Origin of the sequence: Alteraurantiacibacter buctensis (assembly GCF_009827655.1) — a bacterium.
Lineage (GTDB): Bacteria > Pseudomonadota > Alphaproteobacteria > Sphingomonadales > Sphingomonadaceae > Alteraurantiacibacter > Alteraurantiacibacter buctensis.
Genome location: NZ_WTYV01000001.1, coordinates 510,101 through 562,078, shown reverse-complemented (window position 1 = coordinate 562,078; position 51,978 = coordinate 510,101). Strand labels below are relative to the sequence as shown.

Annotated in this window: 66 protein-coding genes (2 of these 66 only partly in view); 38 read left to right on the top strand and 28 right to left on the bottom strand. The window is 67.2% G+C overall.

Translation table 11 applies throughout. From position 1 onward, the window contains the following. From GRI99_RS02635 to hemE, 9 genes are all read right to left on the bottom strand, one after another. Positions 1–562: the 5' portion of a ParB/RepB/Spo0J family partition protein gene (locus tag GRI99_RS02635; protein ID WP_160770436.1), read on the bottom strand. Its footprint begins 401 nt before the window's first position; the window shows 562 of its 963 coding nt (coding positions 1–562); the start codon lies at positions 560–562; the stop codon falls past the left edge of the window. Further along, positions 559–1,335, bottom strand: a complete 777-nt coding sequence (locus GRI99_RS02630; protein WP_160770435.1) for a ParA family protein — start codon at positions 1,333–1,335, stop codon at positions 559–561. The genes GRI99_RS02635 and GRI99_RS02630 overlap by 4 nt, the downstream gene beginning before the upstream one ends. Continuing rightward, on the bottom strand, positions 1,332–1,958 hold the full coding sequence (gene rsmG / locus GRI99_RS02625) for a 16S rRNA (guanine(527)-N(7))-methyltransferase RsmG (protein WP_160770434.1): 627 nt from the start codon (positions 1,956–1,958) through the stop codon (positions 1,332–1,334). The genes GRI99_RS02630 and rsmG overlap by 4 nt, the downstream gene beginning before the upstream one ends. Next, complete coding sequence (gene mnmG, locus GRI99_RS02620; RefSeq protein WP_160770433.1) at positions 1,955–3,820, bottom strand: tRNA uridine-5-carboxymethylaminomethyl(34) synthesis enzyme MnmG; 1,866 nt, start codon at positions 3,818–3,820, stop codon at positions 1,955–1,957. The genes rsmG and mnmG overlap by 4 nt, the downstream gene beginning before the upstream one ends. Before the next feature lie 72 nt (positions 3,821–3,892). Next, positions 3,893–5,170, bottom strand: coding sequence for a tRNA uridine-5-carboxymethylaminomethyl(34) synthesis GTPase MnmE (gene mnmE / locus GRI99_RS02615; RefSeq protein ID WP_160770432.1), 1,278 nt, complete (start codon positions 5,168–5,170; stop codon positions 3,893–3,895). A gap of 13 nt (positions 5,171–5,183) precedes the next feature. Beyond that, the gene (locus tag GRI99_RS02610; RefSeq protein WP_160770431.1) at positions 5,184–5,465 is read right to left on the bottom strand and encodes a DUF6489 family protein; all 282 of its coding nucleotides are present in this window, start codon (positions 5,463–5,465) and stop codon (positions 5,184–5,186) included. A gap of 140 nt (positions 5,466–5,605) precedes the next feature. After that, on the bottom strand, positions 5,606–6,862 hold the full coding sequence (rho, locus tag GRI99_RS02605) for a transcription termination factor Rho (protein WP_160770430.1): 1,257 nt from the start codon (positions 6,860–6,862) through the stop codon (positions 5,606–5,608). A gap of 157 nt (positions 6,863–7,019) precedes the next feature. Continuing rightward, on the bottom strand, positions 7,020–7,463 hold the full coding sequence (locus tag GRI99_RS02600) for a CopD family protein (RefSeq protein ID WP_160770429.1): 444 nt from the start codon (positions 7,461–7,463) through the stop codon (positions 7,020–7,022). A gap of 9 nt (positions 7,464–7,472) precedes the next feature. After that, the gene (gene hemE / locus GRI99_RS02595) at positions 7,473–8,495 is read right to left on the bottom strand and encodes a uroporphyrinogen decarboxylase (protein ID WP_160770428.1); all 1,023 of its coding nucleotides are present in this window, start codon (positions 8,493–8,495) and stop codon (positions 7,473–7,475) included. A 304-nt stretch (positions 8,496–8,799) separates the two neighbouring features. On the opposite strand from hemE, the gene GRI99_RS02590 reads away from it, so the two are divergent. From GRI99_RS02590 to GRI99_RS02550, 9 genes are all read left to right on the top strand, one after another. Then, positions 8,800–9,645 (top strand): pyruvate, water dikinase regulatory protein, encoded by an 846-nt coding sequence (locus GRI99_RS02590; protein WP_160770427.1) that lies wholly within the window; start codon positions 8,800–8,802, stop codon positions 9,643–9,645. After that, positions 9,642–10,217: a Maf family protein gene (locus GRI99_RS02585; RefSeq protein WP_160770426.1), complete on the top strand. Its 576-nt coding sequence runs from the start codon at positions 9,642–9,644 to the stop codon at positions 10,215–10,217. The genes GRI99_RS02590 and GRI99_RS02585 overlap by 4 nt, the downstream gene beginning before the upstream one ends. Then, positions 10,214–11,086: a shikimate dehydrogenase family protein gene (locus GRI99_RS02580; RefSeq protein ID WP_160770425.1), complete on the top strand. Its 873-nt coding sequence runs from the start codon at positions 10,214–10,216 to the stop codon at positions 11,084–11,086. Before GRI99_RS02585 ends, GRI99_RS02580 begins: the two co-directional genes overlap by 4 nt. Beyond that, positions 11,083–11,673 (top strand): dephospho-CoA kinase, encoded by a 591-nt coding sequence (gene coaE / locus GRI99_RS02575; RefSeq protein WP_160770424.1) that lies wholly within the window; start codon positions 11,083–11,085, stop codon positions 11,671–11,673. The genes GRI99_RS02580 and coaE overlap by 4 nt, the downstream gene beginning before the upstream one ends. Positions 11,674–11,720: 47 nt before the next feature. Continuing rightward, complete coding sequence (gene dnaQ, locus GRI99_RS02570) at positions 11,721–12,404, top strand: DNA polymerase III subunit epsilon (protein ID WP_160770423.1); 684 nt, start codon at positions 11,721–11,723, stop codon at positions 12,402–12,404. Between the two features lie 54 nt (positions 12,405–12,458). Next, complete coding sequence (gene hpf, locus GRI99_RS02565; protein WP_160770422.1) at positions 12,459–13,031, top strand: ribosome hibernation-promoting factor, HPF/YfiA family; 573 nt, start codon at positions 12,459–12,461, stop codon at positions 13,029–13,031. A 109-nt stretch (positions 13,032–13,140) separates the two neighbouring features. Next, entirely contained in the window at positions 13,141–13,602 is a 462-nt protein-coding gene (locus GRI99_RS02560) for a PTS sugar transporter subunit IIA (RefSeq protein ID WP_160770421.1), read from the top strand. A 23-nt stretch (positions 13,603–13,625) separates the two neighbouring features. Then, entirely contained in the window at positions 13,626–13,967 is a 342-nt protein-coding gene (locus tag GRI99_RS02555; protein WP_160770420.1) for a DUF1491 family protein, read from the top strand. A 197-nt stretch (positions 13,968–14,164) separates the two neighbouring features. Beyond that, the gene (locus GRI99_RS02550) at positions 14,165–14,773 is read left to right on the top strand and encodes a cell wall hydrolase (protein WP_160770419.1); all 609 of its coding nucleotides are present in this window, start codon (positions 14,165–14,167) and stop codon (positions 14,771–14,773) included. A 24-nt stretch (positions 14,774–14,797) separates the two neighbouring features. On the opposite strand, the gene xth is transcribed toward GRI99_RS02550, so the two are convergent. From xth to GRI99_RS02535, 3 genes are read right to left on the bottom strand one after another with little or no spacing between them, the layout of a single operon-like run. After that, entirely contained in the window at positions 14,798–15,571 is a 774-nt protein-coding gene (gene xth / locus GRI99_RS02545; RefSeq protein WP_160770418.1) for an exodeoxyribonuclease III, read from the bottom strand. 8 nt (positions 15,572–15,579) lie between these two features. Continuing rightward, a complete protein-coding gene (gene erpA, locus GRI99_RS02540) occupies positions 15,580–15,912 on the bottom strand; it encodes an iron-sulfur cluster insertion protein ErpA (protein WP_160770417.1) in 333 nt (110 codons plus the stop codon). A gap of 43 nt (positions 15,913–15,955) precedes the next feature. Further along, a complete protein-coding gene (locus GRI99_RS02535; protein ID WP_160770416.1) occupies positions 15,956–16,384 on the bottom strand; it encodes a CBS domain-containing protein in 429 nt (142 codons plus the stop codon). Between the two features lie 111 nt (positions 16,385–16,495). Between GRI99_RS02535 and GRI99_RS02530 the strand changes: the two genes are divergently transcribed. After that, positions 16,496–16,783 carry a hypothetical protein gene (locus GRI99_RS02530; protein WP_160770415.1) on the top strand — a complete coding sequence of 96 codons (288 nt, stop codon included), beginning with the start codon at positions 16,496–16,498 and terminating at the stop codon, positions 16,781–16,783. A 128-nt stretch (positions 16,784–16,911) separates the two neighbouring features. Here the strand turns inward: GRI99_RS02530 and GRI99_RS02525 are convergent, their stop codons facing one another. From GRI99_RS02525 to GRI99_RS02510, 4 genes are all read right to left on the bottom strand, one after another. After that, the gene (locus GRI99_RS02525) at positions 16,912–17,244 is read right to left on the bottom strand and encodes a (2Fe-2S) ferredoxin domain-containing protein (RefSeq protein ID WP_337192833.1); all 333 of its coding nucleotides are present in this window, start codon (positions 17,242–17,244) and stop codon (positions 16,912–16,914) included. Between the two features lie 62 nt (positions 17,245–17,306). Next, positions 17,307–17,813, bottom strand: coding sequence for a DUF2497 domain-containing protein (locus GRI99_RS02520; protein WP_160770839.1), 507 nt, complete (start codon positions 17,811–17,813; stop codon positions 17,307–17,309). Between the two features lie 23 nt (positions 17,814–17,836). Next, positions 17,837–19,282: a TolC family outer membrane protein gene (locus GRI99_RS02515; RefSeq protein ID WP_237438075.1), complete on the bottom strand. Its 1,446-nt coding sequence runs from the start codon at positions 19,280–19,282 to the stop codon at positions 17,837–17,839. Positions 19,283–19,305: 23 nt separating this feature from the next. Further along, a complete protein-coding gene (locus tag GRI99_RS02510) occupies positions 19,306–19,911 on the bottom strand; it encodes a protein-L-isoaspartate O-methyltransferase family protein (protein ID WP_337192832.1) in 606 nt (201 codons plus the stop codon). Positions 19,912–20,062: 151 nt separating this feature from the next. On the opposite strand from GRI99_RS02510, the gene GRI99_RS02505 reads away from it, so the two are divergent. From GRI99_RS02505 to GRI99_RS02485, 5 genes are all read left to right on the top strand, one after another. Beyond that, positions 20,063–21,586 (top strand): fumarate hydratase, encoded by a 1,524-nt coding sequence (locus GRI99_RS02505; RefSeq protein ID WP_202392893.1) that lies wholly within the window; start codon positions 20,063–20,065, stop codon positions 21,584–21,586. Continuing rightward, positions 21,583–22,266 carry a hypothetical protein gene (locus GRI99_RS02500; RefSeq protein WP_160770412.1) on the top strand — a complete coding sequence of 228 codons (684 nt, stop codon included), beginning with the start codon at positions 21,583–21,585 and terminating at the stop codon, positions 22,264–22,266. Before GRI99_RS02505 ends, GRI99_RS02500 begins: the two co-directional genes overlap by 4 nt. 65 nt (positions 22,267–22,331) lie before the next feature. Continuing rightward, positions 22,332–23,615: a sensor histidine kinase gene (locus GRI99_RS02495; RefSeq protein WP_202392892.1), complete on the top strand. Its 1,284-nt coding sequence runs from the start codon at positions 22,332–22,334 to the stop codon at positions 23,613–23,615. After that, positions 23,612–24,376, top strand: coding sequence for a LytR/AlgR family response regulator transcription factor (locus GRI99_RS02490; protein WP_160770410.1), 765 nt, complete (start codon positions 23,612–23,614; stop codon positions 24,374–24,376). Before GRI99_RS02495 ends, GRI99_RS02490 begins: the two co-directional genes overlap by 4 nt. Continuing rightward, positions 24,373–24,732 carry a hypothetical protein gene (locus GRI99_RS02485; protein WP_160770409.1) on the top strand — a complete coding sequence of 120 codons (360 nt, stop codon included), beginning with the start codon at positions 24,373–24,375 and terminating at the stop codon, positions 24,730–24,732. Before GRI99_RS02490 ends, GRI99_RS02485 begins: the two co-directional genes overlap by 4 nt. Positions 24,733–24,844: 112 nt before the next feature. Here the strand turns inward: GRI99_RS02485 and GRI99_RS02480 are convergent, their stop codons facing one another. Next, entirely contained in the window at positions 24,845–25,159 is a 315-nt protein-coding gene (locus GRI99_RS02480; protein ID WP_160770408.1) for a UrcA family protein, read from the bottom strand. Positions 25,160–25,429: 270 nt separating this feature from the next. Here GRI99_RS02480 and GRI99_RS02475 point away from each other — a divergent pair, with 270 nt between their 5' ends. Genes GRI99_RS02475 through GRI99_RS02460 form a run of 4 tightly spaced genes read left to right on the top strand, consistent with a single transcriptional unit; the run spans position 25,430 to position 27,816 of the window. Continuing rightward, on the top strand, positions 25,430–25,696 hold the full coding sequence (locus GRI99_RS02475; protein ID WP_160770407.1) for a hypothetical protein: 267 nt from the start codon (positions 25,430–25,432) through the stop codon (positions 25,694–25,696). Positions 25,697–25,745: 49 nt separating this feature from the next. Further along, positions 25,746–26,600 (top strand): diacylglycerol kinase family protein, encoded by an 855-nt coding sequence (locus tag GRI99_RS02470; protein WP_160770406.1) that lies wholly within the window; start codon positions 25,746–25,748, stop codon positions 26,598–26,600. After that, positions 26,593–27,411 (top strand): metallophosphoesterase family protein, encoded by an 819-nt coding sequence (locus GRI99_RS02465; protein WP_160770405.1) that lies wholly within the window; start codon positions 26,593–26,595, stop codon positions 27,409–27,411. Before GRI99_RS02470 ends, GRI99_RS02465 begins: the two co-directional genes overlap by 8 nt. A gap of 36 nt (positions 27,412–27,447) precedes the next feature. Then, a complete protein-coding gene (locus GRI99_RS02460; RefSeq protein WP_160770404.1) occupies positions 27,448–27,816 on the top strand; it encodes a response regulator in 369 nt (122 codons plus the stop codon). A gap of 63 nt (positions 27,817–27,879) precedes the next feature. On the opposite strand, the gene rpsI is transcribed toward GRI99_RS02460, so the two are convergent. From rpsI to GRI99_RS02435, 5 genes are all read right to left on the bottom strand, one after another. After that, the gene (gene rpsI, locus GRI99_RS02455) at positions 27,880–28,404 is read right to left on the bottom strand and encodes a 30S ribosomal protein S9 (RefSeq protein WP_160770403.1); all 525 of its coding nucleotides are present in this window, start codon (positions 28,402–28,404) and stop codon (positions 27,880–27,882) included. Continuing rightward, entirely contained in the window at positions 28,404–28,883 is a 480-nt protein-coding gene (gene rplM / locus GRI99_RS02450; protein ID WP_160770402.1) for a 50S ribosomal protein L13, read from the bottom strand. The genes rpsI and rplM overlap by 1 nt, the downstream gene beginning before the upstream one ends. A gap of 162 nt (positions 28,884–29,045) precedes the next feature. Next, positions 29,046–29,762 (bottom strand): hypothetical protein, encoded by a 717-nt coding sequence (locus GRI99_RS02445; RefSeq protein ID WP_160770401.1) that lies wholly within the window; start codon positions 29,760–29,762, stop codon positions 29,046–29,048. Beyond that, on the bottom strand, positions 29,759–30,088 hold the full coding sequence (gene cutA / locus GRI99_RS02440; protein ID WP_337192831.1) for a divalent-cation tolerance protein CutA: 330 nt from the start codon (positions 30,086–30,088) through the stop codon (positions 29,759–29,761). The genes GRI99_RS02445 and cutA overlap by 4 nt, the downstream gene beginning before the upstream one ends. After that, positions 30,089–31,129 carry a COX15/CtaA family protein gene (locus GRI99_RS02435; protein WP_160770400.1) on the bottom strand — a complete coding sequence of 347 codons (1,041 nt, stop codon included), beginning with the start codon at positions 31,127–31,129 and terminating at the stop codon, positions 30,089–30,091. Between the two features lie 139 nt (positions 31,130–31,268). Between GRI99_RS02435 and GRI99_RS02430 the strand changes: the two genes are divergently transcribed. The 5 genes from GRI99_RS02430 (at position 31,269) to GRI99_RS02410 (ending at position 34,543) form a co-directional block, all read left to right on the top strand. Beyond that, positions 31,269–31,643: a MerC domain-containing protein gene (locus GRI99_RS02430; protein ID WP_160770399.1), complete on the top strand. Its 375-nt coding sequence runs from the start codon at positions 31,269–31,271 to the stop codon at positions 31,641–31,643. A gap of 13 nt (positions 31,644–31,656) precedes the next feature. Beyond that, a complete protein-coding gene (gene thiS / locus GRI99_RS02425; RefSeq protein ID WP_160770398.1) occupies positions 31,657–31,866 on the top strand; it encodes a sulfur carrier protein ThiS in 210 nt (69 codons plus the stop codon). Between the two features lie 43 nt (positions 31,867–31,909). Then, entirely contained in the window at positions 31,910–32,695 is a 786-nt protein-coding gene (locus tag GRI99_RS02420) for a thiazole synthase (protein ID WP_160770397.1), read from the top strand. Positions 32,696–32,857: 162 nt separating this feature from the next. Further along, on the top strand, positions 32,858–33,385 hold the full coding sequence (locus GRI99_RS02415; RefSeq protein WP_160770396.1) for a hypothetical protein: 528 nt from the start codon (positions 32,858–32,860) through the stop codon (positions 33,383–33,385). A gap of 51 nt (positions 33,386–33,436) precedes the next feature. Beyond that, a complete protein-coding gene (locus tag GRI99_RS02410) occupies positions 33,437–34,543 on the top strand; it encodes a calcium:cation antiporter (protein WP_160770395.1) in 1,107 nt (368 codons plus the stop codon). Positions 34,544–34,552: 9 nt separating this feature from the next. On the opposite strand, the gene GRI99_RS02405 is transcribed toward GRI99_RS02410, so the two are convergent. The 3 genes from GRI99_RS02405 to GRI99_RS02395 form a co-directional block, all read right to left on the bottom strand. Further along, positions 34,553–36,349: an AMP-dependent synthetase/ligase gene (locus GRI99_RS02405; protein WP_160770394.1), complete on the bottom strand. Its 1,797-nt coding sequence runs from the start codon at positions 36,347–36,349 to the stop codon at positions 34,553–34,555. 100 nt (positions 36,350–36,449) lie between these two features. Continuing rightward, positions 36,450–38,258 (bottom strand): gamma-glutamyltransferase family protein, encoded by a 1,809-nt coding sequence (locus GRI99_RS02400; RefSeq protein WP_237438074.1) that lies wholly within the window; start codon positions 38,256–38,258, stop codon positions 36,450–36,452. 10 nt (positions 38,259–38,268) lie between these two features. Next, entirely contained in the window at positions 38,269–39,297 is a 1,029-nt protein-coding gene (locus GRI99_RS02395; protein ID WP_160770393.1) for a quinone-dependent dihydroorotate dehydrogenase, read from the bottom strand. A gap of 439 nt (positions 39,298–39,736) precedes the next feature. Between GRI99_RS02395 and GRI99_RS02390 the strand changes: the two genes are divergently transcribed. From GRI99_RS02390 to GRI99_RS02345, 10 genes are read left to right on the top strand one after another with little or no spacing between them, the layout of a single operon-like run. Continuing rightward, a complete protein-coding gene (locus GRI99_RS02390; RefSeq protein WP_160770392.1) occupies positions 39,737–40,159 on the top strand; it encodes an SUF system Fe-S cluster assembly regulator in 423 nt (140 codons plus the stop codon). Next, positions 40,156–41,634, top strand: a complete 1,479-nt coding sequence (gene sufB / locus GRI99_RS02385) for a Fe-S cluster assembly protein SufB (RefSeq protein WP_160770391.1) — start codon at positions 40,156–40,158, stop codon at positions 41,632–41,634. Before GRI99_RS02390 ends, sufB begins: the two co-directional genes overlap by 4 nt. Continuing rightward, the gene (locus GRI99_RS02380; protein ID WP_160770390.1) at positions 41,634–42,011 is read left to right on the top strand and encodes a hypothetical protein; all 378 of its coding nucleotides are present in this window, start codon (positions 41,634–41,636) and stop codon (positions 42,009–42,011) included. Before sufB ends, GRI99_RS02380 begins: the two co-directional genes overlap by 1 nt. Before the next feature lies 1 nt (position 42,012). Then, positions 42,013–42,636, top strand: a complete 624-nt coding sequence (locus GRI99_RS02375) for an endonuclease domain-containing protein (RefSeq protein ID WP_160770389.1) — start codon at positions 42,013–42,015, stop codon at positions 42,634–42,636. Next, complete coding sequence (sufC, locus tag GRI99_RS02370; protein WP_160770388.1) at positions 42,620–43,363, top strand: Fe-S cluster assembly ATPase SufC; 744 nt, start codon at positions 42,620–42,622, stop codon at positions 43,361–43,363. The genes GRI99_RS02375 and sufC overlap by 17 nt, the downstream gene beginning before the upstream one ends. Then, the gene (locus GRI99_RS02365) at positions 43,360–44,109 is read left to right on the top strand and encodes a SufD family Fe-S cluster assembly protein (protein ID WP_160770387.1); all 750 of its coding nucleotides are present in this window, start codon (positions 43,360–43,362) and stop codon (positions 44,107–44,109) included. Before sufC ends, GRI99_RS02365 begins: the two co-directional genes overlap by 4 nt. Further along, positions 44,106–45,281, top strand: coding sequence for a SufS family cysteine desulfurase (locus GRI99_RS02360; RefSeq protein WP_160770386.1), 1,176 nt, complete (start codon positions 44,106–44,108; stop codon positions 45,279–45,281). Before GRI99_RS02365 ends, GRI99_RS02360 begins: the two co-directional genes overlap by 4 nt. Then, positions 45,278–45,766, top strand: coding sequence for an SUF system Fe-S cluster assembly protein (locus GRI99_RS02355; protein ID WP_160770385.1), 489 nt, complete (start codon positions 45,278–45,280; stop codon positions 45,764–45,766). The genes GRI99_RS02360 and GRI99_RS02355 overlap by 4 nt, the downstream gene beginning before the upstream one ends. Then, complete coding sequence (locus GRI99_RS02350) at positions 45,766–46,122, top strand: HesB/IscA family protein (RefSeq protein ID WP_160770384.1); 357 nt, start codon at positions 45,766–45,768, stop codon at positions 46,120–46,122. The genes GRI99_RS02355 and GRI99_RS02350 overlap by 1 nt, the downstream gene beginning before the upstream one ends. Further along, entirely contained in the window at positions 46,119–46,589 is a 471-nt protein-coding gene (locus GRI99_RS02345; protein WP_160770383.1) for an SRPBCC family protein, read from the top strand. Before GRI99_RS02350 ends, GRI99_RS02345 begins: the two co-directional genes overlap by 4 nt. Here GRI99_RS02345 and GRI99_RS02340 read toward each other — a convergent pair whose 3' ends face one another. From GRI99_RS02340 to GRI99_RS02330, 3 genes are read right to left on the bottom strand one after another with little or no spacing between them, the layout of a single operon-like run. Beyond that, the gene (locus tag GRI99_RS02340) at positions 46,590–47,519 is read right to left on the bottom strand and encodes a hypothetical protein (RefSeq protein ID WP_160770382.1); all 930 of its coding nucleotides are present in this window, start codon (positions 47,517–47,519) and stop codon (positions 46,590–46,592) included. Positions 47,520–47,578: 59 nt separating this feature from the next. Beyond that, positions 47,579–48,076, bottom strand: a complete 498-nt coding sequence (locus GRI99_RS02335) for a hypothetical protein (RefSeq protein WP_237438073.1) — start codon at positions 48,074–48,076, stop codon at positions 47,579–47,581. 15 nt (positions 48,077–48,091) lie between these two features. Further along, positions 48,092–48,799, bottom strand: a complete 708-nt coding sequence (locus GRI99_RS02330; protein ID WP_160770381.1) for an EI24 domain-containing protein — start codon at positions 48,797–48,799, stop codon at positions 48,092–48,094. Between the two features lie 73 nt (positions 48,800–48,872). Between GRI99_RS02330 and GRI99_RS02325 the strand changes: the two genes are divergently transcribed. From GRI99_RS02325 to GRI99_RS02310, 4 genes are all read left to right on the top strand, one after another. Further along, complete coding sequence (locus tag GRI99_RS02325; RefSeq protein ID WP_160770380.1) at positions 48,873–49,868, top strand: adenosine kinase; 996 nt, start codon at positions 48,873–48,875, stop codon at positions 49,866–49,868. A gap of 3 nt (positions 49,869–49,871) precedes the next feature. After that, a complete protein-coding gene (locus GRI99_RS02320; protein ID WP_160770379.1) occupies positions 49,872–50,525 on the top strand; it encodes a nuclear transport factor 2 family protein in 654 nt (217 codons plus the stop codon). Between the two features lie 70 nt (positions 50,526–50,595). Next, on the top strand, positions 50,596–51,099 hold the full coding sequence (locus GRI99_RS02315; RefSeq protein WP_160770378.1) for a nuclear transport factor 2 family protein: 504 nt from the start codon (positions 50,596–50,598) through the stop codon (positions 51,097–51,099). Between the two features lie 16 nt (positions 51,100–51,115). Beyond that, a protein-coding gene (locus GRI99_RS02310) for an MFS transporter (RefSeq protein WP_160770377.1) crosses the window boundary here: on the top strand, positions 51,116–51,978 show its 5' portion. 358 nt of this gene lie beyond the right edge of the window; only the first 863 of its 1,221 coding nucleotides appear in the window; its start codon is at positions 51,116–51,118; its stop codon lies beyond the right edge, outside the window.

The window sequence follows — 51,978 nt, the reverse complement described above, 5'->3', positions numbered from 1 at the left end:
TGGCGACATGGCTGCGCGACTTGTCGACCAGCCGGGCAATCTCGGCCTGGGTCAATCCTTCCAGCTCGGCCAGCCGGTGATAGGCCTGAGCTTCTTCCACCGGATTCAGGTCTTCGCGCTGGATATTCTCGATCAGCGCCAGCGCCATCACGTCCCGGTCCGCCAGGTCGCGAATTATCGCAGGTATTTCATGCAGTTGCGCCTTCTGCGCGGCCCGCCACCGACGCTCGCCCGCCACCAGTTGATAGCGACCGCCGGGCAGCGGGCGGACGATCACCGGCTGGATCACCCCGCGGGTGGCGATCGAGGCGGCGAGCTCCTCCAGCGCGGCCTCGTCGAAATGCCGCCGTGGCTGGTTCGGGTGGGGCGAGATCGCGGCCACCGCCAGGCTCGCCAGCCCGTCGATCACGGCAACTGCTGCGCCGCCACTCTCGGCGGGAGCAGCACTGACCAGCGGCTCCTCGCGCCGTGTCTCGCTTAGCAGCGCACCCAGGCCCCGGCCCAGCTTGCGCCGCTGCACAGCCTTGCCAGTGGCGTCGTTGGCAGCTTCGGGCGCACTCATGCGGCAATCCTTTCTTTCGGCAACCGACCGATCAGCTCGCGCGCCAGGGCCATATAGGCGCGACTGCCAGGGCAGGCGTGGTCGTAAATCAGCGCCGGCAAGCCATGACTGGGCGCCTCCGACAGACGAACATTTCGCGGAATGACCGCATCGAACACCAGCCTGCCCAGACACTCACGCACATCATCGGCCACCTGGTCGGTCAGCCGGTTGCGCCGATCAAACATGGTCAGCGCAATGCCGACAATGCCGAGATCCGGATTGAAGCGTTGCTGCACCTGCTCCACCGTCTGCAACAGCTGGCTGAGGCCTTCGAGCGCGAAGAACTCACATTGCAGCGGCACCAGCAGCGTATCGGCTGCACACAGGGCGTTGAGCGTCAACAGGCCCAGCGAGGGCGGGCAGTCGATAAAGCAGATATCGTGGGCCGTGTGAGCGGCAACAGCCTGCCTGAGGCGATGGGTCCGGTTTTCTACGCCCACCAGTTCCACTTCGGCACCGCTCAGGTCCACGGTGGCGGGCACGAGATCAAGGCCGGGAATGGCGGAGGGCAAGGTGCATTCCGCCAGCGATGCGCCATCAACCAGGACATCATAGCTGGACAGCACACGCTGCGAGGCGGGAATTCCGATTCCGGTCGAGGCATTACCCTGCGGGTCGAGATCGATCAGCAAGGTGCGCCAGCCGGTTGCCGCCATCGCCGTCGCAATATTGATCGCGGTAGTGGTCTTGCCCACTCCGCCTTTCTGGTTGGCGATGGCAATGCAGATCATCGGACTGGTGGCCTCCCTTTACCGATCACGATTCCCGCCTCGCAATCGGTGCGCGATTGTTCCACGTGGAACGTGGCCCGGATCGATTCGGGCTGCTCGGCCAATTCTTGCGCTGCGGAACGGCCCTTGGGCAACAACCAATGGGTGTCCGGTGTGGAAAAGCGGGCGGATAAGCTGAGAAGCTTTTCCAGCGGGGCGAAGGCGCGCGCGCAGATGACCTGCATCGGGGCACTTTCCACATTTTCGAGGCGCGAGCCATAAACACGGCATTGTTGCAAATCGAAATGATCAACCACGCCCTGCAACCAGGCCACCCTTCGCTTGCGCGATTCCACGAGGTTGAAGGAAAGGTCGGGGAAGGCGATCGCCACCACCAACCCGGGCATCCCGGCTCCGCTCCCCAGATCGATCCACGGCGATGTTTCACGTGGAACATGCAGGAGCAGTTGCAGGCTGTCGGCAATATGCCGTTGCCAGACATGATGAAGGCTGGCGCTGGAAACCAGGTTCTGCTGCTCGTTCTCCTCACCCAGCAGGTGGATGAATCGCTCCAGCCGGGCGATCGCCGGAGGATCGCACAGGGCCTCGCAAAAGCTGCGGGCCTCTTCCTCGCTGGCAATCATGCCGCCTCCTGATCCTGATTTCGGCGGCGCGCATGGACCAGCAGGGCCGCAAGGGCCGCCGGGGTGATCCCCCGCACCCGCCCCGCGGCGGCAAGGTTGGCGGGCCGAGCCGAAGCCAGCCGCTCGACCATCTCGCGCGACAGGCCGGGTACGTCAGCGTACGGAAACCCGTCACCAAGGCTCAACCCTTCGCTGGCGCGCAGGTCGCGCAGCTCGCTGTCCTGGCGCGCAAGATAGGGCGCATAGGCGAAGTCTTCGGCGATTTCGTCCGACAGGTCATCGGCAGGATCGAAATCAGCGGGAAGCAGGGGCGACATTCCGCTGAGGGTCACCTCGGGAAAACGCAACCAGTCTGACAAGGGAATCCGCCCTGGATCACTGCGCACGTCGAGGCCGGCCTGCTGCAGTTCGGCGGCCGATACCGGGCGGGCCAGGGCTTCCTTGCGAGCTTCACTCATGGCGCTTCGCTCCTCAAACCAGCGGCGCCGTTCGGGTCTGACACAACCGACCGACAGAGCCAGGGGTGTCAAGCGAGTGGCGGCGTTGTTGGCGCGCAACCGCAAGCGGTACTCGGCCCGGGCGGTCAGCATCCGGTAGGGCTCGTTAACCCCGTGAAGGGTGAGGTCGTCGACCATTACGGCCATGTAGCTGTTGGCCCGATCGATTTGCAGAGGGTCGCGCTCAAGGACGGAGGCGGCAGCGTTCAGGCCCGCCACAAGGCCTTGGGCGGCGGCTTCCTCGTAACCGGTGGTGCCGTTGATCTGGCCGGCACAGTAGAGGCCCGGGATAGCCCTGACCTGAAGGTCCTGGCCAAGCGCCCGGGGATCGATGTGATCGTACTCCACGGCATATCCGGGCACGACCATGTCGACCTGTTCGAGGCCCTCCATCGTGCGCAACATGGCAAGTTGCACATCTGCCGGCAGCGAAGTGCTGATGCCGTTGGGATAGACGAGCGTTGTATCCAGGCCCTCCGGTTCCAGGAACACCTGGTGCCCGTCGCGATCGGCAAAACGGTGAATCTTGTCCTCGATCGATGGACAATAGCGCGGCCCTGCAGCACCAATCGCGCCGGTGAACAGGGGCGACCGGTGGAGATTGTCGGCAATAATCGCGTGGCTGGCGGGGTTGGTGCGGGTGATGGCGCAAAACACCTGCGGGCTCAGACGCGCCTTTGTCAGCGGCGACATGGTCCAGCCATCCGGGTCGGACGGCTGCTCCTCCAGGCGCGCCCAATCTATAGTACGGCCATCAAGCCGGGGTGGAGTTCCGGTCTTCAGCCGCGCCATCGGCAGCGCAGCCTCATCTCGCAACTGGCGGGCGAGTTCCTGCGCCGATGCCTCGCCGATCCGGCCGCCAGTCATCCGCTCCTCGCCGCGGAACAGGGTGCCACCAAGGAAGGTGCCGCTGGCAAGCACCACGGCTTGGGCGCAGAGGTGGCTTTCATCCGCGAGTCTCACGCCAGCCACCCGGCCGGCATTCATCAGCAAGCCCGCGGCTTCCCCGCCAATCACGGTCAGGTTCTCCTGGGCGCCAAGCATTTGCTGGACGGCGGCCTTAAACAGCTTGCGGTCAGCCTGAATTCGCGGCCCTTGCACCGCGCTTCCCTTTGACCGGTTGAGCATCCGATAGTGGATCGCCGCGGCATCGGCAGCGCGGGCAATCAGCCCATCGAATGCATCGACCTCGCGCACCAGATGGCCCTTGCCCAGACCCCCGATCGCCGGGTTGCAACTCATCGCCCCGATGGCCGCCGGATCGAAGCTGACCAGCGCAGTACGTGCGCCCATACGCGCAGCCACGGCCGCAGCCTCGCAGCCCGCATGGCCTCCCCCGATCACTATGACATCAAACGCGGTCATGCCCTTGCCGATAGTGTGCCCGCCAGAAGAGGTCAAAGGCCCTGGTAGTCATTATGTGTTCCACGTGGAACATTACTTGCCGATGCAGAAGCGGCCGAAAAGGGTATCAAGCACATCTTCCGTACTGGTCCGGCCAAGCAGGGCGTCGAATGCCACCCGTGCCTGGCGCAAATGTTCGGCGAGCATCAGCAAGTCGGTCTGTTTGGATGCTGCCTCAAGGTCGCGCATTGCCAAGGTCAGCAGATCGCGTTGCCGTCGGTTAAGCGCCAGGTCGCCGGGCTTGGGGAGAAGTGCTCGGGCATGGTCGACCAAATCCCGCCGCAATTCATCCATCCCGGCACCGGTCATAGCCGATATGCGATGACGTGCGTTGGTTTTTCCCGGATGATCGGGCCGGTCGATCTGGGCAGCAATCTCCCAGACACCGTCGGGGCCCTGACCTTCCGGCCCCAGCCACAGAACCAGGTCCGCACGGGCAATCTCGTCCCCGGCGCGGACAATCCCGGCTGTCTCAATCGCGTCGTCGGCCCGGTCATGCAGCCCGGCCATATCAACCAGCGAGAAGGGCACGCCACCGATGGCAACCGGGCGCAACAAGACATCACGCGTGGTTCCCGCCTGGGGCGCCACGATGGCCGCCTCGCTCTCCAACAAGGCATTGAAAAGAGTAGATTTACCTGCGTTTGGCGGACCAGCCAAGGCAACCCGGAACCCCTCGCGCATCGGCTCCGCAGCGGGCGCAGCCAGGGCCGCGCGCAAATCATCGCTCAGGCCGGACACCTCGCCAGCCAGCTTGGCTGCATCAGCGGAATCGACATCGTCCTCGTCGTCGAAATCGAGCAGGGCCTCAACCCACGCCGAAAGGCCCAGCAGGCGCTCGCGCCAGGCTTCGACCTTGCGCGATAACACGCCGCCCGCGTTGGCCAGGGCCAAGCGACGCTGGAGCTCGGTCTCTGCCGACAACAGGTCGGCCAGCCCCTCAGCTTCAGCCAGGTCGATACGGCCATTGGCAAAGGCGCGACGGGTGAACTCGCCCGCTTGCGCGCGGCGCAAGCCCGGCAGCGTGCCCAGCGCCTGCTCCACTGCCTGCACCACGGCACGTCCGCCGTGCAGGTGCAATTCTGCCAGATCCTCGCCGGTCGCCGTTGCCGGACCGGGAAAGAACAGGATCAATCCATCATCCAGCGCTGTCCCGTCAGCGTCCTTCAACCAGGCACGCGACGCTCGACGCGGCGGCGGCACCCGTCCGGCCAGGGCCTGCAGGGCCGACGAAGACTGCGGCCCGCTGATCCTGATAACCGCTATACCGGCAGGCGGCGCGCCGCTGGAAAGCGCAAAAATCGTGTCCATGCGGCGCCGGAGTTCAATCGTCGCTGGAACTGCGGCTCTTGCCCGGCCGTGACGAGGTTCCGGCCGTGGCGGACTTGGCCGCACCCTCCACGAAGGACTGGAACAGCTTCAGGCCCATCTGCCCCATCGGAGCGAGTTGCCGGGCATATTCATGCAGTTGCTCGGTGTTCGAGACGCCCTGCATGGCCTTGGCGATAGCGTCGACATAAACCGAGTTGGCCTTCTCGACATCGGGCAAGCCCATGAAACGGCGAGCCTCCTCGGGGGAGCAGTCGATCTCGATATTCACTTTCATGGCAACACGCCTTTCACCGCCAAGGTCCCGGGTCCCAAGTGTCATATATGAGCAAGACGGTGGATGATTTCCAGTGCTGTTCGATCCTCGTGAAAAAGGGGGCCGCAGCCCCCCTCTTCCCTTTCGCTTGTACAAATCGCCTACTGGTTCATGGTGGCGAAGAAGTCCGCATTCGACTTGGAATCCTTCATCTTGTCGAGCAGGAATTCCATCGAGTCCACCGTGCCCATCTGCATCAGGATCCGGCGCAGCACCCACATCTTGGAAAGCTGGTCCTTAGGTACCAGCAGTTCTTCCTTGCGGGTGCCGCTCTTGCCCACGTCCAGCGCCGGGAAGATGCGCTTATCAGCCACCTTGCGGTCCAGCACGATTTCGCTGTTGCCGGTGCCCTTGAACTCTTCGAAAATCACCTCGTCCATGCGGCTGCCGGTATCGATCAGTGCCGTGGCGATGATGGAGAGGCTGCCGCCTTCCTCGATGTTGCGGGCCGCACCGAAGAAGCGCTTGGGACGTTGCAGGGCGTTGGCATCCACACCGCCGGTCAGCACCTTGCCCGATGACGGGACGACGGTGTTGTAGGCGCGGCCAAGGCGGGTGATCGAATCCAGCAGGATGACCACGTCGCGCTTGTGTTCCACCAGGCGCTTGGCCTTCTCGATGACCATTTCGGCCACCTGCACGTGGCGGCTGGCAGGCTCGTCGAAGGTGGAGGAGATCACCTCGCCCTTCACGCTGCGCTGCATGTCGGTCACTTCCTCGGGCCGCTCGTCCACCAGCAGCACGATCAGGAACACTTCCGGATGGTTGTCGGTGATGGCCTTGGCCATGTTCTGCAGCAGCACGGTCTTGCCGGTGCGCGGCGGGGCCACGATCAGGGCGCGCTGGCCCTTGCCCTGCGGGCTGATCAGGTCAATCACGCGGGCGCTCTTGTCCTTCACCGTGGGGTCCACGGTATCCAGCACCAGCCGTTCATCGGGATAGAGCGGCGTGAGGTTGTCGAAGTTTGTGCGGTGGCGCACGGCCTCCGGATCGTCGAAATTCACCTTCAGGAGCTTCGTCAGCGCGAAATAGCGCTCGCCATCCTTGGGCGCGCGGATCTCGCCTTCCACCGTGTCACCCGTGCGCAGACCCCATTTGCGGACCTGGTTGGGCGAGACATAGATATCGTCCGGGCCGGCGAGATAGTTCGCTTCCGGGCTGCGCAGGAAACCGAAGCCATCCTGCAGCACCTCGATCGTGCCGATGCCGAGGATTTCCTCGCCGTCCTCGGCCACCTCTTTCAGGATGGCAAACATCAGGTCCTGCCGGCGCAGCGTGCTGGCGCCTTCAACCTCGTATTCCTCGGCCATGGCCACCAGCTCGGCCGGGGTGCGCTTTTTCAAATCTTTCAGATGCATAGTGGTATTTCCGTGTACGCGTGGAGGCCGGCCGGTCCGAGGGGCGTGGAGAACGCAGGACTTGGGTTACGTGATCGTCACCCGTGCCGGAAAATCAGGTGCGGGATATGCCTTTGGGGCCAGCCCGTCAATTCGCTTTCGGTGAACCGAGAGCGGCTCAGAACGGGCGCAGGACAACCATAATGACGATGATCGCCGCAGCCACGCCGGGCACCTCGTTCAGCAGGCGCAATTGTTTGCCGGTCAGCGTCCGCTCGCCGCGTACCAGCTTCTTGTGATAGGCCGCCAGGTAGCCGTGATACCCCGAAAGGCCCAGCACCAGCAGCAGCTTCACGTGCAGCCACCCGGCGCCCCAGACGTTCAGGGTCTGCGCCAGGGCCAGCCCCAGTACCCAGACGACCACGATCGAGGGCGTGAGAATGATCTTGAGCAGCTTGCGCTCCCGATCCAGCCACACGGTTTCTTCGGCCGATCCTGCTGCTGCTTCCTGATGATAGACGAAATAGCGCGGCAGGGCGAACAGGCCCGCCATCCAGAAGATCACGAAGATGATGTGGCCGGCCTTCAGCCAGAGGTAGATCATGGGAAGCACCTGCTGCATGGGGCCGATTTAGGCGGATGAGCGGACAATTTCCAGCAGCCGTTCAACGTGGGCGATAGGTGTGGACTTGTCGATCCCGTGGCCCAGGTTGAACACGTGGGGCCGGTCGGCAAAGGCAGCCAGCACGGCGCGCGCAGCCTCTTCAAGCTCCGCTCCGCCGGATATCAGCAGCAGCGGGTCGAGATTGCCCTGCACCGGCATTTCCGGCGGCAACTGGGCGTGCACCCAGCGCGGATCCTGCGTCTCGTCCACGCCCACGGCGTCAACGCCCGTTTCCCGCGCATAGGCCGGCAGCTTGGCCCCTGCTCCCTTGGGAAAGCCGATGATCGGCACCTCGGGGTGCCTTGCGCGAATGGTACTTACGATCCGCGCGGTGGGGGCCACAACCCAGCGCTCGAACTGCTGGGGGGAAAGGCTGCCCGACCAGGAATCGAACAGTTGCACGGCTTCCGCGCCGGCCTCGATCTGCCCGGAGAGATAGACCAGCGAGCTGTCCACGATGGCATCGATGATCGCCCCGAAGGCTGCCGGATCGCGATAGGCCATGGCCCGCGCCAGGTGATGGTCCTTCGACCCTTCGCCCGCCACCATGTAGGTCGCCACGGTCCACGGGCTGCCGATAAAGCCCAGCATGGTCTTGTCCGGGCCCAGTTGCGCCCTGGTTAGCCGCACGGTGTCCCACACCGGCTGGAAATGGTGCGGCGCGGGGGTGAGCGCCGACAGCGCGGTATCGACCAGCCGGGGCGACAGGTGCGGCCCCTCGCCCGCGAGGAACTGCAGGTCCTGGCCCAGGGCGTGGGGCACGATCAGGATGTCGGAAAACAGGATCGCCCCGTCAAAACCGAAGCGGCGGATCGGTTGCAGGGTGATCTCGGCTGCCGCCTCGCTGTCATAGACAAGGGCCAGGAACCCGCCCTTCTCCGCGCGCAGGGCCCGGTATTCGGGCAGGTAGCGTCCGGCCTGGCGCATCAGCCACACGGGCCGCCTGTCGGTCACCTGGCCACGCAGCGTATCAAGGAGAATTCCGGGCATCGTGAAAGAGTCCAAACAATAAAATAATAGATTCTTATAAGAATTTAGGAGTCTGTTGGCCCTGTGGATTGCGGGGATTGTGCGCCCTTGCCCGATTTCTCCCGTGGTGAACAGGGGGCGAAAGGCCATGCGACTCTGCAGCCCTGCGTGGTCAAACAGAATCTCTCCCCGCTATCAACAGGCTGTCCATAACCCTGCCGCCCTGTCCACAAAGCCGCTGGCGGAATCCCGGTCAGCGGGGGTGAAAACCCATGCCGTGCTTGTCCATAGGCCCCTCCCGTGGTTTATGCGTGGGTTTGTCCACATGCCCCGCCTCAACCTTCACCTGCTGTCGGATTCCACCGGCGAAACGCTCGAAATGATTGCCAAGGCGGCAATCGCCCAGTTCGACGGGCCGGAGGTGGCGCGCCATTTCTGGCCGATGGTCCGCAGCCGCCAGCACCTTGACCGGATCATGGAGGAGTTCAAGGCCCATCCCGGCCTGGTGCTCTACACCCTGGCCAATCCGGAAACCCGCGCCCGGCTGGAAGAGCGCTGTTCCGCCTTGGGCCTGCCCCACATCGCGGCGCTGGATGCGGTAACCCACGCGCTGGAGGACCACCTGGGCCAGACCGCCCACGGCCGCACCGGCGCGCGCCACGTGCTCGACAAGGCCTATTTCGACCGGGTCGACGCCATCCAGTTCACCATCGCCCATGATGACGGGATCGGCTGGGAGAACTGGGAGGAGGCGCAGATCGTGCTGGCCGGCGTTTCGCGCACCTCGAAGACGCCCACCTCCATCTACCTGGCCAACCGCGGGTTCAAGGTGGCCAATATCCCGCTGGTGGTGGAAAGCCCGCCACCGCCCAGCCTGTTTTCGCTCAAGCACCCGATGGTCGTAGGGCTGACAACGGCCCCCAAGCGGCTGATCGAAATCCGCCGCAACCGCCTGCTCTCATTGAACGAGCGGACCGAGACCGCCTACATCGACGAGGAGCGGGTGGAGAAGGAAGTGGCCTTTGCCCGCCGCATGTTTGCCGATAACGGCTGGCCGGTGATTGACGTCACCCGTCGCTCGATCGAGGAAACAGCCGCCGCCGTGATCAAGCTGTACCAGGAGCGAGAGGCGCGCGGGAACGACGAGCCGCACGGAATCAAGCCGATATGATTACCCTCGCCTCCAAGAGCCAATCGCGCCAGGCCATGCTGGCGGCGGCGGGCGTGCCGTTTCAGGCCCGGCCCGGCGCGGTGGACGAGCGCGCGGTGGAAGCCGCGCTGGGCGATGCCGCACCGGCAGACGTGGCGCTGGCCCTGGCCCGGGCCAAGGCGCTGGCTGTGCCGGCCGATGGCCTGGTGCTGGGCAGCGATTCCCTGGTTTCGGTCCAGGGCCGGCGGTTCGACAAGCCGCGCAACCTTGAGGAAGCCGCCGCGCACCTGCGGTTCTTCTCGGGCCAGGTGATGGAACTGCATTCTGCCGCCGCATTGGCGCGCGATGGCGAAGTGGTGTGGGACCACGCGGCCCTTGCCCGCCTGCATGTGCGCGAGCTGTCGGATAGCTTCATTGCCGACTACCTCGCCGCCGAGTGGCCCGAAGTCAGCCATTGTGTGGGCGTGTTCCGCATCGAAGCACGCGGGGTGCACCTGTTCTCGGCGATCGAGGGAGACCATTTCACCGTGCTCGGCCTGCCGCTGCTGCCAGTCCTTGGTGCCTTGCGCCAGTTCGGGGCCCTTGCCGCATGAGCCAGCCTTACGCAGAGGTGATCGGCGATCCCATCGCGCAGTCGAAGTCGCCTGCCATCCATGGCTACTGGCTGGGCAAGCTGGGGATGGAGGCAGACTACCGCGCGGCCCATGTCACCGCCGGCGGGCTGGCCGATTACCTGGCCTCCCGGCGTGAAGACCCGGACTGGCGCGGCTGCAATGTCACCATGCCCCACAAGCAGGCCGTGATTCCGCTGCTCGACCGGCTGGAGATCGGCGCGGAGATGGTCGGCGCGGTCAATACCATCGTTCCCCGCCGCCGTGCCGGCAAGCCTACCATGCTGATCGGCAGCAACACCGATGTCGCCGGTTTCATCGAGCCCTTGCAGCCGCTGCTGGCCCGGCCGCACCTGTTCCGCATGGCCCGCGTGCTGGGCACAGGCGGCGCAGCGCGGGCGATCATCGCCGGGCTGGCCGAACACGGCCTGACGATCGTTCTGGCGGGGCGCGATCCGGCCAAGGCCAGCGCCCTGCTGGAAGAAATCGACCCTGAGGGCGAGCATCATGCGGTGGACCTGGCACACTTTGCCGATCCCACCGATTTCGCCTTCGATGACCGGCAGGGCTGCCTGGACCTGGTGGTCAATGCCAGCCCGCTCGGCATGGTCGGCCAGCCGCCGCTGGCCTATGATTTCAGCCACACCCCGCCTGGCGCGGTATTCTACGATATCGTCACTGCGCCGCCGGAAACTCCGTTGCTGGCCGAGGCCAGGGCGCGCGGGTTTGCCACCATAGACGGCCTGGCCATGCTGATCGGCCAGGCGGCGGTGGCCTTCGAGCGATTCTTCGGCGTGCCTCCGCCCCGTGATGATGGCGATGCCGAACTGCGCGCGCTGCTCACCCGATGACGCGGCCGAAGATCCTCGGCCTCACCGGCTCGATCGGCATGGGCAAGAGCACGGTGGCGGAGATGTTCCGCGAGCTGGGCGTGCCAGTGTTCGATGCCGATGCCGAAGTGCACCGGATGCAGCGGCCGGGCGGGGAACTGCTGCCGGCGATCGAGGCGGCCTTTCCCGGCACTACCGGCCCTGAAGGCGTCAAACGGTCCGAACTGGGCGCAAGGGTTTTCAGTGACGATACCGCCCTCGCCCGCCTTGAAGCCATCGTTCATCCCGCCGTGCGCGCCTTGCGAGAAGCCTTCCTGATCGAGCACTGGCAGGCCCCACTGGTGGTGTTCGACGTGCCGCTGCTGTTCGAGAAGGGGGGCGCGGACGAGGTGGATGCGGTGGTGGTCGTCTCTGCTCCGGCAGGAGTGCAACGCGCGCGGGTTCTGGCGCGGGAAGGCATGACGCCGGACAAGTTCGCGGCCATCCTTTCCCGGCAGATGCCCGATGCAGAGAAGCGCGCGCGCGCCGATCATGTGATCGATACCGGCACCTCGCTCGCCGCCGCCCGCACCGCAGTCAAACAGCTGGTGGACAAGCTGCGCCCCTAGTTGCGCGCCCGGTTGCGCACTGGCCGGCACGGGCCGATAGAAGGCCGATGCGCGAAATTGTCTTCGATACCGAAACCACCGGCCTCGATCCGCTGACCGGCGACCGGCTGGTGGAGATCGGCTGTGTGGAAATGGTCAACCGCGTGGTCACCGGCAACAGCTTCCACGCCTATTTCAACCCGCAGCGCGACATGCCGCTGGAAGCCGAGCGGGTGCATGGCCTTTCCGCCGCTTTCCTGGCCGACAAGCCCCTGTTTGCCGAACGGGCGGACGAGTTGCTCGCATTTATCGGGGATGCCCCGCTGGTGGCGCACAACGCCCAGTTCGATTTCGGCTTCCTCAACGCCGAGCTGGCGGCTGTCGGGCTGGAGCCGGTCTCGCTCGATCGCATGGTCGATACCCTGGGCATTGCCCGCCGCCGGCACCCCGGGGCCAAGCATTCGCTCGACGCGCTGTGCACCCGCTATGGCATCGATCGCAGCCACCGCGTGAAGCACGGCGCGCTGCTGGACGCGGAACTGCTGGCGCAAGTTTATGTGGAATTGACCGGCGGACGGCAGATCGGCCTCTCGCTGGCGACCGAAACCGTGGTGGAAGTGGTGGAGGTGGTCACCTTCCGTCCCCGGCTGGGCACGCCGCGCCCGCCGCGCCCGCACGCCGCGACTGTCGAAGAGCTGCAACGCCACGCTGCTTTTCTGGCAACACTGGAATCTCCGCTTTGGCATAATTAAGTCCAAATCAGGATCTAGAGATACAGACTCGGGTTCGCAGAAGGAGAGTGATGTATGGATATTCGCGTTTCCGGCCACCAGATGGCTACCGGTGCAGCCCTGCAGGAACATGCGGCGGATCGCCTGGAAGTCATTATTGAGAAGTATTTCAGCCGGGCGCTTTCCTCCACCGTCACCTTCGGCAAGGCGCCCAGCAACGCCTTTGACTGCGATATCGTGCTGCACGTGAACCACGGCCTGATCCTGAAAAGCCACGGGCAGGCACACGATGCCCACGTGGCCTTCGACGCGGCGGCCGAGAAGATCGAAAAGCAGCTCCGCCGCTACAAGCGCCGCCTGAAGGACCGGCACGAACAGGCCGCCCACGCCGCCCGCGAGGAAGAAGCCGCCTACACCATCTTCGCCATGCCCGAACCCGAGCCGGAAACGGAAGAGGTGGTGGTCGATGCCCCACCGGTGATCGCCGAAACTCGCGTGGACATCCCCGAATGCAGTGTGTCGGATGCCGTGATGATGCTGGACCTGCGGCACACCAACGCGCTGTTCTTCAAAAATGCTGGCACAGGCAGGCATAATATGGTCTATCGCCGCAACGATGGGTCGATCGGCTGGGTCGAACCGTCTTGATCGGGCTGTTTCCTTTTCGGGGACCCGGTCGTTTAGCCAACAAAAACAGTTCTCTCCCCTGTCTGTCCGGACGCCGGGCAGGACTGTGACACACGCGAAGCAATTGCCGATGGACCCCCTCTATCTCCTGAAGCCCGATTCGGTCGCCATTGTCGATGCGGCCGACAAGCAGGCCATCCTCGATCGCCTGAGCGGGCTTTTCGCCAGGTCCTACGACCTGGATGCCGGGCTGGTGCTGGAATACCTGGAAGAGCGCGAGAAGCTGGGTAGCACCGGCTTTGGCCGGGGTGTGGCGATTCCGCACGCCCGCATTCCGGGTATCCAGCGCCCGGTGGCGGCATTGCTGAAGTTGAACCAGCCCGCGCAGTTCAACGCCGCCGATGGCCTGCCGGTGGAACTGGTCTTCGGCCTGCTCTCGCCCGAGAACAGCGGCGCGGCGCATCTCCATGCCCTCGCCGCCATCTCGCGCCTGCTGCGCGACGAGGCCGTGCGCGACGCCTTGGCCGATGCGCCCAGTGAAGAGGCCATGTACGGCCTGCTCACCAATGCCACCGACCGGGATGTTGCCTGAGGGCCATGGATCCGAGCGGCGCCATGGATGAGCGCCTGCCAGCGCACATCGAGGTTTCCGGCCTGATCCGCGCGGTTGATGCCGCCGGTGGCTTTGCCACGGTGCTGGCCAAAGGCGAGCGGGATGCCGGTACGATCCTGGTAATCTGTTGCCATCGGGATACACCGGCCCGTGCCTGGGAGCGGATGCCGCAGCCCGACGGGAGCCGGAAATGGGCTCTCAGCCGCCAGCAAGACCCTGAAAATGCTGCGGCCCTCACCGAATGGTACCAGCGCCGCCACGACCAGGACCCGGATCTGTGGGTGGTCGAACTGGACATCGCCGAGGCGGAACGTTTCATCGGAAACGGGTCGCACAACGGTTGACATGCTGCGGTGCAGCAGTAAAGGGCCGCGCACTTACCCATGCGTAGGCCCTTCGACCCGCGGCAATGCAGCCGCAATCGGGGCACGTAGACGGGGAGCGACCGGCAGGTAACGCGCCGGTTCCACTGGATCCTCCCGGGTCCGCCGGAGCCGCCACCCTGCGTCAGGCCCGCTCACCGCCCTGAGCATTCTCATTGATGATCTCTTTCACCCGCCGTGCCGGGGTTTTCACCTCGGCTGCGCTGCTGATTGCAGCCACTGCCGCCACCGGCCTTTCCGGCGCTTTGGCGCAGGAACAAAACCTTCAGGATCTGACCTTCGTGGCCGAGCCCGTGGTCCAGCCCGTTCCCCAACCTTCCGCCGAAGTGCCCGCTGCCCCTGTCGCAGCACACTCGCTGCCCGCACTGGTGGCCGAGATGGGCCAGCACGGCGATCTCTCGCCCGCTCTCACCTGTCTTGCCCAGGCGGTCTATTTCGAAGCCCGTGGCGAAGCGCTGACCGGCCAGCTTGCCGTCGCCCAGGTGGTGATCAATCGCGCCGAGAGCGGTCGCTTCCCGCGCGACTATTGCGCCGTGGTGCGCCAGCCGGGACAGTTCTCCTTCGTGCGGGGCGGTGCCATTCCCTCCGCGCCCTCAGCTTCTCCCGCTTGGGTCCGCGCCCGCGCCATTGCCCGCATTGCCGAGCAGGGCCTGTGGGACAGCGGCGTTGGCGAATCGCTCTACTTTCACAATTCGGGCGTCCGCCCTTCGTGGTCGCGCCGCAAGGCCAGCGTCGCCCGCATCGATAGTCATCTGTTTTACGAGTGAGTGAAGGGGCGCCGGCTGGTGCCCCTAGATTCTCAGTTCCACCCACACGGGCGCGTGATCGCTGGCCTTCTCGCGCCCGCGGTGGGCCTTGTCGACCCCGGCGGCAACCATGCGGTCCGCGCAGTCGGGTGACAGCAGCAAGTGATCGATGCGGAAGCCATGGTCCCGTTGCCAGGCACCGGCCTGATAGTCCCAGAAGGTCCACACGCCGCCGCGCGGGTTGAGCGTGGCGATGGCATCGGTCCAGCCGTCGGCCAGCAGGCGCGCATAGGCATCGCGCGATGCGGGCTGCATCAGGGCATCGCTGGCCATGGCCGAAACGGACCACACGTCCCTGTCTTCCGGGATGACGTTGAAATCGCCCAGCACCACGGTCGGAATCTCGGCAGCCAGGTGTAGCGCGCAGCGGCGGCGCAGGCGGTCCATCCAGGCCAGCTTGTAATCGAATTTCGGGCCGGGCTGCGGATTGCCGTTGGGCAGGTAGAGGTTGCAGATCCGCACCCCGCTCACGTCTGCTTCGAGATACCGGGCCTGCTCGTCCAGCTCATCCCCGGGCAGGCCGCGCTGCATTTCCACCGGGGCCACACCGTCGGCCAGGATGGCCACGCCGTTGAAGCCCTTCTGGCCATGCCAGATAGCCTGGTAGCCGATCTTCGCGAATTCCTCTGCCGGGAAGCCCTCGTCCTGCGTCTTGATCTCCTGCAGGCAGGCGACGGCGGGGCGGGTTTCCTCCAGCCATTCGAGCAGGCGCGGCAGGCGGGCCTTGATGCCGTTGATGTTGAAGCTGGCGATCCGCACGGAAACGGTCAGATGCCGAAGCTGGAACCGCAGCCGCAGCCGCTGGCGGCCTGCGGGTTGTCCACCCGGAAGGCCGCGCCGCCCAGCGATTCGACGTAGTCCACCTGGGCGCCTGCCACCAGGTCCAGGCTGACCGGATCGACCACCAGCAGCACCCCGTCGGTCTCGCTCACCAGGTCTTCCGCGTCCGGCCCGTCGGCCAGGTCGAACTTGTACTGGAAACCCGAACAACCGCCGCCATCCACGGCCAGCCGCAGCACGGGGTTTGCCTTGCCCTGGCGCTGGGCGATCAGGCGTACGCGCTGGGCGGCGGCGGGAGTGAGGGTGAGTGCATGGGCCATGCGGGAGATGTAGGGCTGCCGGGCCGCGCGCTCAAGGTATCACTCACGCCAGCGTGATATACTCGCGCATCTGCTGCGCTTCGGCCTCGATGCTCTCGATGCGGTACTTCACCAGGTCGCCGATCGAGACGAAGCCGAGCAGGCGACCGGCTTCCACCACCGGCAGGTGCCGGATGCGCCGCCTGGTCATCAGCGAGAGCGCGGTCATCACCTCCACCTGCGGCTCGATGGTAATGGCCGGCGCGGTCATCACCTCGGCCACCGGCCGGGCCAGCGCGGCCTCGCCTTCCTTGGCCACGCAATAGAGCAGGTCACGCTCGGAAAAGATGCCAGCCACTTGGCCGCCATCCAACACCGGCATGGCGCCGATCCGGCGTTCGGCCAGCAGCCCGGCGGCGTGGCGCACGCTGTGTTGGGGGGAGCAGGAAACGATCTCCTGCTGGCGGCCTTCGATGATACGCCTGATCGACATGGGCGTCCTCCTCTCACTCCGACACACCTTATCGCACGCTTTGCCGAGTCTTGCCAAATCGGGCGCGGCATACGGTTGCATCGGGGCGGGGGAAGGCCCATTGAAGGGGCCATGCAGAGCTCCCCCCTCGATGATCCGGCCAAGGCTGCCTATGCCTGGGCGCGCTACCGGCGCCTGATGCGCGGCATGTTTGCCTTCACCGTGCTGGTGGTGATCATCGCCCTGGGCGCGCTTTATGCCGAATTCGGGCTGGTTTCGGTCCACCTGTTTATCGCCACGGCGCTGGGTATCGGCTTTGCCATGCTGCTGATGAGCGCGTTGATGGGCCTGGTGTTCCTCAGCAACGGCACCGGCCACGATGCTGCGGTGGACAACAACCTCGATTCGCTGGATCCCTGATCCGCTGCGCTTGTTGATGAAGTACAGACGCGGGAGCCGGGAAATGCGCCCCTGAAAGGCGGCGCGAGATTCGACGGTAGCAAAGAGCCGATCATGGCCTGCCCTGTACAAGGCCCTGTAGGAAAGCCCTAATCGTGCGCCTCGTCGCCTGCGGGCCGCAGCCGGTATTCCTCCACCGGCTCGCCGCCGATCAGGTGCTGCTGGATGATCCGCTCCAGCACCTCGGGGCTGCACGAATGGTACCACACCCGGTCCGGCCAGACGACGGCGATCGGCCCTGCGGCGCAGATCTGCAGGCAATCGGCCTTGCTGCGCTGGACCCCGCCGCCGGGAGCATCGGGGGAAATCAGCCCCAGCTCCTTCAGCCGCTTCTTGAGGAACTTCCAGCTCTCCGCGCCGTCCTCTCGCCGGCAGCATTCCTGCTTTTCGGAAATGCCGCACAGGAAGATCTGGCGGGCCACACTGGCCCCCTTGATCTTGCCCAGCGCGCGGCGGGCCTGTTGCAGCTCTGCGGCCGAAGCGGTCAGCGCTTTTTCCCGGCGATGCGGGCGATCTCGGCCTTCACCAGCCGCTCGACGATCTCGGGCAGGTGGGCATCAAGCCACTGGGCCATCATCGGCCGCAGCATCTCGCGCACCATGCCTTCAAGCGAGGTTTCTCCCGATCGCACGATGCGCGGCGCGGCCGGCGGTTCGGCCAGCATGGCAAGGGCGGCAAGCGACTGGCGCATGGCATCGGCCGCCTGGTCGTTGGTGAGGCCGGCGCCCGCGTCCACCGGATCGGCGCTCTCGCCCCCGGCGAAGGGCATGGCGGACAGGTCCAGCACGTCTTCGTCCTCGCCCTCGTCCTCCTCGGGAACGGGCGCGGAGAGCGGCGACAGCGAATGGAAGCCGGGTTTGGCAGGCGGCGCGGCTGCATCGGGTGCGCGCTGTCGCCGCAGGGCATCGGCCTGGTCACGGTTGTCGCGCGCGATCACCTTCTTGATCGATTCGAGGATTTCCTCGACGGAAGGTTCGCCTTCGTGCCGCATCGCCACCCCAAAACCCCGTGAAATTATTGACCGGCGGAAATTGCGCCATCCTGCGCGGGGATGTCAACCGTGCGGGTTGCCTGGGCCACCGGCTCGGGGTCAGCCCCCCAGTCGAAGAAGATCGGCCGGTCGCGCTCGAAGTTCACCACCGGATCGTACAGCGGCAGCCCTTCCTCGGCCAGGCCCAGGTCGCGCGCCTCGGCGCGGCCCATCGCGGCCAGCAGGGTGAATCCGGCGACATATTCGTTGCGCCGCGCGGTGACGAGCTGGACCTGCGCGCGCAGCAGTTCCTGCTGGGCATCGAGGATGTTGAGAATGGTGCGGTTGCCCACGGTGTTTTCCGCCCGCACGCCTTCCAGGCTCAGTTCCGCCGCAGCCACGGCGGCCTGGGTCGATTCGATGATCGCGCGCGAAGCCTGCCAACTGGCATAGGCACCGCGCACCTGGGCCACCACCAGCCGTTCGGTGGCGATCACGTTTTCCATCGCCGCCAGTTCGGTCTGCTGGCTCTGCCGCTGGCTGGCCGAGACGCGGCCACCGTTGAAGATCGGCACCGACAGCCGCACGCCCGCCTGGGCGCTGCTGCTGGACTGGTTGGCCGCGCCCGTGCCGGGCACCGAGCCGAGCGTGCCGAGGTAGTTCTGGTAGCCGGAGTTGGCGAAGCCTTCCACGCGCGGCAGGCGGGCGGCCCCGGCCACTTCCACGTCGAACCCGGCAGCCACCGCGCGTTCCTTGGCGGCGATCAGGTCCGGGTTGTTTTCCAGCGCCACGTCTTCCGCTTCCTCCACGCTGGAGGGCAGGCCGGGCAGCGGCGGCGGGGGCTGCAGGTTGTCGGGCGCCATGCCCACTAGCTGGATGTAGTTTTCCCGGGCCCGGATCAGGTTGGCCTCGGCAGTCTGCACGTCGCTCAGCGCAATGGCCCGGCGGCTGGCGGACTGGGCCACGTCGGTCCGCGTCAGGTCACCGATCTCGAAGCGGTCGTTGGTGGCCTGCAGGTTGACTTCCAGCACGTTCAGGTTGCTGCGGGTGAGGCCCACGATCGCCTCGTTCTGGATCACGTCCATGTAGGCCGCAGTCACCTGGCTGAAGAGCTGGCTTTCGGTTCCGCGCAAGGACGCGCGCCCCGCAGCCACGCGGGTTTCCGCGGCCGCCACGCCGTTGCGCACCGCCCCGCCGGAATAGAGCGGTACGGCCAGGTCCACGCTGGCCGAGATCTGCCGCTCGGGCGAGATGAAGCTGGCGGAGCTCTGCTTCAGGTATTCGGTATAGGTGCTGCTGAGGTTGCTGCTGGGCAGGCCGCTGGCCTGCTGGATGTACACCGTCTCGTCGGTGGCGCGCAGGTTGGCGCGGGCGGCCTGCAGCGTGGGGTTGGTCTGGTAGGCGCTGGCCAGCGCCTCGCGCAGCGTATCGGCCCGTGCCGCGGTTCCTGCCAGGCCGGTGCCGGCCAGCAACACGGCCGCCAGGGCCATAACGCGCGACTTCCCGGGCATGATCAGAAGGTCCAGCCCTTCGGCACGTCGAATTGGGCAAGGCGCGGCATGCCCACCTCGATCAGCTTCAACAGCGCGACGTTGCCGCCAGCCTTGCGGCCACGCGCCACGCTGGTCACACCCTTGTCGGCAAGGCCCGTGACCAGGCGGCCATCATCGGCCAGGCGGGCAGCCAGGGCGGCGGGCACCTGCTCCACCGCGCCGTCGATCACGATCAGGCTGGCTTTCGCCTTGCCCTTGGTTGTCAGCGCCTGTTCCGGCGAAAGCACTTCCACGCTGGCCACCTGGCCGCGCAGCAGTTCCGCCAGGTAGCCGCTGCCGCCATCCACCACGATCGCCACGTCATCCGCCTGCGGGGCGGCTTCCTGCAGCAGCAGGCCGTGAACCAGCGGGGCGGCCAGCCACTTGCCATCGCCCAGCGGCACGGCGCGGTCCATGTAGGCCACGGCACGGGCGCTTTCGGGCACATAGGATTCGCGCGGCACCCGGCCCATCGGCCCCACGGCCCACAGGGCGGTAACGCCGCTGGTGCGCAGCTGGCTGTCCACCATGGCCTTGCGGGCGGCGGCATGGTTGTCGGTCTTCACGGGGGAATCGAGCAGCGTCACAATCCGGGTACTCTCGTCACTCTTGCCGATGCGGGCCTTAGGCTTATGAGGGCCGCAGGCCAAGGGGGCTTTTCGGCGTAGTCATAAGGCCGCAAAGTCCGCGATGCGCCAAAATTCGTGTCCGTTTTTGTATCAGCCAGGAGCGTCCGCCATGACCCAGATGACCACCATTCGCGAGGAAGACATCATCGCCAGCGTGGCCGATGCGCTGCAGTACATCAGCTATTACCACCCGATGGACTACATCAAGGCGCTGGGCGAAGCCTACAAGGCGGAACAGGGCCCGGCAGCCAAGGATGCCATCGCCCAGATCCTGACCAACAGCCGCATGTGCGCCGAAGGGCACCGGCCGATCTGCCAGGATACCGGCATCGTCAACGTGTTCATCAAGTGGGGCCAGAATTGCCGGCTGGAATCGCGGATGAGCCTGCAGGACGTGGTCGATGAAGGGGTGCGCCGCGCCTATAACCTGCCGGAAAACAAGCTGCGCGCCAGCGTGCTGGCCGATCCCGCCTTCACCCGCCGCAACACCCGCGACAACACCCCCTGCGTGCTGAGCGTGGACATGGTGCCCGGCAATACCGTGTCGATCGACGTGGCGGCCAAGGGCGGCGGCAGCGAGAACAAGAGCAAGTTCAAGATGATGAACCCCAGCGACAACATCGTTGACTGGGTGATCGAGCAGATCCCGCTGATGGGCGCGGGCTGGTGCCCGCCGGGCATGCTGGGCATCGGCATCGGCGGCACGGCGGAACATTGCATGAAGCTGGCCAAGCTGTCGCTGATGGAGCCGATCGACATGGGCCAGCTGAAGGCGCGCGGGCCCCAGAACGATATCGAGGCGATGCGGATCGAGATCTATGACAGGGTCAATGCCCTGGGCGTGGGCGCGCAGGGGCTGGGGGGCCTCAGCACTGTGCTCGACGTGAAGATCCTCGACTGGCCGTGCCACGCGGCGGGCAAGCCGGTGGCGATGATCCCCAACTGCGCCGCCACCCGCCACGCCCATGTCACCCTGGACGGTTCCGGCCCGGCCTTCCTGCCGGTGCCCAACCTGGATGAATGGCCCGATGTCCACTGGCAGCCCGACGCGGCGGCGAAGAAGGTCGATCTCGACAACCTGACGCGCGAGGAAGTGGCAAGCTGGAAGCACGGCGACCGGCTGCTGCTGAACGGCAAGATGCTGACCGGGCGCGACGCGGCACACAAGCGCATCCAGGACATGCTGAGCCGGGGCGAGGAGCTGCCGGTCGATTTCCGCAACCGGGCGATCTACTACGTGGGGCCCGTCGACCCGGTGATGGGCGAAGTGGTCGGCCCGGCCGGCCCCACCACCGCCACGCGGATGGACAAGTTCACCGACATGATGCTGGACCTGGGCCTGATCGCCATGATCGGCAAGGCCGAGCGCGGCCAGGGCGCGGTGGCCTGCATCGCCAGGCACAAGGTCGCTTACCTGATGGCCACCGGCGGCGCGGCCTACCTGGTGGCCCGCGCCATTCGCGAATCGAAGGTGGTCGGCTTCGAGGACCTGGGGATGGAGGCGATCTACGAGTTCACCGTGCAGGACATGCCGGTAACCGTGGCCGTGGATAGCGAGGGCAACAACGTCCACACCCTCGCCCCGCTCCACTGGCAGCGCAAGATCGCCGAGGAAGGGCTGCTGGCCGGGTGACCGCTTTCCTGCGCAGCACGGCTGGGCGCTGGACCGTCCGCATCCTCGGGCTTGCCGGGGGCTGGGTGGTGGCAACGCAGGCCCTCGGCATGGCCTGGGATGGCGGTGGCCACCTGTTCCTGGTGGCCATGCTGGTGGTGGTGGTGCTTGCCTTCGCCTATGCCATTGACCAGTTCCTCGGTCTGGCGCTCAGCTTCGTTCCCGCGGGTCCGGCCTCCAGGCCGCGCCATTCCGGCCCGATCCCGCCGCTGGCGAAGGCCAAGCAGGCCAGGGTGCGCCGGATGCACGCCGCGCTGGCGCAGGTCGGGGCCTTTGCACCGCAGGTGCCGCCGGTCGAGGCGGCCTTCCCGGCCTTTGCAGTGGATCGCCAGCCGGTGAGCTGGATCGCCCTGCTCGATGCCTATGCCGGGGCCGACTACTACCTGGACACCGCCGAGCCGGCGCAATGGCTGGACACCATCCTGTTCTCCCGCCTGCCCGATGGCTGGGACAGCCCTCCGCAGGGTCGGCGCTGGGCCCTGCTGTGGGAGGACGAAACGGTGATCGTGGCCCTGCTGGTCGATGGCGCGGTGGACGCGCTCAATGCCATCGAATCCGCGCCCACCGGCTGGGAATGGCTGGATGCCGAGGCCGCCGCAGCCTTGGGGCAAGCGGGCCTGCTGATATCGACCAACGATTGACCCGGCCCGACCGGATGACGGCACGGGGCTGGTCAGGCAGGCATTTTCCGGGATAGATGCCCGTCATGACGAGCCTGTCCCTCGATGATAGCCCTGCGCGCGTGCCTTTCCGCACCGTGCTGCTGTCGATCGTGGGGCTGTGGCTGACCTATTTCCTGCTCACCACCCTGCGCGGCGAGCTGGTGGACCTGGGTTTTTCGACCGAGGCCTTCTGGCGCCGCGCCCTCGCCACGCTGGCGGGGGCGGCGATCACGCTGGGGCTGTGGTCGATCCTGCGGCTGTTCGATGCCCGCGCGATGTGGGTCAAGATCGTCGCCGCCCTCACCATCTCGCTGCCCGTGGCCCTGCTGATCGCGCAGGCCAACCAGCTTGTCTTCGCCAGCATGGAGGAGCGGGTCTTCGCCCGCACGGTGGAACAGCGCGGCTTCTCGGTCCGCAAGGACCCGTCGGGTGACCTGCTGGTCGATATTCCGGCCGCGGCCATGCCCGGCCTGCCTGAGGGTCAAACCACGACCACCACGAGCAGCTCGTCGCGGGAGGTGGTCACCGTGGCGGCCGAACGGTTGCAGGAGAGCTACTGGAACCAGATCGTCGAGGTCGCCTATGGCCGCTATTTCATGCTGCTGGCCTGGTGCGCGCTGTACCTGGCACTGCTGACCGGCGAGAAGGCACGCCGGGCCGAGCGGCGCGAGCAGCAGGCGCTGAGCGCGGCCAAGGCGTCCGAACTGCGGTCCCTACGCTACCAGGTCAATCCGCACTTCCTGTTCAACACGCTCAATTCGCTCTCCGCGCTAGTCCTGACCAACAAGACCGCCGCGGCCGAGCGGATGATCCAGACCATCAGCACCTTCTACCGCCGCAGCCTGGCCGACGATCCCACCAGCGACGTGTCCCTGGCCGAGGAAATCGCCCTGCAGAAGCTCTACCTCGATATCGAAGGGGTGCGCTTCCCGCTGCGGCTGGTGGCCCGCTACGAGATTCCCGAGACCCTTGCCGATTGCCAGGTGCCGGGCATGATCCTGCAGCCGCTGGTGGAAAATTCGGTCAAGCACGCGGTCGCCACCAGCAGCGGGCAGGTGACCATTACCCTGGCCGCGCGCGAGGAATACGGGCGCCTGGTGCTGACCGTGGCCGATGATGGCACCCCTGCCCCCCACGCCGCCGCCGAACCGCGCCCCGGCTATGGCATTGGCCTGGCCAATGTGCGCGAACGGCTGGAGGCCCGCTTCGGTAACGAGGCGACGATCACCGCCGGCATCCGGCCCGAAGGCGGTTACGCCACCGAACTGCGCCTGCCGCTGCTGCACGGCCACCGTTACCGGAATGGGCATCGCGAGGCTGCCGAATGAGCTCTACGGAGGGAACTGGGCCGCTGCGCACCCTGATCGTCGATGACGAGCCGCTGGCGATCGAGCGCATGCAGGTGCTGTGCGCGGAACTGGCCGGCCTGTCGGTCGCCGGTACGGCCAGCGACGGGGCCGCCGCGCTGCGCCTGGCCGAGAAGCTGAAGCCCGACCTGCTGCTGCTGGACATGACCATGCCCGGCATGGACGGCCTGGCCGTAGCCCGCGAGGTGGCGAAAATGAATCCGGTGCCGGCGGTGATCTTCGTCACCGCGCACGAGAACTTTGCCGTGGAAGCCTTCGATCTCGACGCGGTCGACTATGTGCTCAAACCCGTGGGGGCCGAGCGGCTGGAACGGGCCATCGCCCGCGCGCTGGCCCGGCGGGAAACCCGCCAGGTGCGGGGCGACAGCACCGCTTGGCTCACCGAGTTCTGGGTGCCCACCCGCAGTGAGCTGCTGCGGATCGACGCGCGCGAGGTCAGCCGCATCGATGCCGAGCGCGACTATGTGCGCCTGCATGTGCGTGGCGGCAGCTACCTGCTGTTGCAGACTATCGCCGGGCTGGAGGCCAAGCTGGACCCGGAGATGTTCATCCGCATCCACCGCTCCACCATCCTGCGGCGCGACATGATCCGGGGCCTGCGCCACGAAGGGCTGGGCGTGTGGTGCGTGGAGCTGGCCGGCAGCAATGGCGAGGACGGGGGCGAGGAGCTGCGCATCGGCCGCACCTACCTGCGCAAGGTGAAGGCGATGGCCGGCCGGTGAGCGCCCCTGCCCAATACACTCCGTTCGATCCGCTGATCCTGCAGTTCGTGGAACTGAAGGAATGGCTGCTGGGCAGCGTGGGCCTGTCCAACGATGCCATGCACATCAACGTGGGGCTGGCGCTCTACCTGGGGATGCTGCTGCTTTTCCGCGGGCGCGGCGGCCTGTGGCTGCCGCTGCTGATGCTGGTGGCGATGAGCCTGGTGGCCGAGGTGTTCGACGTGATCTTCCTGCTGTCGGTCAAGTCGCCAGTCTCGCTGGCAGAAAGCGCGCGCGACGTGGGCTGCACGCTGGCCTGGCCGCTGGTCCTGTGGGCGGTGCTGGCCCATTGGCGACGGCGCGGCCTGCCAGGCTAGAACGCAAAAGAAGGCAGCGGAGAAGCCCTCCCCCGTTTCGCCCGGGAAGGGCTGCCCCGCTGCAGTGCCGGGCCCGAATGGGGATACGGGCCGGTATCGGGGTCGGGACCGCTCAGCCTTCGCCGCGGCGGCCTTCGGAAATTACCCGGGCAAAGCGCTGGTCAAGCTGGGCGCGGGCTTCGCGATAGCACTGGCGCTTTTCGCGGGTCACGATGCGGGTGCCGACATCGGTCTCGCCAATCGCACAGACCTGGCGGGCGGCAGCATCGATCCGACGATCCAGCTCGGCGCGACCCTGCTCGGTGGTCAGGTCCAGGTCGCGGAAGGCAACGCCCGTGGTGCGCTGTTCGACGGTGGCGGCACTAGCGGCAACGGGGGCCAGCGAAAGCGTGGCGGTTACCAGCGCCAGAATGATCTTGTGGGCCATTTCCCTCAAACTCCTCAACAAATGGCTGTCCCGGGAAAGGTGCCCGCCGATGCCGGGGAGAGTGGCATCGGGGGCAGTTGCGCCGCAGCCATTGGGACTCGGTTGGCTGCGGCGCGAGTTGAGGAATAGGCGATTCGGCGGCTGGCGGCGCGCCGGGCTCGACCTGCCGCGATGGGGACTCGACCGGCTGCGCCTGCGTCCGACCAACCGCCAAGCCTGCTCCACCAATGACCGATTGCAGGGCGCTCCGGGGCGGCGCATGGTGGCGGCATGGCCCTGATCGTCGTGTTCCTGTGCGGGATCGCCAACTTTGCCGCCCATCGCGCGGTGCTGGAAAGCGGCCATCCGCTGGTGGCGCAGATGCGCCGCGCCGCGCCGTGGCTGCGCCCGCCGGTGACGCTGGGAGTGGAATTCCTGGCCCTGCTGGTGGCCTTGCTGCTGGTGAGCGGCGGCAGCCCGGGCTGGGCCTGGGCCTATGCCCTCTACACCCTGGGCAGCGGCTGGACCGCGTGGGCGATCATGGCGGGGCGGATGTGAGGGGAACCCGGTGACAGGAACTGGGGCACCGGCGGGGCGTTCGGGCGGGATGAACCGCCTGCACCCCTGCTGCCTGATCACCAACGACAAGAGCGGCAGCAATGACGAAGCGGCAATTGCCGCGCTGCTGCAGCACTGTACCGCTGGCGGGCTGGAGATTGCCCGGCACCTTGCCTTTCCGCAGCAGCCGCTGCCAACTCCCGCAGAACTGGACCGGGCGGGTATCGCGCTGGTGGTGATCTTCACCGGCGATGGCACGCTCAACGCCGCGCTCGATGCGCTGGCCGGCTGGGGCGGGCAGGTGCTGGTGCTGCCCGGCGGCACGCAGAACCTGCTGGCCCGGCGCCTGCACGGCGATGCCGATGCCGCGGCAGTGCTGGCCGCTTTTGCTGCCGGTTCCGCCACGCCGGTCAGGCCGGGGGTGATCCAATGCCCGGTGGGCAATGCCTATGCCGAACTGCAGGCAGGGCCCGGCACCGCCTGGCACGCCGTGCGCGAGGCGATGCGCGAAGGTTCGGTCCTGGAACTGGCGCAGGAAGGCATCGCCGCCGCCGCCGAGACGCTGGCCGCTCCCGGTGTAGCGGTGCGCGACCCGGAGCTGGGTGAGCCGGAGGGCTACCCGCTGTTGCTGCTGACCGCGCAGGACGAGGGGATCCGCGTGGCGGCCTATCACGCGCGGCAGGCGGGCGATTTCCTGGCCCAGGCCGCCGCCCTGCTGGCGCGCAACTTCCGCGAAGGGCCGCATGATGTCCTGGGGCTGGTGCTGCGCGTCACCATCGCCTCGCTTGACGGGGAGCCCTTCGGCCTGATGCTGGATGGCGAGGCGGCCGAACCCGGCCCTGCCTGCACATTCGAACTGGCCCCGTGCGGTGTCGATCTGCTAGCCACCCGGCCGCATGGCTGATCCGCTGCTCCTGTTCCACCTGTCCGACCTGCACTTCGGCTTGGAGGATCCCCATGCGCTGGACTGGGTGGCCCACGAGATCGCCACCCGCCGCCCCGATGCCGTGGCCATCACGGGTGACCTGACGATGCGTGCCCGCGCGCGTGAATTTGCCGCCGCTACCGAATGGATCGGTCGGATCGGGGTGCCGGTGACGGTGGAGCCGGGCAACCATGACCTGCCGGGCTATCACCTGCCCTCGCGCTATCTCGACCCGTTCCGCCGTTTCGCCGCTTTCCGCGACCTGGTGGAGAAGGAACTGGTATTCCCCGATCTGGCCATAGTCGGGCTCAACACCAATGTGCCCGCCCAATGGCGGCTCAACTGGTCGAAGGGGCGGGTCAGCCGCAAGGCGTTGCGGCACTGCCTGGCGCAGATCGATGCCCTGCCCGCCGGCACCCGCGCCATCGTGACCGCGCACCACCCGCTGCGCGAAGCCGGCACCCACGGTACGGCGCTGACCAGCGGCGGGCGGCGGGCGTTGGCCGAACTGGCGCGGCGCGGCGTGGTGGCGGTGCTGTCAGGCCATGTCCACGATGCATTCGACATCATGGAGCCGACGGCGCACGGGCCGGTGCGGATGATCGGCGCGGGCACCCTGTCGCAGCGCCTGCGCACCACGCCCGCCAGCTTCAACGAATTGACCTGGGACGGTGAGGCGCTGACGGTCCGGGTCCGCAACATGGAAGGGCTGCCCACGCCCGCCATGCAGATCGAGGAAGTGCCGGAAGACGCCCAGCCGCCCTTTGCTCCCGACGAGACGAGTGCGTGAGCGGGAACCGATCCCGTGTTGGGGGACTGCCGCCCTATGGCCGCTCGCATTCTGGTCGTTGAAGACGATCTCCTCAACCGCATGTTCTACAACGAGGTGCTCGGCGCGTGCGGGCACGAGGTTGCGATGGTGGCCGACGGCGCAGGGGTGATGCGCGAGGTGGAGCGGTTCAAGCCCGACCTCATCACGATGGACATCCAGCTGCCCCACGTCTCGGGCCTGACGCTGATCGACACCCTGCGCCGCCGCCACGAGACGCGCGACATCCCGATCATTGCCATCACCGCCTTCGCGGGTCGTGAGGAGGAAGCCAGGTGCCGCGCCGCCGGGGCCAGCAACTACCTGGCCAAGCCGGTGACGATGGACCGGCTGAAGAACGCGGTGGACGCCGCGCTGGGCGGCTGAACCAACGAAAAAGGGCGGCCCTGAAGGACCGCCCCGTTTCGTTCGGCACAGTGCCCGAAACGCTTAGCGCTTCGAGAACTGGAAGCTGCGGCGGGCCTTGGCGCGGCCGTACTTCTTGCGTTCCACCACGCGGGGGTCGCGGGTGAGGAAGCCGGCGGCCTTGACCGTGCTGCGCAGGGCCGGTTCGTACTTGCTGAGCGCCTGGGCGATGCCGTGCTTCACGGCACCGGCCTGGCCCGACAGGCCGCCGCCCTTGACGGTGGCAACCACGTCGTACTGGCCTTCGCGATCCGTGATCGAGAAGGTCTGGTTGATCACCAGGCGCAGCGTCGGACGAGCGAAGTAGACTTCCTGGTCACGACCGTTGACGGTGATCTTGCCGGTGCCCGGCTTCAGCCACACGCGGGCCACGGCGTCCTTGCGGCGGCCGGTGGCATAGGCGCGGCCCTGCTTGTCCAGTTCCTGCTCGCGCAGGACGGCGGCGGGGCCGGTGCGCACGGGGGCAGCATCGTCCGCTGCGGCCGGGGCACCCGTGGTCAGCGAATTCAGGTCCGACAGGTCGGACACGGTGTTGTTTTCGTCGGCCATCACTTGGCAACCTTGTTCTTGCGGTTCATCGAGGCAACGTCGAGCACTTCGGGCTGCTGCCCGCCGTGGGGATGCTCGGTGCCGTTGTACAGGTGCAGCGCGCGCATCTGGTCGCGGCCCAGGGGACCGCGCGGGATCATGCGCTCAACCGCCTTTTCCAGCACGCGCTCGGGATAGGCGCTGCCCAGCACCTTCTGGGCGGTCACGCCCTTGATGCCGCCGGCATAGCCGGTGTGACGGTAATAGACCTTGTCGCCCAGCTTGTTGCCGGTGAACTTCACCTTGCCGGCGTTGAGCACGATGACATGGTCACCGCAGTCGACGTGCGGGGTGTAGCTCGGCTTGTGCTTGCCGCGCAGGATGTTGGCGATGATCGTGGCGAGGCGGCCGACGACCAGCCCTTCGGCATCGATCACGTGCCACTTCTTCTCGACCTCGGCCGGCTTGATCGACCGGGTCTGCCTGGAGAGCGCCTTCATGGCTGATGGTTCCTTAGCGTGTTTATGCGAATCCGTTCCCGCACCGGATCCGGTACGAGCGCAGGCGGCCCAATGTCCTGCCGGGTCCGCAAAGTCAAGCTTTCCTGCCGGTTTGCGGAGAGGTAAAATAATACCGGTCGGACCACCCGGTCCACATTGCGGTCAGGCGGCGAACAGTTCCCAGCGTTCGGCGCTGCGCCGTTCCTCGCCTTCCAGCTTGGTCACCACGTCCCGCGTAGCCAGCCGCATAAGGCCGGTCTCGGCGCTGCGCGTGGCAGCAAAGCGCACCACAACCTCGCCGGTCTGGCCCCAGGGCAGTTCGATTGCCTGGCGCTGCTCCTGATGTTCCTCGACGGGGGCGAAAAGGTCCAGCGGCAGGTAGGCCATGATGCCCGCGCTGCCGGCGCTCAGCGCATCGAGCAACTGGCCGATCTCCGCTCCCTGGTCGGGGAGCTGTCGGCGTGCCTCGTCCAGGGCCTGGCCCAGCGTCACATCGGGCGCTGCCGCTTCGCCGTCGACAATGCGGCCGGCGCGATCGAGCGCCAGCGGAAACAGCCCCCGCTCCACCCGCTGCTCTTCCATCCGGGCGATCGTGGACAGGCTGGCGGGTGCCTGCACCCGTGCGGCAACCTGCTCCCCGTCGACCAGAAAACCGCCCTCCCTGGCGCTGAAGCGCACCCGGAAATCCCGCGTCGCGGTCAGCACGATAGCGCCCGGCAGGGGGCGGACCACCGTCCGGCGATAGATCATGTCGCCCGAAGGCGGGGCGATTGTCGCAGCCTCCCCTGCGGCCAGCGCCTGGCGCGAGGCGAACAGCGGCAACAGCGACAACCCCGCCGCCGTCCGCAACACCGTACGCCTTGCCGTCGGAGGGTTCATGCCAATCCTGTTCCCGTCAGGCTGCCCAGCCAGTCGCGCGTGGCCGGGCCTACCTCGTCTGCCTTCCAGCCGATAATCGCAGGGGATTGGTACGAATGCAATTGCCCGAGTCGGGTGATCGTTTGCTGGCCCAGCGATTCGTTCGTCTTGGCGAGCAGGCCTACCTCGCGCGCCTCGCCCCGCTCGCCGTTCCAGACATAGAGCGAGATGATGCCCGGCAGGATGTTGGCGCAGGCGATCAGCCCTTCGTCCAGCAGAACCCCGGCCACCCGGCGCGCCTCCTCCTCATCGGGAAAGGGGCACCAGACCAGGAACCCCGGGGCCACCTAGCTGCCCGCCCGTTGCCGCCAGCCCAGCCGGTTGGCGGCCCAGGCCGTTGCCGCCACCAGCAGCGCGCCCACCACCTGGTGGGCCACGGCCAGCCACAGGGCCACCCCGGTCATTACCGTGGCGATGCCCAGGATGATCTGGATCCCGAAGGCGCTGTGGACCATGACCGATGCGGGCCGGTCCCCCGCCGCTTTCGAATGCCGCGCCAGCACCACCAGCGCGGCCACCGCCACCCAGGCCCACCAGCGGTGCAGCCAGTGGAGCAGGAAGGGATCGTGGGTAAAGGCATGGAGCACGCCCCGGTCCCATCCCGCCTGCGGCAGCAACTGCCCGCTCATCAACGGCCAGGTGTCGCTGGCATGGCCGGCATTGAGGCCCGCCACCCAGGCCCCCAGCAGCAACTGGATGAACAGGATCACCAGCGTCACCAGCGCCAGCGGGCTCAGCCGCGCCGCGGCGGCCGATGACTCGGCGTGCAGGTGCAGCAGGTCGCGCGCGGTCCAGATCAATCCGCCCAGGGTGAACAGCGCGGTCACCAGGTGGGCCGAGAGCCAGAAATGCGACACGTCGGTCATCTGCGTGTTGAGGCCGGAGCGGACCATCAGCCAGCCCAGCGCGCCCTGCAACCCGCCCAGCGCCAGCAGGGCCAGCAGGCGCGGCTTGTAGCCGGCGGGAATCGCCCCGCGCAGCCAGAACCAGGCCAGCGGCAGGGCAAAGGCCAAGCCGATCACCCGGCCCAGCAGGCGGTGGAACCACTCCCAGAAATAGATGAACTTGTAATCCGCCAGCGTCATGCCCTGCGGGCCGGCCACCTGCTGGAACTCGCCGATCTGCTGGTAGGCCTCGAACTCGACCTGCCATTGCGCCTCGTTCAGTGGCGGCAGCGTGCCGGTGACCGGCTTCCATTCGGTGATCGAAAGGCCGCTTTCGGTCAGGCGGGTGATCCCGCCGATACCCACGATCACGCCCACCAGCAGGGCAACGGCAAGCAGCCACGTGGCCAGGGCGCGCGGTTGCGGATTGGAACTGTGCGACATGGCCGGGCATCTGCGCCTGGGGGGCGCGAATCGCAAGACGGCTTTTGTATCAGGGGTGCGGGACGAAGCGGGCGATTGGTCAGGTCGAATCCGGCACAATCCGCTTGCGCAATGTTATAGCGTTACATACATGCGCCACATGGCTTCGATGATCAGCAGGATTCGTGACCGGCTTGACCGGTTGGGCGTGCTGCTGTCGTGCCTGTGCCTGGTCCACTGCGTGCTGGGCCTGGTGCTGGTGGCAGGCCTGGGGGTGGGTGCCGGCGTGCTGCTCGATCCCGCCATCCACCGCGTGGGCCTGGTGCTGGCCGTGCTGGTGGCCGCCGTCGCCATCGGCATGGGCGCGCTGCGCCACCGCCGCATGGCCCCCTTCGTGGTGGCGATGACCGGCCTCACTTTCATGGGCGGTGCCGTTGCCGTGGGCCACGGCACGGAAGAGGCGGTGCTGACCGTGATCGGCGTGGTCCTGGTGGCCGTGGGCCACATCCTCAACTTGCGCAAACCCGCGCGATAGCTACATCCGCGGCATGACTGCGGAACTGAACCTTACCGTCAACGGCGAACCGCGCCGCACCGGTGCCGCCACCGTGGCCGATTTCGTGCGCGAACTGGGGCTGAAGGTGGCCAAGGTGGCGGTGGAGTTGAACGGCGAGATCGCGCCACGCTCCACGCTGGAGGATGTGCGGCTCAATGACGGTGACGTGCTGGAGATCGTCCACTTCGTCGGCGGGGGGTAACTGGCCCTTGTCCTGCGGCCCCCATGCCGATACCGACCCTGCCATGACTGATACCGCCAGCACCGATACCTGGACCGTCGCCGGACGCAACTTCACCAGCCGCCTGATCGTGGGCACGGGCAAGTACAAGGACTTTGCCCAGAACGCGGCCGCCGTGGCAGCCAGCGGGGCCGAGATCGTCACCGTGGCCGTGCGCCGGGTCAACGTGATGGACCCCACCCAGCCGGTGCTGACCGACTATATCGATCCGAAGAAGATCACCTACCTGCCCAACACCGCCGGCTGCTTTACGGCGGAGGATGCGATCCGCACCTTGCGCCTGGCGCGCGAGGCGGGCGGCTGGGACCTGGTGAAGCTGGAAGTGCTGGGCGAGGCCCGCACCCTCTATCCCGACATGCGCGAGACGCTGAAGGCCACCGAAGTGCTGGCCAGGGAAGGCTTCCTGCCGATGGTCTACTGCGTGGACGATCCCATCGCCGCCCGGCAGCTTGAGGAAGCCGGTGCCGTGGCGGTGATGCCGCTGGGCGCGCCGATCGGCAGCGGCCTGGGCATCCAGAACAAGGTGACCATCCGCCTGATCGTGGAAGGGGCCAAGGTGCCGGTGCTGGTCGATGCCGGGGTTGGCACCGCCAGCGAGGCGGCCGTGGCGATGGAGCTGGGCTGCGACGGGGTGCTGATGAACACCGCCATCGCCGAAGCACAGGACCCGGTTCGCATGGCCCGCGCCATGCGCCACGCGGTGATTGCCGGACGCGAGGCCTATCTCGCTGGCCGGATGAAGACGCGCAAGTATGCCGATCCGTCGAGTCCGCTGGCGGGACTCATCTGATTGCGCGCGCCCATCCGGGCGCGTGATCATCGCCATGCGGGCAGCAATCTGCCCCGCTGCGGGCGGCTCCGCCGACCGGGCCAGGGCAATCAGGCAAGGCACAACACCAAATCTTAACCATGTTGCGCGAATCCTGCGTCCGTAACCGGCAGGAGGCCGCGCATGGCACGTTCGCAGACCGCATCGCTCAGCATCTCGGAAATGCGCGAGTTCGCCGGCTTCACGGCTGCCGAACAGGCCTTCATCACGCGAAGCCTGGATGTTTACATGGCGCGCGGCGATGCCTTCAAGGCCTGGGCCAGCGAATGCGGCAGCAGCGCCACCATCCGCGCCCAGTATATCGCCTATCGCGAATTGCGCGCCCTGCGGGAAAGCCTGCCGGCCGTGGTCGGTTTCGAAGGCCTGGCCCCGTGGCTGGGGCCGCTGGTGCGGATTGCCGCGCAGGACCTGGTGCAGGACCAGATTGCCAGCTTCTCGGCCTTCCGCTTCCTCTACGAACGGCTACTGGGTGCGGCTGCCCGTCCTTTCCTGCCGGCCGTGTTCTGCGCCGCCGCCGCCCTTCCCCAGGTGCGCCCGGGCCGCCGCAAGATGCTGCTGCAGTCGCTTAGCGAAGCCGCCGCCACCGCCCCCGGCTGGTCCGGGCGCGAGCCCGCCTTCTTCCCCGAAAGGATCGAGGATGAAGCCGCCTGACTGGCGGGTCCGCGTTTGCAATAGGGGCCTTTGCCGCCAATATAGGCGGTGATGCCAGGATCCAGCACCCCGCTTGCCCACCCGCTGCGCCGGCCCTTCGGCCTGCCCGCGTGGACGGTAATCGTGCCCCTGCTGGGCCTCGTGGCCCTGACCCTGGGTAGCGGCGGGCTGTTTTCCGCCATCAAGCTGGCGCTGTTGGGCGCGGCCATCATGGCGGCTGTCTATCATGCCGAGGTGCTGGCGCATTACCTGGGCGAGCCCTTCGGCACGCTGGTGCTGGCGCTGGCGGTAACGGTGATCGAGGTGTCGCTGATCGTCTCGATCATGCTCAGCGAAGGGGCCGGCGCGCAGGCGCTGGCGCGCGACACGCTGATCGCCGCGATCATGATCACCGTCAACGGCATCATGGGCCTGTGCCTGCTGGCCGGTGGCCGGCGGCACCACAAGCAGAACTTCACCCGCTCGGGCGTCAGCGCGGGGCTGGCCATGCTGGCGACGCTGTCGGTGCTGACGCTGATCCTGCCCAACTATACCGTCAGCGAGCGCGGGCCGTTCTACACCGATGCGCAACTGATCTTCGTCGCGGTGGTGTCGCTGGCGGTCTACGCCACCTTCGTGGTCGCGCAGACCATCCGCCACCGCGAAGATTTCCTGCATGTCGATCCGGCGGTGAAGAAAGCCGTCACTCACGCACCCGTTGTCCGCAGCCAGGCGCTTGCAGCCGGATTGTCGATGGTGGTCACGCTCGTGGTGGTCGTGCTGCTGGCCAAGAAGCTCTCGCCCGTGATCGAGAGCGGGGTGGCCGCCATCGGTGCCCCGCAGGCGCTGGTGGGCATCATCATTGCCGCCCTGGTGCTGGCCCCGGAAGGCTTTGCCGCCCTCGCCGCCGCGCGCCGGAACGCAGTGCAGACCAGCATCAACCTGGCGATCGGTTCGGCCCTGGCGTCGATCGGCCTGACCATTCCCGCCGTGGCGGTGGCATCGCTGGCTATGGGGCTGGAACTGGAGCTTGGCCTGTCGATGCGCTCCACCGTGTTGCTGGCCCTGACCCTGCTGGTGGCTACGCTGACCTTTGCCCAGGGCCGCACTACCTTCGTCCAGGGGGTGATCCACCTGGTGATCTTCGCCAGCTACCTGTTCCTGACGATCTTCCCCTGAGGGCAGTGATCAGTACAGCGCATCAAGCCGCGGCTGGTAGACCGCGCGGATCGGATTGCGGCGGATCTTCATCGTCGGGGTCATCTGCCCGTTGTCCACGGTGAACGGGCCATCGGCCAGATCGAACTTGCGGATCTTCTCGATCACCGAAAGGTCGGCATTGGTGCGGTCGACGGCGGCCTTGAGCGCTTTCAGGAAGTCCGGATTGCCCTTCAGGGTGGCCAGGTCGGCCGCTGCGCCGTTATCCTTTGCCCACTGCTTCACCCATTCCGGATCGGGCACCAGCAGGGCCACCATGAAGGGCCGCTTGTCGCCGCTGACCATGGCCTGGGCCACTTCGGGCTGCAGGGTCAGCATCCCTTCCAGCTTTTGCGGGGCGATGTTGTCGCCCTTGTCGTTGACGATGATGTCCTTCTTGCGGTCGGTGATGACGATGCGGCCGCCCTCGTCGATATGGCCGATGTCGCCGGTATGCAGCCAGCCATCGGCCAGCGCGGCGGCGGTCGCTTCCGGATTGCGCCAGTAACCCTGCATGACGAGTTCGCCCTGCAGCAGGATTTCGCCGTCGTCCGCGATCTTCACCTCCACACCCTTCAGCGGCGGGCCCACGGTATTGAGGCGGATGCCGGCGGAAGGCCGGTTGCACGAGGCGACGGGCGCGCTCTCTGTCTGGCCATAGCCCTGCAGCATCACCAGCCCCATCGCCTGGAAGAAGCCGCCCACCTCGGGGTTCAAGGGCGCGCCGCCTGATACCAGCGCCTTGATCCGCCCGCCGAACCGCGCGCGCACCTTGGGGCGCAGCGTCAGGTCAAGCAGCAGGCCGGTGAGGGTATCGGCAGGGGACCACTTGCGGGCGATCTGCCGCTCGCCCAGCCTGATGGCGCGGGCCAGCAGGAACTGCGCGGCGCTGCCCTGCTTCTCCACCGCCTTGATCAGCTTGTCGCGCAGGATCTCGAACAGGCGCGGGACCACGATCATGAAGGTCGGGCGCGCTTCCTCGAGGTTGCTGGACAGCTTGTCGAGCCCCTCGGCAAACCAGATGTCCGCGCCCAGCCCGATCGGCAGGTACAGGCCGGCGGTGTGCTCCAGCGCGTGGCTGAGCGGCAGGAACGAGAGGAACCGCTCCTCCCCCCAGCTGAAATCCTGGCTCAGGATCTCGCCCGCGCCTTCGATATTGGCCAGAATCGCGCCGTGCGGCAGCATCACGCCGCGGGGGCTGCCGCTGGTGCCGCTGGTGTAGATGATGCAGGCCATGTCCCGCCGGGTCACGCCCGCCAGTCGCGCCTCCACCGCCGCGCGCGCCGCATCTGCATCGCCCTTCAGCATATCGGGCCACTGGTGCACGGCGAAGCTGCCGCTCTGTGCATTCGCCATCGGCTCGATCGCCACCAGGTGCTCGGCCTGGCCGCTGCGCAGCATGGCCGAGACCAGCGGGCGGGCCAGCTTCTCGGTCGAGACGACCACGGCGCGCGCCCCGCTGTTGTCCAGGATGTGGCAGTGATCGCCCTCGGTATTGGTGGTGTATGCCGGGGTGGTGATGCACCCGGCGGCCATGATCGCCAGGTCCGCAATCGCCCATTCCGGCCGGTTTTCCGCAACGATGATCACCCGGTCCCCCGGGTTCAGGCCCAGCGCCACCAGCCGCTCGGCCATCAGGCACACCTGCCGCGCGGCCTCGGCATAGGAAATCGCGTCCCACCGGCCGTTGACCTTGGCGGTCAGGAATGGCTTTTCACCCTGCTCGTCGGCGCGTGCCAGGAACAGGCCCACCAGGCTCTGTGCCCGGGCAATGTCTTCCAGTTGCAAGGCTCGCGCCCTCCCTTCGCCGGCAGCGGTTATACGCCGTCCGGTAACCCGGGTAACTGATTAGGCACTGGCAGGTTTCCCCGCAAGGTCGGCAATTGGCTCAGCGATGGGCGGTATCGGGGCCGAGGCCTTCGGACTGGCCTTCCCCGGCGGGGCCGCTGGCGGGGGCAGGGGGAATCCGCACCAGCTCGGCCAGGCGCGGGTCCATTGCGGCGCGCCAGGTGCCATCGGCCTGCCGCAGCGCGCCGGTGGTGCGCAGCAACTGGTCGAACGGCTGCACGCGGGCGTGGCCCAGCCGCTGCAGGTCCGCCGTCAGGCCTTCCATCCAGGTGCCCTTCTCGACCAGCACGGTGCCGCCGCCCACGGCCATCACGAAGGGCAGGCCCAGCGCGTCTTCCAGCGGCAGGCCGAAGTCGACCACCGCGATGATCGCCCGCGCGGTCTGCGGCGGAATCAGCGCCCCGCCCGCCGCGCCCACGGCAAACAACGGGCGGCCATCGGGGTCATAGACCACGGTGGGCGTCATCGAACTGGCGGGCCGCTTGCCGCCGGCCACGGCATTGGCCACGATCCGCCCGTCGTTGGCCAGCGGGGCAAAGGCGAAATCGGTCAGCTCGTTGTTGAGGTAGAACCCGCCATAGACCAGGCCCGAGCCGAAGGCCCCTTCCACCGTGGCGGTCAGGCTGGCCATCTCGCCATCGCCGCCCACGGCCACGAAATGGGTGGTGCCCTGTTCGGGCCACGCCTGCCCTGCGCCCAGCGCCACGGCCACATCCTGCGGCTGGCCGGGGGCGACATCGGCAAGGGTGGTGGCGGGATCGATCAGCGCCGCGCGGCTGGCCAGGTATCCGCCATCCAGCAGGCCCGCCAGCGGCACCGGCACATGGTCCGGATCGCCCACGTAGAACTCGCGGTCGGCATAGGCCAGGCGCTGCGATTCGATGAACAGGTGCCAGGTGACGGGATTGCGCGGCCCCAGCGCAGCCAGGTCGAACCGTTCCAGCTGCTTCAGCATCGCCAGCAGCGCCACCCCGCCGGAACTGGGCGGGCCCATCGTGCACACCTTGTACAGGCGATAGAGCACGCACGGCGCATCGCGTTCGGCCACGCGATAGGCGGCAAGGTCCGCTGCGGTCATGCCGGGGATTGGCGTATCGGCGGCCACTTCGGCGGCCAGCCCTTCGGCAAAGGCCCCGTGATAGAAGCTGTCCGGCCCCTGCGCGGCGATCATTTGCAGCGACTCGGCCAGCGCGGGCAGGCGGATCACCTCGCCCGGCAGCGGGGCGCTGCCATCGGCCTTGTAGAACATCGCCCGCCCGTCGGCATCGCGCCCGCCGCGACTGGCAAACGTGGCCAGCGAGGCGCTGAGCCGCGGGGTCACGGCAAACCCGTCACGCGCCAGGGCAATGGCAGGGGCGAACAGGTCCGCCCAGGGCAGGCGGCCATGCTGGCGGTGTGCCTCTGCCACCAGCGCGACCGCGCCGGGCACGCCCACGCTGAGGCCGCTGAGCGTGGCCGCCATGCGGTTGCGGGGCGTGCTGCCGTCGGCTTCCAGGAACCAGCCAGTGGTGGCGGCTGCAGGAGCCACCTCGCGCCCGTCGAAGCTGTCCACGCTGCCATCGGGGCTGCCGATCACCAGCAGTCCGCCGCCGCCGATGCCGCTGCTCTGCGGCTCCAGCACGGCCAGGGCCAGCATCATCGCCAGCGCGGCATCGGTGGCGCTGCCGCCGCGCGCCATGATTGCCTCGCCGATCGGCCCCACGCGCGGATCGTTGGCCGCTGCCGCCCCGCCGGGGATGGCGGCGGGCGCACTGGGCGCGGGTGCTTCGGCAACGGTAGCGGGAACGGTGGCGCAGGCCGCCAACGCCAGCGGCGCAAGCGACAGGAAGAAGCGGCGCATTTTGTGCATCCGCGAAGTGCTATTCCGTTCCGACCGCTGCGGCAATGCTATCGAAGCCGTATTGACTCATCAGGCGTTCCAGTCCTGCGGTGATCTGCCGCGCGATGCCCGGCCCGCGATAGACCATCGCGGAATAGAGCTGGATCAGGCTGGCACCCGCGCGGATGCGGGCCCAGGCATCCTGCGCCGTGGCAATGCCGCCCACGCCGATCAGTGGCACGGCGTCGCCTGCCACGGCCCTGAAATCGCGCAACCGTTGCAGGGCCAGGTCACGCAAGGGCGCGCCGGACAGGCCGCCTGCCTCGCCCGCATGGGGGCTGTGCAGCGGGGGGCGGCTGATCGTGGTGTTGGACACGATGATCCCGGCCAGCCCGTGCTTGACCACCGCCTCCACGATCCGCCCCGGTGCGTCCGGGTCCAGGTCGGGAGCGACCTTCAGGAACACCGGGGGATCGCCCGCCTGCCGCTCGGCCGCAATCGCGCCCAGCAGGTTGGCCAGTTCCCGGTCTCCCTGCAGGTCGCGCAAGCCGGGGGTATTGGGGCTGGAGATGTTGACGGTGAGGTAGTCGGCCAGCGGGGCGAAGGTGCGGATGCCGGTGATATAGTCGGCCACGCGGTCCGCCGCGTCCTTGTTGGCACCCACGTTGATGCCCAGCACGCCCTGGCGCTTGCGGGTGGCCAGCCGGTCACGCGCCGCCGCCATGCCGCCGTTGTTGAAGCCCATGCGGTTGATCACCGCCTCGTCCTCGGCCAGCCGGAACAGGCGGGGCTTGGGATTGCCAGTCTGCGGACGCGGAGTGATCGAGCCGACCTCGGCAAAGCCGAAGCCCAGCCCCAGCAGGGCATCGGGTACCTCGGCATCCTTGTCATACCCGGCGGCCATGCCCACCGGGTTGGCGAAGGCGATGCCGGCCACCTGCGACGCCAAAGGCCCGTCCGGGGCAGCGGGTGCGCCTTCGGGCAGCAGTTTCAGCGCGGCCAGGCTGATGCCGTGGGCGCGTTCGGGGTCGAGGGCGAAGATTGCCGGGCGGAGCAGGCGGAACAGCATGGGCGGCCTATGGCAAAGCCCGCGCGCTGTGTCCAATCGGCCACGCATTACAATCTGCGACAAACCTGACACCCTATTTCACGATTTGGCGCGGGTTCCTGTCGCTTCCATACAATTTCGCCCGAAACCGTTCTGATAGTGGCTTCCCTGCGACCCGAAGGGCTCGGCGCGTTGACGCGACGGGTTCTCGACTTTCAAGGGGCGGCGCCTTCGGGGGCCGCCCTCTTTTTTTGCTGCGTTGCAGACCACCCGCCCCGCCTCCCCGCCGGCCACCATATCCTGATGGTGCCATTGGTGGCCGGCGGGGAGGCGGGGCGAGTGGTCTTGTCCCGCAAGAATGCTAACGACTCGCAACAAGCATTTGCCGTTGAATCGCTTCGCTCCCCTACCTAGGTGGCAAATCGGAACGAATCACTCCGATTAACCGGGAAGCACCGTAATGCGCCTCTCATCCATGGCCGATTATGCCGTCGTCACGATGTGCGCCGCCGCGCGCCACTGCGGCTTTTCGCGCGTGTCCGCCGCCGGGCTGGCGGAAGAGACCGGCGTGCCCCTGCCCACGGTGCAGAAGCTGGTGAGTGCCCTCACCCGCGCCGGCCTGCTGCGGGCGATGCGCGGGGCCGGGGGCGGCATCCAGCTGGCCCGCCCGGCGGCGGCGATCAGCCTGGCCGATATCGTTGAGGCGATCGAGGGCCCCATCGCCCTCACCGCCTGCGTGGAAACCGGCAAGCACGATTGCGCGCTGGAGGGCAGTTGCGGCGTGCGCCCGCACTGGGGTGTGGTCAACCGCGCCATGCGCAGCGCGCTGGAGGATGTGAAGCTGTCCCAGCTTGCCCGCCTGCCCGAAGGAGTGGCCGCATGACCGAAGATGTGCTGCAGGATCAGGCCGCCCGGGAAGCCGCCGCGAAGGTGGCCGACTATGAACACGGCTGGTCGGCAGAGATCGAGACCGACTTTGCCCCCAAGGGGCTGAGCGAGGATACCGTCCGCTTCATCTCCGCCAAGAAGAACGAGCCGGAATGGATGCTGGAATGGCGCCTGAAGGCCTTCCGCCACTGGCTGACGATGGAAGAGCCGAACTGGGCCAAGCTGGGCTATCCGCCGATCGACTACCAGGACGCCTATTACTACGCCGCGCCGAAGAAGAAGGCCGAGCTGGGTTCGCTGGAGGAGCTCGATCCCGAGATCAAGGCGGTCTACGACAAGCTTGGCATCCCCGTAGCCGAGCAGGAAGTGCTGGCCGGCGTCACCGGCGCGCGCAAGGTGGCGGTGGACGCGGTGTTCGACAGCGTCAGCGTCGCCACCACCTTCCGCAAGGAGCTGGAAGCGGCGGGCGTGATCTTCCGCTCCATCAGCGAGGCGATCCGCGAATACCCGGACCTCGTAAAGAAGTGGCTGGGCCGCGTGGTGCCCATGCAGGACAACTACTTCGCCACGCTCAACTGCGCGGTCTTTTCGGACGGCACCTTCGTCTACGTGCCCGAAGGGGTGCGCTGCCCGATGGAGCTGAGCACCTATTTCCGCATCAATGCCGAGAACACCGGCCAGTTCGAACGCACGCTGATCGTGGCGGATAAAGGAAGCTACGTCTCCTACCTGGAAGGCTGCACCGCGCCGATGCGCGACGAGAACCAGCTGCACGCCGCCGTTGTGGAACTGGTCGCGCTGGACGATGCCGAGATCAAGTATTCCACCGTGCAGAACTGGTACCCCGGCAATGCCGAAGGGGTGGGCGGCATCTACAACTTCGTCACCAAGCGCGCGTTGTGCCAGGGCAAGCGCAGCAAGGTCAGCTGGACGCAGGTTGAGACCGGTTCGGCAGTTACGTGGAAGTATCCCAGCTGCGTGCTGAATGGCGAGGACAGCGTGGGCGAGTTCTACTCGGTCGCCGTGACCAACAATTACCAGCAGGCCGATACCGGCACAAAGATGATCCACAACGGCAAGAACAGCCGCTCCACTATCATCTCCAAGGGCATTTCGGCCGGCAAGAGCAACAACACCTATCGCGGACTGGTGCGCGTGGCGGCCAATGCGGACGGGGTGCGCAACTTCACCCAGTGTGACAGCCTGCTGCTGGGCGACCAGTGCGGCGCGCACACCGTGCCCTATATCGAGGTGAAGAACCCCAGTGCCCAGATCGAGCATGAGGCGACCACCAGCAAGATCAGCGACGACCAGCTGTTCTACGCCATGCAGCGCGGGCTGGGGACCGAGGAGGCGGTGGCGCTGATCGTCAACGGCTTTGCGAAAGAGGTGCTGAAAGAGCTGCCGATGGAGTTCGCCGTCGAGGCGCAGAAGCTGCTGGCGATTTCGCTTGAGGGGAGCGTGGGGTGATGTTCTCGCTGCTTCTCCTGGCCGCCGCCACACCAGCCGCCGCCGAGTTCAATGGGACTTTGGCGCCATATGTGCACTGCCTGCGTACCCAGAGTCGCGAACCGGCAGCGCCCGATGATTCTACAGGTGAGTTTTCGCCAGAACGCTGGCCGGCCGCAATTATTCCCAGCTTTGCTACGGCCATCCGGTATTGCGAACCCCTGCGCGCCCCGGCGATGGAGCGGGCCCGTGAGATCGTTCGCGCAAGGCACCCCGACTGGGAGCCGGACTTTGTCGAACAGGCCGCGCAGCGAATAATGGCTCGGATCGAACTGCGGATGATCACGGTTAGTCTTGAGCTGCCAACTACGTCGCATGGCGAGATCGAAGATTGGTGAAATGACTGAACGCAAAACCCTCAAGCTCCCCACCCCCGGCGAGGACACCCCCGCCGAGGCCCCCGCGCTCAAGAAGAAGGGCCGGGGTTGGGAGATTTCCGAAAAGCGGCTCGACGTGCTGCACGAACAGGCGCGCGAGCTGCGGCGGCATCCCAGCGAGGCGCACAAGGCGCTGGCGGAGAAGTTCACCGGCGCTGACCTGGGCCGCTATACCTTCAAGCGCTTTGCCGTGGTCGGCAGCGCGATCGTGGATTTCAACTGCCACAACCTCGGCATGGCCATCGTCATCGACGAGGAGGGGCAGAACGAGACGCTGGCCAAGCGGCGCGACAAGAGCCTGGAATCGGTCGGCATCCGCGTGATGCGGCTGGCGGCGAAGGACATCCTCGAAAATATGGACGATGTGCTCGCCCGCATCACCGCCGGGATGCGCCTGCGCATTGCCGACAAGGGCACCGCGCGCCGCCGCCACGAGGCCGAAAACCCGCGCCAGACCAAGCCGCGTTATGACCGCGACGGCAACGGCCCGCCGCGCCCGCACAGCCCGCGCCCGTCTGGCCCCCGCTCCACCACGCCCGGCACCAAGCCCGCATCCGGCAGGACCCCCTATGCTCGCAATAAATGACCTCCACGCCACGGTTGCCGACAAGGCGATTCTCAAGGGCCTGTCCCTCCAGATCAATGCGGGCGAAGTCCACGCGATCATGGGGCCGAACGGCGCGGGCAAGAGCACGCTGGGCTACACGCTGGGCGGCCGTCCGGGTTACGAGGTAACCGGCGGAACTGTGACCTTCCAGGGCGAGGACCTGCTGGACCTTGAACCGCACGAACGCGCCGCGAAGGGCCTGTTCCTGGGCTTCCAGTACCCGGTGGAAATCCCCGGCGTCTCCTTCGTCCAGTTCCTGCGCGAGGCGGCCAATGCCCAGCGCAAGGTGCGGGGCGAGGCTCCGCTCAGCGGCGGCGAATTCCTTAAGCTGGCGCGCGAAAAGGCGGGCCTGCTGAAGATGGACATGGACATGCTGAAGCGCCCGGTGAACGTGGGCTTCTCCGGCGGCGAGAAGAAGCGCGCCGAGATGGTGCAGATGGGCATTCTCGACCCGAGGCTGGCGATCCTGGACGAGACGGACAGCGGCCTCGACATCGATGCCCTGCGCATCGTGGGCGATGGCATCAACGCCATCATGCGCAGGCCCGACAAGGCCGTGCTGCTGATCACCCATTACCAGCGGCTGCTCGATTACGTGAAGCCAGACTTCGTGCACGTGCTGGCCAATGGCCGCATCGTCAGGACCGGCGGGCCGGAACTGGCGCTGCAACTGGAAACCGAGGGCTACGAGGCGGTCGCCGCATGACGCTGGCCGCCACCCTTCCCACCAACCGCGACGAGGAATGGCGCTATGCCGACATTCCCGCTGTTACGGCGCTGGGTGCGGATGCGCTCGACGCGTGGCATGTGCCCGTGCTGGCCCCGGGCGAGGTGCGGACGAAAGACCTGCTGCTGGATGACAGCGCCCCCGGCCTCCACCGCGTGCGCATCACCGTGGGCGCGGGCGCGCGGGCGGAGCTGTTCGCGGTGATTTCCGCCAGCAGCTACACCCGGCTGGAGGTCGAGGTAACGCTGGGCGAAGGCGCACACTTCGAATTCGGCGCCGTGACCATCGGCGGCGGCGACGTGGTGCGCGAGGCGGTGACGCGCGTGCGCCATGCCGAACCGAGCGCCACCAGCCACCAGGTGATCCGCGCGGTCCACTGGGGGCAGGCGACCGGCAACTTCCTGGGCCGGATCGAGGTGGCGCGTCATGCGCAGAAGACCGATGCCGAGCAGGACTTCAAGGGCCTGATCCTCGAGCGCGGCGCATCGGCCAATGCCCGCCCCGAACTGGAAATCTACGCCGACGACGTAAAGTGCGCCCACGGTGCCGCCATCGGCCAGATGGATGCCAACGCCGCCTTCTACATGGCGAGCCGGGGGATTGACCCGCAGGCCGCAAAGGTCCTGCTGGTGCGCGCCTTCATCGCCGATGCCCTTGCCGCGAAGGACGATAGCGAGGCGCTGCTGGATGCCGCCCTCGCCGCGCTGGAAGGGGCGGCGCTGTGAGCGTGACTGACACCCTCACCCGGCGTACCGACTTCCCCGGCCTCGCGGGAGGCTGGCACTACCTTGATTCCGCCGCCACCGCGCAGAAACCGCAGGCGGTGATCGATGCCATGTCCGCCGCGCTGGGCAAGGATTACGCCACGGTCCACCGCGGCGTCTATGCCCGTTCGGCTAACATGACCCTCGCCTTCGAGGCCGCGCGGCGCACCGTGGCCCAGTTCATCGGCGGGCGCGAGGAGGAGCTGGTCTTCACCCGCGGCGCGACCGAGGCGATCAACCTGATCGCCCGGTGCTGGCCCAAAAAGGGCCGCGTCCTGCTGTCGGTGCTGGAACACCATTCCAACATCGTCCCCTGGCAACTGAACGGCTGGCAGGTCGATGTCTGCCCGCTGACCGCCGATGGCCGGATCGACCTTGATGCGGCCGAGGCCATGCTGACCCCCGAGCACGAGATGGTGGCCCTGGCCCATGTCTCGAACGTGCTTGGCAGCGTGCTCGACGTATCCCGCGCGGCGGAACTGGCGCATCGCGTGGGCGCAAAGCTGCTGGTTGATGGCTGCCAGGCCGCGCCGCGCCTAAAGGTAGACGTCGCCGCGCTCGATTGCGATTTCTATGCCTTCTCGGCCCACAAGGTCTATGGCCCCACCGGCATCGGCGCCCTGTGGGGCAGGGCCGACCTGCTGGACGCGATGCCGCCCTACCAGGGTGGCGGGGCGATGATCGACAAGGTGACGTTCGAGCGCACCACCTTCGCCCCGCCGCCGCAGCGGTTCGAGGCGGGTACCCCGGCAATCACCGAGGCGGTCGCCTTTGCCGCTGCCTGCGATTACGTCAGCGCCATTGGCCTTGACCGCATCCACGCCCACGAAACCGCGCTTGTGGCGCAATGCCGCGCGCTGCTGGGCGCGCGCAACGATGTGACGCTCTATGGCCCGGAGGACAGCGCCGGCATCGTCAGCTTCATGATGGATGGCGTGCATCCGCATGACCTGGGCACCATATTGGACGAGGAGGGCGTGGCCATCCGCGCCGGGCACCACTGCGCCCAGCCGCTGATGGAGCACCTGGGCGTGCCCGCCACCGCCCGCGCCAGCTTTGGCCTGTACAGCGATGAAACCGATCTTGCCGCATTGGTCCGCGGCATCGAACGCACCAAGAGGATCTTCGGATGAGCGAGCACCAGACCGAAAAGGGCTTCAGCGTGGAAGAGGTGGCCGAGGCTCCCAAGCCGCCCCGCGCCACGGTGGACCAGGCGATCGAGGAATCGGCCGGCCAGAAGCTGGAGCGCAAGCGCGATTACCTGGCGGGGTTCCTGGCGCAGAAGCCGGCGGACGTGGCCAGCACCGAACCGGGCGGCGACCTCTACGAAGCGGTGATCGATACGCTGAAAGATATCTACGATCCGGAAATCCCGGTGAACATCTATGACCTGGGCCTGATCTATGGCGTGGACGTGTCCACCGATGGCGACGTGGCCGTGACCATGACGCTGACCACCCCGCACTGCCCGGTGGCAGAGACCATGCCGGGCGAGATCGAGATGCGCATCAACGGCATCCACGGGGTGCGCGATGCCACGGTCAACATCACCTGGGATCCGCCGTGGGATTCCACCAAGATGAGCGATGAGGCCCGTCTAGAGTTAGGAATGTTGTGATGACCGAACTGAAAAGCCGCGCCCGCCCCGCCGCCGTGCTGCTGACCCCGGGCGCCGAACAGCGCATTGCCGACCTGATGGCCAAGGCCCCCGCCGACGCGATCGGCGTGCGCCTGTCCACCCCGCGCCGGGGCTGTTCGGGCCTGGCCTATTCGGTCGACTACGTGACCGAGGAGAAGGCCTTCGACGAGAAGATCGTCACCCCCGGCGGTACCTTCTATATCGACGGTGCCAGTGTGCTCTACCTGATCGGCAGCACGATGGACTGGCGCGAGGACGATTTCACCGCCGGCTTCGTGTTCGACAACCCGAACGCCAAGGGTGCCTGCGGCTGCGGCGAAAGCTTCATGGTGTGACTGCGGCGCGGGTAGAGGTTTCGACCTTCCTGCCCGCCCCGGCCGAGCGGGTGTGGGACATGGTCCTGCAACCGGCCACGCTCGCCCAGGTCTCGGCCCCGTTGCTCCGCTTTGCCCCGCGCGCGGGGGCTTTCCCCGAACGCTGGACGGCGGGCGAATACCAGATGGGCGTGAAACTGTTCGGCCTGATCCCGCTGGATGACCAGATCGTGGGCATCGAATTTCCCCCGCAGCCTGCCAGCGGCTTTGCCCTGCGCGACAACGGCCGCGCCTGCGCGCGCGATGGCGGGCCGGGCGGGCTGATAACCCGGTGGGACCACCTGATGCTGGTGCAGCCGGAAGGCACTGGCACGCGCTATACCGACCGGGTGGAGGTGGCGGCGGGCGCACTCACCTTCGCGGCAGCGGCCTTCGCCCGCACGCTCTATCGCCACCGGCAGACAAACTGGCGGCGGCTGTTCGCCTGATTACTGCTGTTCGATGAAGTCCAGCAGCGCGCGGTCGTATTCATCGACCTGGCCGTTGGCGGCGATCTGCGCGTCCAGCCATTCCTGCTCGTAAGGTACGATGGCTTCTGCCGCACTCACCTGCTCCTCGCGGCTCGGGGCGGCAGTGCGCTTGCCAAAGACCACGCCGAACACGTTGGGCACCTCGCGCGCCATTTGCCCCATGAAGCGGCCCAGTTGCGGCTTATTGTCGGCCACGAAGGCTTCCAGTTGCAGCATCTTCTCGCGGCTGACATGCGCCGCCTCGTTGGCATAGCCCATCAGCGCATTGCCCACGCCCTGCACGAAAATGGCCTTGAATTCCGGCGCGTTGGCCTGGTGCAGGGTGGCATCCTTCAGGCGGAACAGCATCTCCGCCTCGCGCAGGGATACGGCCCCCGGCTTGTCGCTGGCCGAGCCGAACACCACGCGGCGCAGCATGATCGCCTCGGCCGGCGTCACGTGCGTATCGGCCAGTTCGCCACCATCGCGCGTGGGGCCGGTGCCGGTCAGCACGGCCGCCTCGATCACCTTCAGGACATAGACCTTCAGTGCGTCCGGCACGCCCAGGCCCTTCTCGATCACCTGTACCAGCAGCTCCAGCTCGGTCATCGAGCAGACCTTGCCATCCGCCTCCACCATGCGGATCAGCCATGCGGCTTCCTCGTCACTGGCATAGCCGCGCGGCTCGCTGCCGTTCAGCACGAAGTTGCGCAGCGCTTCCACGAAGAAGTCGCTCCACACCGGCGACGGGTTGGCGGTGGCTTGCTGCAGGGCGAAGATCGCCTCGGCCTCCTCGCGGGCGATGTGGCCATCGGCCCAGCCGGACTGGCGCAGGGTCAGCACTTCGGCATCGGAAATCGCGCCATCAAGCGCGGCCTGCTGGGTAAGGTGGGCGAATTGGGCGGTCATGGTCGGCTGTTCCCCGTCGGATTTGGGAAACCGTGTGCCGCAACAGCCTTAAATTCGCGTTACTCCCGCTCGCCCTCGATGGCGGGGCCGTCCCGGCGTTGCCCGCGCGTTTCGCGCAGGGCCTGCATGCAGGCCAGCAGGTCCACCGCCGCCCCGTCGCTGGCGCGGCGGGCTTCTGCCCAGGTTGAACGCGGCTCACCGCCCGGCTGCAGCGGGTAGAGGAACACGTCCAGCACGCAGGGCGTATCGGCAAACTGCAGCTTGCGCGCATCGCTCTCGGTCACGTCCAGCCGGGGCTGGCCGAACTGGCGGATCAGGTGGTTGGGGCCTTCGCGGATCACCCCGTCAAGGCCGGGGCCGCGCATGATCTGCGGCGGGATGAAGCCGGGTGCGGGGGGTGCGGCATCCTCCACCGGGCGCTGGCCGGGGATCGGCTGCACCACCGGGACGGAGACCGGCGCGGGGGGCGGCCCGGGCGCGGGTGCCGGGGTGGCGCAACCGGCCAGCAAGGCTGACAGCGCAAGCGCCGGACCAAGGCGAAACAGCATTACTCGCATATCAGGACAGGCATATCAGGAGAGGGACTTTCGATGAACCAGATGGGCCGCAGCCGCCGCGCCCAGCACGGGGGCCAGCAGCGCCACGAAGGGCAGGGCCAGCAGCAGGGTAATGGCCCCGCCCAGCACCAGCCGCTCGCCCTGGCCCACGGGGTGCAGGCCCGGCTGGAACCGGGGATGGGCATGGGCATGGCGCTGCCACACCATGTCGGCCAGCTCGCGCCCAACCAGCAGGGCGTTGACCAGCCAGAACAGCAGCGCCGGCCCGATCCCGGTGGCCATCAGCAGCAGCGCCAGCGGCAGGGCCAGCAGGTTGAACAGGAGCGCGCGGCCCGCCGCCACCAGCGAGGCGCGCAGCCCTTGGACAAACGACAGGTCGCGCGCGGCGCTGGCGGCCTGCGGATAGTGCCGCTGCTCCACCGCGCGAACCACGTCCTCGGCAAAGAAGCCGATCACCGCCATCGCGATGATGCGCCAGCCCAGCCACAGCCCCAGCAGGGTCAGCGCCAGCGAGGCCAGGCCACGCAAGGCACCGCCACCGGCCAGCACCTGTTCGTCCAGCCCGGCCCACGCCAGCAAGGCATCCAGCCCCCACCACAGGGTCACGGCCAGCAGGGCGAACAGCAGCAGGCTTACGCCCAGGCTCTTGCCCAGCACGCGCAGCACCCGGCCATCGCCCAACTGGCGCAAGGCAAGCAGCAGACTGGTGAGAACAGGGGGCATCAGGCCTTGCGGTTGCGGCGGGTTGCGGGCAGGTCAATTGCACCAATTTCACTCTCACCGCACGGGATTTTACATGTCCGACCCTCGTTATGACGTAATTGCCATCGGTAATGCCATTGTCGATGTGATGGCCCCCTGTTCCGACGAACTGATCGAGGAACTGGGGCTGGCCAAGGGCGGCATGACCCTGGTGGACGAGGCGCAGGCGCGCGAACTCTATGCCGCAATGGGCCCGGCGCGGGAGATTTCCGGCGGTTCGGCCGCGAACACGCTGGCGGGCCTTTCCGCCCTGGGCCTGCAATGCGCCTTCGTGGGGCAGGTGGCCGATGACCAGCTGGGTGCGGTCTTCGCCCACGATATCCGTGCCGGGGGGATCGATTTCGACACGCCCGCCCGCAGCGGTGAGCCGAGTACGGCGCGCTGCCTGATCTTCGTCACTCCCGATGGCCAGCGCACGATGAACACCTTCCTTGGCGCCAGCCAGTTCCTGCCCGCCAGGGCGCTGGACGAGGAGGCCATCGGCGGGGCCTCGGTCCTCTACCTTGAAGGCTACCTGTGGGATCCGGAAGAGCCGCGTGCCGCCATGCGCCGGGCCATCGAAACCGCCCGCAAGGCCGGGCGCAAGGTGGCTTTCACCCTGTCCGACGCCTTCGTGATCAGCCGCCACGGCGACGATTTCCGCGCCCTGATCGCCGACGGGCTGATCGACGTGCTGTTTGCCAACAAGGTGGAACTGGCCGCCATCACCGGGATCGACGATTTCGACGCCGGCCTGGCCGCGCTGGCCCCCAACGTGCCGACGCTGGTGGTCACCCGCAGCGAGGAGGGGGCCGTGGCCATCCACAATGGCGAGCGGACCGAGGTGGCCGCGCAGCCGATCGACAAGGTGGTCGACACCACCGGCGCAGGCGACCTGTTTGCCGCCGGCTTCCTGGCCGGCTTCGTCAAGGATGAGTCGATCGAAAGGTGCCTGACCATGGGCGCAATCGCCGCGGCCGAGATCATCAGCCACTATGGCGCCCGGCCCGAGGCCGACCTGGCCGAACTGATGGCCGCCAGGCTGGGCTGAGCGATGGACCCCGCCGCCATCAGCGCCGAGCTGGCCGACCTCAGGCAGCGCCTCCAGCAACTGGAGGACAAGGATGCGATAACGCGCCTGCAGTACCAGTATGGCTATTATATCGACAACCGGAAGTGGGATGCCATGGTCGGCCTGTTCGCCGACGAGGGTGCCGAGATCGAGATCGGCCAGCGCGGCACCTATGTGGGGAAGGCACGGATCCACCGGTTCCTGGAGGATTTGCTGGGCGGCGGGCGCTGGGGACTGCTGCAGGATGAGATCATCCACCATATCCAGATGCAGCCGCTGGTCACCGTTGCCCCCGATGGCCTCACCGCCAAGGCTCGTGCCCGGGCGATGGTACAGGGCAATTCCCCGCCAGGCAGCGGAAAGTTCCTGCTGGCCGAGGGGCTCTACGAGAACGATTATGTGAAGGAAGCCGGGGCGTGGAAGATCCGCCGCCTGTGGTGGGTGCCCACCTTCTACTTCCAGATCGCGGGGTTCGATCAGGCGGTCTTCGACAGCGGCCCTCCCAGCGACGAGTTCCCGCCCGACCGGCCTTCGATACCGCGCAACGAAGCCTTGGGCCGGCGGTTTCCGCCGTTCCACTATCCGCACCCGTTCAGCGGCGAGAACTGGAGCGACCCTTCGTCACCGGCTGACTGAGCCGCGCCGCCGGGCCCTTGCCAGCACCGGTCCCGCCATGCATCTTCCCCGCATAAAGGGAGAGAGACACATGGCACTGAAGGTTGCGCTGGAAGACCGCGTCGAGATCGAGGAACTGATGGCCCGCTATTGCTGGGCGCTCGATACCGGCGACCACGATGGCTACGCGGGCTGCTTTACCGAGGATGGCTGGCTGCGCCACTGGCCGCAGGGGATGTGCGAGGGGGCGGAGGGTCTGAAGCGCGCCACCGAATCGCTGTGGTATTCCCGGCCCGACCACTACCTTGGCCGCCAGCACCGCTTTTCCGCCGTGCTGATGAGCCCGGATGGCGAGAACAAGGGCCGCGAGGCCGTGCGCATCAAGTGCTTCTGGTCGATCCTGCAGCACGATGTCGTCACATTCGAGAACCGCGTCTTCGGAATGGGCACCTGGGATACCCAGGCGGTGCGCTGCGCGGACGGCGAATGGCGCCTGTTCAGCGTGGACGTGGACCTGTGGATCAAGGGCCAGGTTCCATGGGTGGGTGACGACCGCGCATGGTCCAACCCGCCGCAGAAGCAGGCTGCCGAATAGGCGGGTGACTGCCCCGATGACCGGCGGCCCCGCGCCTTCGCGGGCCTTCCTGATTGCCACCACCGCGCTGGTGATGGCCGCGCTGGTGATCGACGGGCTGGATTACCAGCTCCTCGCCCTGCTGGCCCCGGTGATTCTTGAGGAATGGGGCGTGGATCGGGGCAGCTTCGGCACGGCGATGGCCGCCGCGCTGTTCGGCATGGCCATCGGTGCCGGCGGCGGTGGCTGGCTGGGTGACCGGATCGGGCGGCTGCGGGCGCTGGTGCTGTCCGTGGTCCTGTTCGGCTGCGCTACCGTTGCCGCCAGCAGGGCGGACGGCGTGCCCGCGCTGGCCGTGCTGCGGGTGATTGGTGGCGTGGGCTTCGGTGCGGCGGGGCCAAACGCCATTGCCCTGGTTACCGACTGGCTGCCCGAGAGGTGGCGCACCTATGCCGTGGCCCTGCTGGCCGTGGGCACGCCTGCTGGCGGCATGGTGGGGGCGCTGGTGCTGCCCGTGCTGCTGCCGCCGCTGGGCTGGCGCGGCGTGTTCGTGGCGCTGGGCCTGCTGGCTGTGGCGCTGGCCGTGGTGCTGGCGCTGCTATTGCGCGAGGCCCCGCGGGCTGAACGGGTAGCGGGCGGCGAACCCGTCGCCCTGTTCAGCCGCGCCAACCTGCGACTGAATGCGGGGATCGGCACCAGTTTCGCGGCGCTGACCGCCATCGTCTATGGCCTGAATGCCTGGATGCCATCGTTCCTCACCGATGCGGGCTTCACGCTGGAACAGGCGCTGGCGGCCAGCTTTGCCTTCAACGCCTGCTCGATCGCCGGGGCGCTGCTGGCCGGCTGGCTGGTCCGCGCCGCCGGATCGCGGGTGACCCTGCTGGGCAGCACCCTGCTCGC

Excerpts from the sequence above, each read along its gene's own strand:
- mnmG (WP_160770433.1), bottom strand. The coding sequence starts at position 3,820 with ATGACCGCGTTTGATGTCATAGTGATCGGGGGAGGCCATGCGGGCTGC.
- GRI99_RS02415 (WP_160770396.1), top strand. The coding sequence starts at position 32,858 with ATGGCACGTTCGCAGACCGCATCGCTCAGCATCTCGGAAATGCGCGAG.
- GRI99_RS02460 (WP_160770404.1), top strand. The coding sequence starts at position 27,448 with ATGGCCGCTCGCATTCTGGTCGTTGAAGACGATCTCCTCAACCGCATG.
- GRI99_RS02400 (WP_237438074.1), bottom strand. The coding sequence starts at position 38,258 with ATGCACAAAATGCGCCGCTTCTTCCTGTCGCTTGCGCCGCTGGCGTTG.
- GRI99_RS02325 (WP_160770380.1), top strand. The coding sequence starts at position 48,873 with ATGTCCGACCCTCGTTATGACGTAATTGCCATCGGTAATGCCATTGTC.
- GRI99_RS02375 (WP_160770389.1), top strand. The coding sequence starts at position 42,013 with ATGACTGAACGCAAAACCCTCAAGCTCCCCACCCCCGGCGAGGACACC.
- GRI99_RS02320 (WP_160770379.1), top strand. The coding sequence starts at position 49,872 with ATGGACCCCGCCGCCATCAGCGCCGAGCTGGCCGACCTCAGGCAGCGC.
- GRI99_RS02550 (WP_160770419.1), top strand. The coding sequence starts at position 14,165 with ATGATCTCTTTCACCCGCCGTGCCGGGGTTTTCACCTCGGCTGCGCTG.
- GRI99_RS02475 (WP_160770407.1), top strand. The coding sequence starts at position 25,430 with ATGGCCCTGATCGTCGTGTTCCTGTGCGGGATCGCCAACTTTGCCGCC.
- rho (WP_160770430.1), bottom strand. The coding sequence starts at position 6,862 with ATGCATCTGAAAGATTTGAAAAAGCGCACCCCGGCCGAGCTGGTGGCC.
- GRI99_RS02590 (WP_160770427.1), top strand. The coding sequence starts at position 8,800 with ATGCCCCGCCTCAACCTTCACCTGCTGTCGGATTCCACCGGCGAAACG.
- GRI99_RS02445 (WP_160770401.1), bottom strand. The coding sequence starts at position 29,762 with ATGAACCCTCCGACGGCAAGGCGTACGGTGTTGCGGACGGCGGCGGGG.
- sufC (WP_160770388.1), top strand. The coding sequence starts at position 42,620 with ATGCTCGCAATAAATGACCTCCACGCCACGGTTGCCGACAAGGCGATT.
- dnaQ (WP_160770423.1), top strand. The coding sequence starts at position 11,721 with ATGCGCGAAATTGTCTTCGATACCGAAACCACCGGCCTCGATCCGCTG.
- GRI99_RS02585 (WP_160770426.1), top strand. The coding sequence starts at position 9,642 with ATGATTACCCTCGCCTCCAAGAGCCAATCGCGCCAGGCCATGCTGGCG.
- GRI99_RS02535 (WP_160770416.1), bottom strand. The coding sequence starts at position 16,384 with ATGTCGATCAGGCGTATCATCGAAGGCCGCCAGCAGGAGATCGTTTCC.
- mnmE (WP_160770432.1), bottom strand. The coding sequence starts at position 5,170 with ATGGACACGATTTTTGCGCTTTCCAGCGGCGCGCCGCCTGCCGGTATA.
- GRI99_RS02330 (WP_160770381.1), bottom strand. The coding sequence starts at position 48,799 with ATGCCCCCTGTTCTCACCAGTCTGCTGCTTGCCTTGCGCCAGTTGGGC.
- GRI99_RS02630 (WP_160770435.1), bottom strand. The coding sequence starts at position 1,335 with ATGATCTGCATTGCCATCGCCAACCAGAAAGGCGGAGTGGGCAAGACC.
- GRI99_RS02355 (WP_160770385.1), top strand. The coding sequence starts at position 45,278 with ATGAGCGAGCACCAGACCGAAAAGGGCTTCAGCGTGGAAGAGGTGGCC.
- GRI99_RS02335 (WP_237438073.1), bottom strand. The coding sequence starts at position 48,076 with ATGCGAGTAATGCTGTTTCGCCTTGGTCCGGCGCTTGCGCTGTCAGCC.
- GRI99_RS02505 (WP_202392893.1), top strand. The coding sequence starts at position 20,063 with ATGACCCAGATGACCACCATTCGCGAGGAAGACATCATCGCCAGCGTG.
- GRI99_RS02410 (WP_160770395.1), top strand. The coding sequence starts at position 33,437 with ATGCCAGGATCCAGCACCCCGCTTGCCCACCCGCTGCGCCGGCCCTTC.
- sufB (WP_160770391.1), top strand. The coding sequence starts at position 40,156 with ATGACCGAAGATGTGCTGCAGGATCAGGCCGCCCGGGAAGCCGCCGCG.
- GRI99_RS02515 (WP_237438075.1), bottom strand. The coding sequence starts at position 19,282 with ATGGCCCTGGCGGCCGTGTTGCTGGCCGGCACCGGCCTGGCAGGAACC.
- GRI99_RS02430 (WP_160770399.1), top strand. The coding sequence starts at position 31,269 with ATGGCTTCGATGATCAGCAGGATTCGTGACCGGCTTGACCGGTTGGGC.
- GRI99_RS02380 (WP_160770390.1), top strand. The coding sequence starts at position 41,634 with ATGTTCTCGCTGCTTCTCCTGGCCGCCGCCACACCAGCCGCCGCCGAG.
- GRI99_RS02560 (WP_160770421.1), top strand. The coding sequence starts at position 13,141 with ATGGACCCCCTCTATCTCCTGAAGCCCGATTCGGTCGCCATTGTCGAT.
- erpA (WP_160770417.1), bottom strand. The coding sequence starts at position 15,912 with ATGGCCCATGCACTCACCCTCACTCCCGCCGCCGCCCAGCGCGTACGC.
- GRI99_RS02520 (WP_160770839.1), bottom strand. The coding sequence starts at position 17,813 with ATGCGGCACGAAGGCGAACCTTCCGTCGAGGAAATCCTCGAATCGATC.
- GRI99_RS02390 (WP_160770392.1), top strand. The coding sequence starts at position 39,737 with ATGCGCCTCTCATCCATGGCCGATTATGCCGTCGTCACGATGTGCGCC.
- GRI99_RS02555 (WP_160770420.1), top strand. The coding sequence starts at position 13,626 with ATGGATGAGCGCCTGCCAGCGCACATCGAGGTTTCCGGCCTGATCCGC.
- GRI99_RS02350 (WP_160770384.1), top strand. The coding sequence starts at position 45,766 with ATGACCGAACTGAAAAGCCGCGCCCGCCCCGCCGCCGTGCTGCTGACC.
- rplM (WP_160770402.1), bottom strand. The coding sequence starts at position 28,883 with ATGAAGGCGCTCTCCAGGCAGACCCGGTCGATCAAGCCGGCCGAGGTC.
- GRI99_RS02315 (WP_160770378.1), top strand. The coding sequence starts at position 50,596 with ATGGCACTGAAGGTTGCGCTGGAAGACCGCGTCGAGATCGAGGAACTG.
- GRI99_RS02365 (WP_160770387.1), top strand. The coding sequence starts at position 43,360 with ATGACGCTGGCCGCCACCCTTCCCACCAACCGCGACGAGGAATGGCGC.
- hpf (WP_160770422.1), top strand. The coding sequence starts at position 12,459 with ATGGATATTCGCGTTTCCGGCCACCAGATGGCTACCGGTGCAGCCCTG.
- GRI99_RS02495 (WP_202392892.1), top strand. The coding sequence starts at position 22,332 with ATGACGAGCCTGTCCCTCGATGATAGCCCTGCGCGCGTGCCTTTCCGC.
- GRI99_RS02395 (WP_160770393.1), bottom strand. The coding sequence starts at position 39,297 with ATGCTGTTCCGCCTGCTCCGCCCGGCAATCTTCGCCCTCGACCCCGAA.
- hemE (WP_160770428.1), bottom strand. The coding sequence starts at position 8,495 with ATGCCCGGAATTCTCCTTGATACGCTGCGTGGCCAGGTGACCGACAGG.
- GRI99_RS02480 (WP_160770408.1), bottom strand. The coding sequence starts at position 25,159 with ATGGCCCACAAGATCATTCTGGCGCTGGTAACCGCCACGCTTTCGCTG.
- GRI99_RS02530 (WP_160770415.1), top strand. The coding sequence starts at position 16,496 with ATGCAGAGCTCCCCCCTCGATGATCCGGCCAAGGCTGCCTATGCCTGG.
- thiS (WP_160770398.1), top strand. The coding sequence starts at position 31,657 with ATGACTGCGGAACTGAACCTTACCGTCAACGGCGAACCGCGCCGCACC.
- GRI99_RS02435 (WP_160770400.1), bottom strand. The coding sequence starts at position 31,129 with ATGTCGCACAGTTCCAATCCGCAACCGCGCGCCCTGGCCACGTGGCTG.
- GRI99_RS02340 (WP_160770382.1), bottom strand. The coding sequence starts at position 47,519 with ATGACCGCCCAATTCGCCCACCTTACCCAGCAGGCCGCGCTTGATGGC.
- GRI99_RS02580 (WP_160770425.1), top strand. The coding sequence starts at position 10,214 with ATGAGCCAGCCTTACGCAGAGGTGATCGGCGATCCCATCGCGCAGTCG.
- coaE (WP_160770424.1), top strand. The coding sequence starts at position 11,083 with ATGACGCGGCCGAAGATCCTCGGCCTCACCGGCTCGATCGGCATGGGC.
- rsmG (WP_160770434.1), bottom strand. The coding sequence starts at position 1,958 with ATGATTGCCAGCGAGGAAGAGGCCCGCAGCTTTTGCGAGGCCCTGTGC.
- GRI99_RS02610 (WP_160770431.1), bottom strand. The coding sequence starts at position 5,465 with ATGAAAGTGAATATCGAGATCGACTGCTCCCCCGAGGAGGCTCGCCGT.
- GRI99_RS02600 (WP_160770429.1), bottom strand. The coding sequence starts at position 7,463 with ATGCAGCAGGTGCTTCCCATGATCTACCTCTGGCTGAAGGCCGGCCAC.
- rpsI (WP_160770403.1), bottom strand. The coding sequence starts at position 28,404 with ATGGCCGACGAAAACAACACCGTGTCCGACCTGTCGGACCTGAATTCG.
- GRI99_RS02490 (WP_160770410.1), top strand. The coding sequence starts at position 23,612 with ATGAGCTCTACGGAGGGAACTGGGCCGCTGCGCACCCTGATCGTCGAT.
- GRI99_RS02420 (WP_160770397.1), top strand. The coding sequence starts at position 31,910 with ATGACTGATACCGCCAGCACCGATACCTGGACCGTCGCCGGACGCAAC.
- GRI99_RS02470 (WP_160770406.1), top strand. The coding sequence starts at position 25,746 with ATGAACCGCCTGCACCCCTGCTGCCTGATCACCAACGACAAGAGCGGC.
- GRI99_RS02465 (WP_160770405.1), top strand. The coding sequence starts at position 26,593 with ATGGCTGATCCGCTGCTCCTGTTCCACCTGTCCGACCTGCACTTCGGC.